At 36.3% G+C, this 44920-nt stretch carries 43 protein-coding genes, 3 pseudogenes and 1 other annotated feature; of the genes and pseudogenes, 29 read left to right on the top strand and 17 right to left on the bottom strand.

What is annotated here, in order from left to right; all coding sequences use genetic code 11:
- Positions 1-702: 702 nt before the first annotated feature.
- On the bottom strand, positions 703-897 hold the full coding sequence (locus tag Q9306_RS19410) for a hypothetical protein (RefSeq protein ID WP_306201430.1): 195 nt from the start codon (positions 895-897) through the stop codon (positions 703-705).
- A gap of 352 nt (positions 898-1249) precedes the next feature.
- Here Q9306_RS19410 and Q9306_RS19405 point away from each other — a divergent pair, with 352 nt between their 5' ends.
- From Q9306_RS19405 to Q9306_RS19380, 6 genes are all read left to right on the top strand, one after another.
- Positions 1250-2122, top strand: coding sequence for a YitT family protein (locus Q9306_RS19405; protein WP_306201428.1), 873 nt, complete (start codon positions 1250-1252; stop codon positions 2120-2122).
- A 602-nt stretch (positions 2123-2724) separates the two neighbouring features.
- Complete coding sequence (ltrA, locus tag Q9306_RS19400) at positions 2725-3984, top strand: group II intron reverse transcriptase/maturase (protein WP_306201442.1); 1260 nt, start codon at positions 2725-2727, stop codon at positions 3982-3984.
- Between the two features lie 238 nt (positions 3985-4222).
- Entirely contained in the window at positions 4223-4627 is a 405-nt protein-coding gene (psiE, locus tag Q9306_RS19395; protein ID WP_306201425.1) for a phosphate-starvation-inducible protein PsiE, read from the top strand.
- A 159-nt stretch (positions 4628-4786) separates the two neighbouring features.
- A complete protein-coding gene (locus tag Q9306_RS19390; RefSeq protein ID WP_306201423.1) occupies positions 4787-5755 on the top strand; it encodes a nuclease-related domain-containing protein in 969 nt (322 codons plus the stop codon).
- A 349-nt stretch (positions 5756-6104) separates the two neighbouring features.
- Positions 6105-6263 (top strand): XapX domain-containing protein, encoded by a 159-nt coding sequence (locus tag Q9306_RS19385; protein ID WP_020062852.1) that lies wholly within the window; start codon positions 6105-6107, stop codon positions 6261-6263.
- 114 nt (positions 6264-6377) lie between these two features.
- Positions 6378-6713 carry a zinc ribbon domain-containing protein YjdM gene (locus Q9306_RS19380; protein WP_306201420.1) on the top strand — a complete coding sequence of 112 codons (336 nt, stop codon included), beginning with the start codon at positions 6378-6380 and terminating at the stop codon, positions 6711-6713.
- Between the two features lie 115 nt (positions 6714-6828).
- Here the strand turns inward: Q9306_RS19380 and Q9306_RS19375 are convergent, their stop codons facing one another.
- Together Q9306_RS19375 and Q9306_RS19370 are read right to left on the bottom strand one after the other, a co-directional pair.
- Positions 6829-6948, bottom strand: coding sequence for a DUF4027 family protein (locus tag Q9306_RS19375; protein WP_306201416.1), 120 nt, complete (start codon positions 6946-6948; stop codon positions 6829-6831).
- Positions 6949-7329: 381 nt separating this feature from the next.
- Complete coding sequence (locus Q9306_RS19370) at positions 7330-8148, bottom strand: LysR family transcriptional regulator (RefSeq protein WP_306201414.1); 819 nt, start codon at positions 8146-8148, stop codon at positions 7330-7332.
- A 122-nt stretch (positions 8149-8270) separates the two neighbouring features.
- Here Q9306_RS19370 and Q9306_RS19365 point away from each other — a divergent pair, with 122 nt between their 5' ends.
- The 5 genes and pseudogenes from Q9306_RS19365 to Q9306_RS19350 all read left to right on the top strand — a co-directional run bounded on the left by Q9306_RS19365 (position 8271) and on the right by Q9306_RS19350 (position 12087).
- Positions 8271-9011 (top strand): SDR family NAD(P)-dependent oxidoreductase, encoded by a 741-nt coding sequence (locus tag Q9306_RS19365; RefSeq protein ID WP_306201412.1) that lies wholly within the window; start codon positions 8271-8273, stop codon positions 9009-9011.
- Positions 9012-9414: 403 nt separating this feature from the next.
- A pseudogene (locus tag Q9306_RS24695) lies at positions 9415-9654 on the top strand (DedA family protein); the annotation flags it as partial.
- A 69-nt stretch (positions 9655-9723) separates the two neighbouring features.
- Positions 9724-10425 carry a response regulator transcription factor gene (locus Q9306_RS19360; RefSeq protein WP_306201410.1) on the top strand — a complete coding sequence of 234 codons (702 nt, stop codon included), beginning with the start codon at positions 9724-9726 and terminating at the stop codon, positions 10423-10425.
- Positions 10421-11923, top strand: coding sequence for a sensor histidine kinase (locus Q9306_RS19355; protein WP_306201439.1), 1503 nt, complete (start codon positions 10421-10423; stop codon positions 11921-11923). The genes Q9306_RS19360 and Q9306_RS19355 overlap by 5 nt, the downstream gene beginning before the upstream one ends.
- A 5-nt stretch (positions 11924-11928) precedes the next feature.
- Positions 11929-12087: a hypothetical protein gene (locus Q9306_RS19350; protein ID WP_306201408.1), complete on the top strand. Its 159-nt coding sequence runs from the start codon at positions 11929-11931 to the stop codon at positions 12085-12087.
- A gap of 90 nt (positions 12088-12177) precedes the next feature.
- Here the strand turns inward: Q9306_RS19350 and Q9306_RS19345 are convergent, their stop codons facing one another.
- Positions 12178-12423 carry a hypothetical protein gene (locus Q9306_RS19345; protein WP_306201405.1) on the bottom strand — a complete coding sequence of 82 codons (246 nt, stop codon included), beginning with the start codon at positions 12421-12423 and terminating at the stop codon, positions 12178-12180.
- Between the two features lie 494 nt (positions 12424-12917).
- Positions 12918-13229, bottom strand: a complete 312-nt coding sequence (locus Q9306_RS19340) for a heavy metal-binding domain-containing protein (RefSeq protein ID WP_002107134.1) — start codon at positions 13227-13229, stop codon at positions 12918-12920.
- Between the two features lie 203 nt (positions 13230-13432).
- Here Q9306_RS19340 and Q9306_RS19335 point away from each other — a divergent pair, with 203 nt between their 5' ends.
- The 8 genes from Q9306_RS19335 (at position 13433) to Q9306_RS19300 (ending at position 20432) form a co-directional block, all read left to right on the top strand.
- Positions 13433-13870, top strand: coding sequence for an Rrf2 family transcriptional regulator (locus tag Q9306_RS19335; RefSeq protein ID WP_306201402.1), 438 nt, complete (start codon positions 13433-13435; stop codon positions 13868-13870).
- Positions 13871-13932: 62 nt separating this feature from the next.
- Positions 13933-14583 carry a DsbA family oxidoreductase gene (locus Q9306_RS19330; RefSeq protein ID WP_306201399.1) on the top strand — a complete coding sequence of 217 codons (651 nt, stop codon included), beginning with the start codon at positions 13933-13935 and terminating at the stop codon, positions 14581-14583.
- A 48-nt stretch (positions 14584-14631) separates the two neighbouring features.
- On the top strand, positions 14632-15234 hold the full coding sequence (locus Q9306_RS19325) for a nitroreductase family protein (RefSeq protein WP_306201397.1): 603 nt from the start codon (positions 14632-14634) through the stop codon (positions 15232-15234).
- 435 nt (positions 15235-15669) lie between these two features.
- A complete protein-coding gene (locus Q9306_RS19320; protein WP_371932408.1) occupies positions 15670-16650 on the top strand; it encodes an endonuclease/exonuclease/phosphatase family protein in 981 nt (326 codons plus the stop codon).
- 46 nt (positions 16651-16696) lie between these two features.
- The gene (locus Q9306_RS19315; protein ID WP_306201393.1) at positions 16697-18199 is read left to right on the top strand and encodes a DUF4077 domain-containing protein; all 1503 of its coding nucleotides are present in this window, start codon (positions 16697-16699) and stop codon (positions 18197-18199) included.
- A gap of 122 nt (positions 18200-18321) precedes the next feature.
- Complete coding sequence (locus Q9306_RS19310) at positions 18322-18873, top strand: sigma-70 family RNA polymerase sigma factor (protein ID WP_306201391.1); 552 nt, start codon at positions 18322-18324, stop codon at positions 18871-18873.
- The gene (locus tag Q9306_RS19305) at positions 18843-20237 is read left to right on the top strand and encodes a DUF4179 domain-containing protein (protein ID WP_306201389.1); all 1395 of its coding nucleotides are present in this window, start codon (positions 18843-18845) and stop codon (positions 20235-20237) included. The genes Q9306_RS19310 and Q9306_RS19305 overlap by 31 nt, the downstream gene beginning before the upstream one ends.
- A 72-nt stretch (positions 20238-20309) precedes the next feature.
- Entirely contained in the window at positions 20310-20432 is a 123-nt protein-coding gene (locus Q9306_RS19300; protein WP_035433200.1) for a DUF4023 domain-containing protein, read from the top strand.
- Positions 20433-20473: 41 nt separating this feature from the next.
- Here Q9306_RS19300 and Q9306_RS19295 read toward each other — a convergent pair whose 3' ends face one another.
- Positions 20474-21031 (bottom strand): DedA family protein, encoded by a 558-nt coding sequence (locus tag Q9306_RS19295; protein WP_306201385.1) that lies wholly within the window; start codon positions 21029-21031, stop codon positions 20474-20476.
- A gap of 307 nt (positions 21032-21338) precedes the next feature.
- Between Q9306_RS19295 and Q9306_RS19290 the strand changes: the two genes are divergently transcribed.
- From Q9306_RS19290 to Q9306_RS19280, 3 genes are all read left to right on the top strand, one after another.
- Positions 21339-21614 (top strand): ArsR/SmtB family transcription factor, encoded by a 276-nt coding sequence (locus tag Q9306_RS19290; protein ID WP_306201383.1) that lies wholly within the window; start codon positions 21339-21341, stop codon positions 21612-21614.
- A gap of 385 nt (positions 21615-21999) precedes the next feature.
- Positions 22000-23433 (top strand): alanine/glycine:cation symporter family protein, encoded by a 1434-nt coding sequence (locus tag Q9306_RS19285; protein ID WP_371932407.1) that lies wholly within the window; start codon positions 22000-22002, stop codon positions 23431-23433.
- 303 nt (positions 23434-23736) lie between these two features.
- On the top strand, positions 23737-24918 hold the full coding sequence (locus Q9306_RS19280; RefSeq protein ID WP_306201381.1) for a NupC/NupG family nucleoside CNT transporter: 1182 nt from the start codon (positions 23737-23739) through the stop codon (positions 24916-24918).
- A gap of 754 nt (positions 24919-25672) precedes the next feature.
- On the opposite strand, the gene Q9306_RS19275 is transcribed toward Q9306_RS19280, so the two are convergent.
- Together Q9306_RS19275 and Q9306_RS19270 are read right to left on the bottom strand one after the other, a co-directional pair.
- Positions 25673-26851 carry an NAD(P)/FAD-dependent oxidoreductase gene (locus Q9306_RS19275; protein ID WP_306201379.1) on the bottom strand — a complete coding sequence of 393 codons (1179 nt, stop codon included), beginning with the start codon at positions 26849-26851 and terminating at the stop codon, positions 25673-25675.
- A gap of 44 nt (positions 26852-26895) precedes the next feature.
- Positions 26896-27336 (bottom strand): DUF1641 domain-containing protein, encoded by a 441-nt coding sequence (locus tag Q9306_RS19270; RefSeq protein ID WP_306201377.1) that lies wholly within the window; start codon positions 27334-27336, stop codon positions 26896-26898.
- Positions 27337-27770: 434 nt separating this feature from the next.
- On the opposite strand from Q9306_RS19270, the gene Q9306_RS19265 reads away from it, so the two are divergent.
- Positions 27771-27917: a hypothetical protein gene (locus Q9306_RS19265; protein WP_306201375.1), complete on the top strand. Its 147-nt coding sequence runs from the start codon at positions 27771-27773 to the stop codon at positions 27915-27917.
- 51 nt (positions 27918-27968) lie between these two features.
- Here Q9306_RS19265 and Q9306_RS19260 read toward each other — a convergent pair whose 3' ends face one another.
- Complete coding sequence (locus tag Q9306_RS19260; protein WP_020062878.1) at positions 27969-28475, bottom strand: ferritin; 507 nt, start codon at positions 28473-28475, stop codon at positions 27969-27971.
- Between the two features lie 63 nt (positions 28476-28538).
- Positions 28539-28853 (bottom strand): MazG nucleotide pyrophosphohydrolase domain-containing protein, encoded by a 315-nt coding sequence (locus tag Q9306_RS19255; protein WP_306201372.1) that lies wholly within the window; start codon positions 28851-28853, stop codon positions 28539-28541.
- A 72-nt stretch (positions 28854-28925) separates the two neighbouring features.
- Here Q9306_RS19255 and Q9306_RS19250 point away from each other — a divergent pair, with 72 nt between their 5' ends.
- Positions 28926-29504 carry an LOG family protein gene (locus Q9306_RS19250; RefSeq protein ID WP_489670933.1) on the top strand — a complete coding sequence of 193 codons (579 nt, stop codon included), beginning with the start codon at positions 28926-28928 and terminating at the stop codon, positions 29502-29504.
- 301 nt (positions 29505-29805) lie between these two features.
- Here Q9306_RS19250 and Q9306_RS19245 read toward each other — a convergent pair whose 3' ends face one another.
- On the bottom strand, positions 29806-30246 hold the full coding sequence (locus Q9306_RS19245) for a Dps family protein (protein WP_306201370.1): 441 nt from the start codon (positions 30244-30246) through the stop codon (positions 29806-29808).
- Between the two features lie 190 nt (positions 30247-30436).
- Between Q9306_RS19245 and Q9306_RS19240 the strand changes: the two genes are divergently transcribed.
- The 3 genes from Q9306_RS19240 (at position 30437) to Q9306_RS19230 (ending at position 33603) form a co-directional block, all read left to right on the top strand.
- Positions 30437-30871 (top strand): DUF3920 family protein, encoded by a 435-nt coding sequence (locus tag Q9306_RS19240; protein ID WP_306201432.1) that lies wholly within the window; start codon positions 30437-30439, stop codon positions 30869-30871.
- Positions 30872-31109: 238 nt separating this feature from the next.
- Positions 31110-31808: a pirin family protein gene (locus Q9306_RS19235; protein ID WP_306201368.1), complete on the top strand. Its 699-nt coding sequence runs from the start codon at positions 31110-31112 to the stop codon at positions 31806-31808.
- Positions 31809-31953: 145 nt separating this feature from the next.
- Positions 31954-33603: a M4 family metallopeptidase gene (locus Q9306_RS19230; protein WP_306201366.1), complete on the top strand. Its 1650-nt coding sequence runs from the start codon at positions 31954-31956 to the stop codon at positions 33601-33603.
- 41 nt (positions 33604-33644) lie between these two features.
- Here Q9306_RS19230 and Q9306_RS19225 read toward each other — a convergent pair whose 3' ends face one another.
- The 3 genes from Q9306_RS19225 to Q9306_RS19215 all read right to left on the bottom strand — a co-directional run bounded on the left by Q9306_RS19225 (position 33645) and on the right by Q9306_RS19215 (position 37765).
- Positions 33645-33959 (bottom strand): metal-sulfur cluster assembly factor, encoded by a 315-nt coding sequence (locus Q9306_RS19225; protein ID WP_098918816.1) that lies wholly within the window; start codon positions 33957-33959, stop codon positions 33645-33647.
- 130 nt (positions 33960-34089) lie between these two features.
- Complete coding sequence (locus tag Q9306_RS19220) at positions 34090-35781, bottom strand: methyl-accepting chemotaxis protein (protein WP_306201363.1); 1692 nt, start codon at positions 35779-35781, stop codon at positions 34090-34092.
- Positions 35782-36070: 289 nt separating this feature from the next.
- Positions 36071-37765: a methyl-accepting chemotaxis protein gene (locus Q9306_RS19215; RefSeq protein WP_306201361.1), complete on the bottom strand. Its 1695-nt coding sequence runs from the start codon at positions 37763-37765 to the stop codon at positions 36071-36073.
- A gap of 709 nt (positions 37766-38474) precedes the next feature.
- Between Q9306_RS19215 and Q9306_RS19210 the strand changes: the two are divergent.
- Positions 38475-38561: pseudogene (locus Q9306_RS19210) on the top strand (transposase); the annotation flags it as partial.
- Between the two features lie 317 nt (positions 38562-38878).
- Here Q9306_RS19210 and Q9306_RS19205 read toward each other — a convergent pair.
- The 3 genes and pseudogenes from Q9306_RS19205 to Q9306_RS19195 all read right to left on the bottom strand — a co-directional run bounded on the left by Q9306_RS19205 (position 38879) and on the right by Q9306_RS19195 (position 42572).
- Positions 38879-40573: a methyl-accepting chemotaxis protein gene (locus tag Q9306_RS19205; protein ID WP_306201359.1), complete on the bottom strand. Its 1695-nt coding sequence runs from the start codon at positions 40571-40573 to the stop codon at positions 38879-38881.
- A gap of 215 nt (positions 40574-40788) precedes the next feature.
- Positions 40789-41343: pseudogene (locus Q9306_RS19200) on the bottom strand (methyl-accepting chemotaxis protein); the annotation flags it as partial.
- 428 nt (positions 41344-41771) lie between these two features.
- Positions 41772-42572 carry a class I SAM-dependent methyltransferase gene (locus Q9306_RS19195; protein ID WP_306201357.1) on the bottom strand — a complete coding sequence of 267 codons (801 nt, stop codon included), beginning with the start codon at positions 42570-42572 and terminating at the stop codon, positions 41772-41774.
- 118 nt (positions 42573-42690) lie between these two features.
- Positions 42691-42963 (top strand) — a binding site (T-box leader).
- Positions 42964-43014: 51 nt separating this feature from the next.
- Here Q9306_RS19195 and metG point away from each other — a divergent pair.
- Positions 43015-44655, top strand: a complete 1641-nt coding sequence (gene metG / locus Q9306_RS19190; RefSeq protein WP_306201355.1) for a methionine--tRNA ligase — start codon at positions 43015-43017, stop codon at positions 44653-44655.
- Positions 44656-44920: the final 265 nt, after the last annotated feature.

The following is a 44920-nucleotide window of genomic DNA, read 5'->3' as shown; positions in this document are numbered from 1 at the left end:
CTCTCATTTATAGGTTCTGGACAAACCTGAGAGTACTTTGTCTTATTTTTTTTGTCCAGAAAAATGCTTACACATACTTTTATACATCATCGATATATCGGCGCAAATGTAGCATTTATCGGCGATTTTTACAATATATCGGCGCTTCGACACGGAATAAAGATTCTTCGACGATATTCAACACGCGAAAAGTCACCTCATCATCAAAATGTAGTACGTTTATAGCGAATCCATAATTTTTTCATGCCGATGTAAATGCTGTAGCCGATTATCTTTTTGGAGAAACGGAACTGTATCCCGAATCGTGGACACTTAAAAAATTATGTGGTTCAGGGTTATTGTGTATTTTTATAAGCAGCCCTAATTATAATGGAGATTGACTCAAATAAATATAACGTTAACTAGAATTAAATTTTCTCAACATCACTTCTGTTACCTGTATGATAAAATAGTGTAAACAGTTCCCCTTAAGCTGTTTTTTCAATAGCAATGTACGTGAGAACAAACTCTCTGATAGGAGGGTTTGTTTTTTTTAGCTTTTAGCAATGCTAGTGCATCAATATGCGTGTGAAGTATATAAGTTAATTAGATACTTACGGCAATGTTATAACTTAAGCGATAGCGATTTTTGGATGTATGTAAAAAGAAGCATAAGATTGCTGCTTTGGCAAACTTATGCTTCCTATATGAAAAATTGATTTATTAGTAGACTCTGTTTTTTTTCAGTAAGTAAAGCCCTGTAAGAGAAGCCCCAAATGTAAGTACAATCCCAACAGCAAGGATTCCCCAGGATACAATATTGTTAGGAATCGACGTAGCAATACCCGATAAGAGTGCTCCAAAAGTTCCTAAAGAGACTAAAAGCATCAGGTTATTCCAGCTTATTTTTTTTCTCATAGCTCATTCACCTTCCTTCCCTTAATTATACCATTTAGAAGGAATGATGAGTCGGACAATTTTGAATATGGTAATTTGTAAAAGTCCGTATTTTAATCAAAATTTTTTATACTGAGTATGTAGTAAGTTCATATTTCCACTTTTCATGAGAAATATGTTTGGAACTGTTTATAGGAATAACAGTAAAATATGATACCATTTTCAAATTTTAGGAGTGATTGTTAAGATTCTACTTAAAGAAGGAAGGCGTATCAAGAAGTATTTTGATGATAATATGTTAGAATAGTTATTAAGAACGATTCTCACAGGTGTAGTAATAAAAAGAGAAAATAATTTGAAACGGAGGAATTATATGAGCATAATCAAAAAACAGAAGCCGAATAAACTAAAAATCGTTTTACGAGTAGTAATGATTATTATTGGGGCATTTATAACAGCATATGGACTGGAATCGATATTAATCCCAAACAATGTATCAGATGGTGGTGTGACGGGATTAAGTATCGTTAGCTCAAAACTATTTGGATTACCATTAGGACTTTTAATTGCAGTCATTAACATCCCGTTTGTTTGGTTAGGGTATAAGCAAATTGGTAGAAATTTTGCTATTTATTCAATTATCGGTATTGCTTCATTAGCAATCGGTACGGTCCTTATGCACGGAGTACCAACTATTATTCACGGTGATACATTGTTAGTTACCGTTGTTGGGGGAATTATCATCGGTTTTGGTATGGGGCTAGCATTGCGTAATGGCGGCGCATTAGATGGAATTGATATGCTAGCCGTATTACTTTCTCGAAAGTTACCTTTTGGGACAAGTGACCTCATCTTATTTTTAAACATGTTTGTCTTTATTTTTGTCTCAACAGTATTTGGCCTTGAAGGAGCTATTCTTTCAGCAATTGCCTACTTTATTGCCTCTAAAGTCATTCATATCGTTGAAGTAGGTTTAAGTGGTTCTAAAACATTTAAAATTATCACAAAGGAACCTGAATTAATGGTAGAGACAATTCGAGATCGCTTAGGTCGAAGCGCGACGTATAATGAAGTTTACGGCGGTTATTCACGCGAGCAATTTAAAGAAATCACTTGTGTCATTAACCGTTTAGAAGAAAGTAAAATGAAAGAAATCATTCATGAAATTGATGGAAATGCCTTTGTTACGGTATATGATGTAGCAGAAGTAAAGGGCGGTAATTTCAAAAAACACGATATTCACTAATAGTTTCACAAAAATCACCTTTTAGTTTTTCTAAAGGTGATTTTTTGTTGTGTGCCCAGCATGCGTTTATTCTCTAGGGTTCAAGTCCCGAATCGTGAAGGCAGTAGTAGCGATTAGCTCAAGACAAGGGTGTCCGTGGCGACGCGGAATCTGAAGGAAGTCGGCGGCAAATCTCTGATCTGAGGAACACGAACTTCATATAAGGCTAAGTATCATTGGATGAGATTGCAACACAAATCAAAGTCCTTACTGCCAAAGGTGATGCAAAGTAAATGAAGCAGATAGATGGAGAGGAAGAATATACGCTTACCTGGGGAGGTCTGACTGACACGTCAAGTGAACTTGATAACCTTACTTGTGAAAGTAAGCTGAACAGTCAGAAGTCAGCAGAGGTCATAGTACCTATTTTCTCGCGAAAAGATGGGGAAGGACTGAACAATTAGGAAGAACGATACACTGGGCGTTCATTCTTTATGTAGAAGCAGACAATCCAATCGGACTTACTTGAAGGAGGAAATGGTGAATACATGTGGGACTTCAAGAGGGCTAAGTAAAGAATGGCACAAACAGAATGTAACGTTCACGAAGAGAGGAATATCAACATGTTGATGGAACAATTACTGTCACGGGAAAACTTAATAACGGCTCTGAAAAGAGTCGAAGCGAACAAAGGGGGGCATGGAATCGACAATATGCCCGTAACATTCCTACGAAGGCATGTGTATGAGAACTGGCAAACCATTCGCACACAAATTGAGGAGGGAACGTATATACCTTCTCCTGTCCGTCGTATCGAAATCCCGAAACCAAATGGAGGAGTAAGATTATTAGGTATCCCAACCGTGACAGACCGTTTTATCCAACAAGCAATTTCTCAAGTATTAACTCCTATATTTGACCCGTCTTTCTCAGTAAATAGCTTCGGATTTCGACCTAACAAAAGAGGACATGATGCCGTTAGGAAGGCTAGAGAATATATAAGGGAAGGATATAGATGGGTAATAGATTTGGATTTAGAGAAATTCTTCGATAAAGTAAACCACGATAAATTGATGGCGATTATCGTAAAAAGAGTACAAGATAAAAGAATTCTTCGGCTCATTCGAAGTTATCTACAATCGGGCGTTATGATAAACGGAGTAATAAGAGATACGAACGAAGGAACACCACAAGGTGGTCCATTAAGTCCGCTTCTATCAAACATCCTACTAGACGAACTAGATAAAGAACTAGAAAAGAGGAGACTTCGATTCGTAAGATATGCGGATGACTGTAATATTTATGTGAAGTCGAGAAAAGCGGGAATTCGTGTGAAAGAATCGATTACGAAGTTTATCGAAACGAAACTGAAACTAAAAGTAAATCAAGAGAAGTCAGCAATTGACCGACCGTGGAGACGGAAGTTTCTTGGATTTAGCTTCAGTTGGGGAAGAGAGGTAAAGATTCGAATCTCCAAAGAGAGTAAGAAACGAGTGAAAATGAAAATTCGAGAACTCACAGCGAGATCCAAATCCATGTCAACGGAACAAAGAATTGAGAAACTCAACCAATATCTAATCGGTTGGTGTGGATATTATGCGTTATGTGACACACCCACTGTTTTCAGAGAATTAGACATGTGGATTCGAAGAAGACTTCGTATGATTATATGGAAGCAATGGAAAACACCTAAGACAAGAGTGAAGAAATTACAATCATTAGGAGTTCCCAAAGCAAAAGCACACGAATGGGGAAACTCGCGGAAGAAATATTGGAGAGTCTCTAATAGTCCAATCCTAAAGAGAACCCTAGACAATTCCTTCTTGAATTGTCTAGGGCTTAAAAGCTTGAGTAACAGATATTCGCTCATTCGTCAGACTTAATTGAACCGCCGTATACGGAACCGTACGTACGGTGGTGTGAGAGGTCGGAGGTTAATCACCTCCTCCTACTCGATTGATATTTATATGTTCATTATTGGCTTGCTTTATGATCTGTAAAAACGCATCGTTAAAAAACAGTTTTACAATTGTGATTACGAAATAGTCATCGTTTGTATAGTAAGGTGGGTTTGTTATAATGTGTTAATATGATTTATTAATGAAGGAGGTGCTAGAAGAAATGCGATCATTTAATGTTGATGAGTTTATTTCCGGCGTCTTACAATGGATATTAAATATAGCCCTTATCATATTATCTCTAGTGCTATCTATCTTTTTAATTAATGAAACAATCACATTTATACAATACATATTTTCAGCAAAAAAATACACATCCTATGATTTAGTTGAAAGTATTATTGTTTACTTTTTATACTTTGAGTTTATTGCATTGATTATTAAATATTTTAAATCAAATTATCATTTTCCATTACGATATTTTATTTATATAGGAATTACAGCTTTAATTCGATTAATTATTGTTCCTCATGACGAGCCACTTGAAACATTATTATATGCAGGAGCTATTCTCATTTTAGTCATAGCTTTATATATATCTAATATGAGGGATTTGAAGAAAAATTAATTTTGGCCGCTTTTTCTCATGCGGAGTGGATGGCGCTTTTTGTCGAATGGTCTTTATTCTTTGTCGAAGCGCCGATATATTTCAAATTCCGCCGGTATATGAGGAAAAGCGGTCGATATATTTAAAAAAGCGCCGATATTTTATAAAGGGGTGGCTGGAATGATTGTGAAAGAGCGGAAAATGCCGATTTATCTTCGGCAGTTAGAAGCTTTATTTAGAAGAGTGCCAACTGATCATCCGAAAAGGGATGCGATTTCTGAAACATTGGCCAAACACAAGGCCGGTTATAAAGGTGAACAAGCTATTGATTATCCGCTAAGCTTTTTGCCAGATAAAAAGTACAGCATTTTACACGATATAAGATTGTTTGATCACGATCATTATTTTCAAATTGATACTCTCATCCTTTCCACGCGATTCATCCTCTTGTTAGAAATTAAAAATATAACAGGTACACTACTGTTTGACTCCGAATTTAATCAACTGATTCGCATATCAGAACAAAAGTCTGAAGGATTTCCAGACCCCATCTTGCAAATAACGAGACAAGAAAGACAACTTCAAAAATGGTTACACTTATATGGCTTTTCAACTCTCCCAATCGAATCCCTCGTTGTTATTAGTACGCCCCGCACAATTATTAAAACTTCTTCCCATGAGCAAGATTTTTCTCGAAAAGTAATTCATAGCGCAAATCTTCCACATAAAATTGATGATTTGGAACGTATGCATGTCGAGATTCTATCAGTGCAAGAGATACAAGATCTTACCTTTCAAATGATAACGAATCATTCTCCTTTACACCGAAATATTCTTGAGCAATATCAAATTGCGAAACATGAATTATTAAAAGGAGTGCAATGCCCGGAGTGTTCCTATCTTCCAATGGTTAAGACGATGAAAGGATGGTATTGTTCAAATTGTAATGATATTTCTAAGTCTGCGCACAAGGATGCTTTGCAAGAGTATGCGCTCCTTCTCGGAACAACTGTTACGAATAAAGAATTGAAAGAGTTTCTTCACATTACATCAAGTTCAGTAATAAAAAGGTTAATTGGGGCAATGAACTTGCCCTATAAAGGTGAATACAAGGGGAGAAAGTACGATTTAACAAGTCTAATTCAGTAATTGTTGTTTGAAATTTGATGTTTTTTGTCGAATGGTTTTTATCCCGCATTAACGGGCAGTAAAAGCTAGGGAAACACGTGGAAGAAAACTGCCCGTAAAAGCCCGATTGGTTCAACTAACCATCAGTGAGAAGAGCATCACTGATGGAAGTTTCACTTTATCCCTTGTCGAAGCGTCGATATATTTTAAATTCCGCCGATATATGAAGAAAAGTGGTCGATATATTCAAAAAGTCGCCGATATTTTAAAAATGAGTGGCGGGATGTATTGTGAGGAATTCAAAAAATACAGGTGGGGAATAGTAATAAAAAGATATATTCGTAAATCAAGCATCTAGGAGGAAGACAACATGCATGAAATCTTTATGTCAACTTTAGCGGGATTAATCGTAGGAGTAATCTTTACGCTATTAAAACTCCCAATTCCTGCACCTCCCGTTTTCTCAGCAATTATGGGAATCATAGGGGTATGGGCTGGAATGAAAATAGTGCAATTCTTTTGGAGTTAACAAAAGGAAGCGGGTTTAGGCTTCCTTTTTTTGTTATGCTCGGGTAGGGTTGTCAATAAAAGAAGACTATGGCAGTATATAGAGGTATAAATAGCGAGTGGAGGAAATAAATTTATGTCAAATTTACCAAATTGCCCAAAGTGTAATTCAGAATACACTTACGAAGATGGAGTTCTGTTTGTTTGCCCAGAATGTGCGCATGAGTGGACGTTAGAAGCTGCAAATAGTGAAGATGAGAAAGTAATTAAAGATGCGAACGGAAATGTGTTACAAGACGGCGATTCTGTAACAGTAATTAAAGACTTAAAAGTAAAAGGAACTTCATTAGTTGTAAAAATCGGTACGAAAGTAAAAAGTATTCGTTTAGTTGATGGCGATCATGATATTGATTGTAAAATCGATGGCTTTGGACCGATGAAATTAAAATCTGAATTTGTGAAAAAGGCATAAAGTATTGATAGAAACGAAAAAGGATTACCTTTTATCTTTATAAGAGGTAATCCTTTTTAATCTGTTTTCTTTTTTCTAACCATCGAGGTCTAACTCCTTTAAGCGATTTCTATCATTACATGAAAAATTGATGAGCGACTTTGATTAAACCAGCAAGACAAGATAATAATACAAAGCCGCCTAAGCAAGAAACAGTAACAATTTGGGTAAATAATAAATCTTGATTTTCCTTCATTAGAATCCGCTCCTTTGTCATATTTTCTAACTTTAGCTTACATGGAATGAAGAAGAGGAAACATCGAATTGTCTAACAAGATTCTTACAATATTGTAAGGATTCTTTTATATACATCTAAATTAAAAAACGACATAAACCCCCCTTTTCTTTTTTTAGGGGGCTAGGGAAACTGGCTATGCATAGAAGCGGTCAGGGCCTTTTTCTGCCCCTTGCGATGTTTAAAACACAAGGAGCAAGCCAGTAGCGGGCATGTTGTATTCTGCATAGCAGTGATTTATATGGCGGAAAAGTAAAATGGATTTATGTAGGATCCCTATGGTATACAATCGCCTTTAGCCTTGTTTATTTTATTATTTCCAAATCAAGAAAAGAGTAAACGTTATAATTCCTTCAAAAACAAATTGAACTTCTCCAAACTTTGCGACCTTTGTTTTCCGCGTTTCATAATAAAATCAATCTTCATTTTGTCACCTAGTTCTTTATGATGTATGTCTTTCACTTCTTTTATAACATCCGCTGGTAGAATTGTTATCCCAAGTCCGGTATGAACCGCCTGGAGAATAGATTCAAGGGAATCAAATTCCATTATGGCTGGTTGATTCCAATTCTGCTTCTCGGCGAAATCGAATAGTTTGTTTCTATATATACAACTTGGATCACTATTTACAAGTAGTGTTGGATGCTGTTGTTCACTTGGCGGGATGAGTACGATGTCTTCAAAATAACGGTAAACACTTTCGAACTGTGACTCATTATATGTACCACTGATAAAAATCCCATCAACTTCTCCGTAAGCAAGCATTTCTTGTAATTGTAGTTTATTTGCCGTTTTTACTTTTACATCAATGCCCTGATTAGATTGTAAAAAGGAAGCAAGTAGACGTGGAACTTTTACAGCGGAAATCGTTTGCGGTGCTCCGATAATTAAAGATTTTCTCCACTTTTTAGGGTTTAGTTTTGATTTTGCTTCGTCCATTAACATCATAATTTGGTTTGTATAATTCAATAAAATTTTTCCGTCTTCCGTTAATGTTACGCCTCTGTTATTCCGTACTAGTAATTTGACGCCAAGTTCTTCTTCTAAACTTTTTATACGCTGGCTTATATTTGGCTGCACATATCCGAGTTTTTCAGCCGCTCTAGAGATAGATTGTAATTCGGCAACGTGTTTAAAAATCCATAAGTCATGACTTTCCAAAATAGATCCCTCCACTGATATCATTTGAAATGATACCAACCTTATTATTCAGTATTATACCTTTCGCAAGAGCAAGGATACAATGAGTGATAACAAATACGATAAGAAGAGGAGAATAGGCAGTGGAGATAAAAGATAAAGTAGTCATGATAACAGGCGGCGGTACTGGGATTGGAAAGGCGACGGCCTTGAAACTAGCAGATGCAGGTGCGAAAGTTGTAATCAATTATAGCCGTTCGGAAAAAGAGGCAGTAGAAACAAGGGACGAAATTGAAAAGCGCGGAGGTACGGCGCTCGTTGTAAAAGCTGATGTTGCAGTAGAAGCAGAAGTGGAAGAGATGGTCCTGCAAACGGTGAAATCTTTTGGAACAGTAGATGCTTTAGTAAATAATGCGAGTATAACAGCACAAATACCGATGGATGATTTGCAGTCTGTAACAGATGAAGTGTGGGATTCTCTTTTCAACGTAAACGTGAAAGGGATGTTTCATTGTATAAAGGCCGTTGTTCCTTATATGAAGAAACAAGGATCGGGTGCGATTGTGAATATAGGCAGCGTTGCTGGAATAACGGGGCTAGGTTCATCTGTTCCGTATGCAGTAACAAAAGGGGCTATTCATACGATGACAAAATCGTTAGCCATTTCACTCGCACCTCAGATTAGAGTAAATAGTATCGCTCCTGGTGCGGTTCATACAAGGTGGTGGGCGAATCATGAGGAAAAGATGCAAGAGCTTGCTGGGAACATCCCGCTGAAAAGAATTTCAACCGCTGATGAAATGGCTGAGGCAATCCTATTTCAATTGACGCAAGAATCGATTACGGGACAAATATTTACGATTGATAATGGACAAACGCTTTGAAATTAAGAGAGAGTGGGCGCTAAGAGATAGTTTTTCTATACATATTTGTCGTATAATGATGGTTAATAATCTATGTAATTGAGTTATTGTCTCTATATATCCAATTTAATTTTCCGACACATAAGCCACTGTCATGCAGAATACAACATGACAGCTACTTGCTTTCTCCTTTTGTTTTAAACCTTGCATGTGGCAGAATAGGGACCTGACCGCTTCTATGTACGGCCAGATGCTCTCGTCCTCTCTAAAAAAGTCTCCAAAAGATATTATCTTTTGGGGATTTTTTTCATTTGGGAAGAATGGATCGGTAGCGTAAAGCGGTAGATAAAGAGAATTCTTATAGGGGAGGTTTCTTAAGAAAAACTTAAGAAACCTCCTCATTATTTGTTAAGAAATGCTATTTATACTGAGACATATCGTTCCTTACTTAGTTGGAATCAACAATATGTCATTTAAAACGTATGCTTTGTACTCGTATATGACAGGATTTATTTGGACGTTATGCTATTTTATGCTCGGGTATATGTTTGGAGGCAATATCAATCACATTGTAGAATTCACAACGAAGTATGGTTTCATTCTAGGGAGTGTTTTTGTCGTGATATTCGGCGTGCACTATATAGGTAGAGAAAGTAAGGAATAATTTAACAAAAAATTAAATTTATTTGTTAGAATATTCCTATAATAGATTTGTAATGTTGGGGGAGAGATTGTGAGTCGAGAAACAATACTTGTCGTAGATGATGAAAAAGAGATTCGTGATTTGATTGCAATTTATTTGAAGAATGAAGGATATGAAGTGCTTCAGGCCGGTGATGGTATAGAAGGGTTAGAAATATTACAAAAGCAGCAAGTGCATTTAGTAGTATTAGATATTATGATGCCGAAGCTAGACGGTATTCATATGTGTATGAAAGTAAGAGAAATAGCGGAGATGCCAATTATTATGTTGTCGGCAAAAACGCAAGATATGGACAAGATTTTAGGCTTAACAACCGGCGCAGATGATTATATTACGAAACCTTTTAATCCATTAGAATTGATTGCACGTATTAAATCACAGCTTCGCAGGTATATGAAAATGAGCGGTGGTTTTGTGCAAAATGAAGATGAAATTGAAATTGGCGATATGAAAATAAATGTTGCGACGCATGAAGTGATTGCCGGAAACGACGAAGTGAAATTGACACCGAGGGAATTTTCCATTTTAGAGTTACTGGCGAGAAATCGCGGGATGGTATTTAGTGCGGATCAAATTTATGAACGAGTATGGAAGGAACACTCTTTTCAATCTGATAATACAGTCATGGTACATATTCGAAAAATCCGTGAGAAGACGGAAGAAAATCCGAGGAAACCTCGTTATATAAAAACAGTGTGGGGAGTGGGATATAAGATTGAGAAAGATAATTAAAAACATATTTAGACCGATTGGTTGGATGATTCAAACTGTAAACAAAATATTATATAAAATCGTAAGAGGGGTACAACAGAGTATACGTGTACAACTTATAACGACCTTTGCTTTTTGTATTTTGCTTGGCGTGATAGGAGGTTGGGCATCGTCTCCACTTTTTCAAGGCGTCAATAAGCACGCTGTTATTGATTATTCGTCAGGTATGCGAGGAATCGATGCAACCGCAGAAAGACTTGTTGGGGTTATTACAAGAGAGGGTGCTTTAATTAACGTACAAGAAATTCTTGAATGGCCAGAGTATCAGAGAACATTGAAAGTTTTAATTGTAGATGAGGATGGAAAAGTTGTCTATAAGACAAAAGGGGCTCAGGAAGAACAGATTAATCTTCATAGTACCATTCGTAATATCATGAGCTTTAAAATAAATCGCTCTAGTTATGAAGATCAAGATGTCATACATGAAAGTAAGCGTAAGGAATTTACAACTTTTTATCCTGTTACAATTCAAGAAAAAAACATGTATTTAATTGCAAGTGGTATACCGCAAGGGGATATTATAGAAGTTCAGAATGATAGCCCATTCCCATTTTTGATTGGTTTTGTTGTCTTTTTAGCTTCTTTCTTCTATATAACAAAGCGAAAAATGAAGCAAATCGAAGCAATGGCAGAGGGTGTAAAAGAGATTGCAAAAGGGAATTTAGCATATCGGATTGAAAAAAAGGGTAAAGATGAAATGGCCTTATTAACAGAGAATATTAATCATATGGCAGAAGAACTTATGGTGAATATTGAAAAAGAGCGGAAAATTGAAAAGCAAAAAAATGAACTGATTACAAACGTCTCACATGACTTAAGAACACCGCTTACTTCGATTATGGGATATTTACGCTTATTACGTGATGCTAAATACGAAAATAAAGAACAATACGATGAATATGTAAGAATTGCCTTTTCAAAGTCAGAGCAGTTAAAGAATTTAATAGAAGATTTATTTGAATACACGAAGCTAACAAATGAAAAGATTACATTGGAAAAACAAGAAGTATGCGTAAACGAACTTCTTGATCAATTAATTGAAGAACTTGTACCGCAAGCAGAGGAACATGGTCTTTCCTTTGTGAAAGAATTTCCTGAAGATCGTTTATATGCTTCCCTGGACTCAGAAAAAATGGTCCGTGTGTTTGATAATTTATTAATGAATGCCATTAAGTATAGTAAAGATGAGGGCGAAATTATCGTTACACTTCAAAGAGAGCGACGTAGCATTCGCATATGTATTGCGAACCAAAGCGAAGAGTTTACGAAAGCAGAGTTAGAGAATCTATTTGAACGTTTTTATAAAAAAGACCAATCAAGAAGCAGGGTGTCAGAAGGCTCAGGGCTTGGACTTGCGATTGCCAAAAGTATTGTGGAACTAGAAGGCGGAGAAATTCGAGCGGAATATGAGAACGGGGTAGTTCGGTTTATAATTGTATTGCCGGTTGTGGCGGAGTGATGCTGATGAAAAAGGATAGCAAAGATGATGTGTCTTGGCGGATATTGAAGTTATGGATATCAATTCCGAGAAGGATTCGTTTAGCGTTTTTATGGTTTGTTATTTTAGGATTTTCCTACTTAGGCTGGATAAAAATCATACGTAGATTATTTGAATTGGAGTAAAAGGTGACAATGGGGTGATTCAATTTTCTTAAGGGTCACCCAAAAGAATTTAGCCAACACGTTTTAGAAAAAGCTTAGAAGATCTGATCTTTAATCTTTAATAAGTTTATATATTAGTAATAGTGCGAGGATTGTTGCTGGAAGACTGATAGGATCAGGAAGAAATTTCAATACCCAAACAGAAGTTGTAATTGTAGATACTAGAAGAAAGGGCATCCATTCTTCATGGTCAAATTTCTTTTTGTTAGATAGAACAATTATATATCCTACTAAGGGGATAATGATGCAGATTGTATATAAAAACTTATCTCGTAAATACCACGGCCTTTGTTTCATAGGTTTTCTCCTGTACAAATTAGGTTGTATTGTAATAATTATACAAAAGTTGATTTTATCTAGCAATATATGGATTTTGTGAAGTGTTTGAAAAACTATGTAATGGTATTATATATATGAATCCATTTTAATTTTTCGACATATAGATTGCGGCTATACAGAAGAGCCTGCACTTGCTTTCTCTTTTTGTTTTACTTTGTATGTGGCAGGAAAGGGCACTGACCGTTTCTATGCGCGGCCAGATGCTCTCGCCCACCGAAAAAGAATGGTTTTATGTTGGTTTTTTAATTTGGATTTATATAGTTAATACTATTTAAAGTAAGGGGAAATGATAATGGGAATTTTCACAGCGATTGTAGTAACTAGTTCGATTTTATTTTTAGCTTGGGCTGTAGGGAACCGAGAAAAGGGGCATCAGCAATAAGATTAGGTCATTTAGTATTTCACTAAAAAAAAGCACCTCAATCCAATTGAGGTGCTTCGTTTTTATCTATTTACACACGTACAGCTGTACCGCTTACCGCAACCATTAACATTCCGTCGCGAACCACTTCGTAGTCTACATCGATACCAACGATTGCATTGGCACCTTTTTGCGTAGCAAGTTGTTTCATTTCTTCCATTGCAATGTCACGTGCTTCTTTTAATTTACTCTCATATGCACCGGCACGGCCACCTACAACGTCACGAACAGAAGCGAAGATGTCGCGTACGATATTTGCACCCATAATTGCTTCACCGTTTACGATGTCTACATACTCAATAATTTCTTTTCCTTGAATAGTATTAGTTGTTGTTACGATCATTATTAACACGCTCCTATAATCTTTAAAAGTTTATTGTTATTTCTTATGCACTTATTATTACATGGAAACAGTGCGGAAACTATTTAATAACCTTACATAAAGATGACAGTTTCGTAAGCTTCTTAAATAAAAATCTTTTTTACAGCACGCTTGACTTTCAATTTAGCTGTAACTATAATGATTACAACAAGGAGGTAATAAATATGAAAATTAGTAGTCGTTTTACAATTGCTGTGCATATTTTATCTCTCCTAAAAACTAATCCACCTTCTATTTTTACTTCAGAGTATATGGGGGAAAGTGTAAACACAAACCCAGTGATTATTCGTAAGGTACTATCTTATTTAAAAAAGGCAGGTTTTGTTGAGGTACGCCGCGGCGCAGGAGGAGCTTACCTCGCGAAAGAGTTGTGTGAGATTACCTTGTTAGAGGTGTACCGAGCCGTAGATGTTGTAGAAGAGGAAAAGTTATTTCATTTTCATGAAAAGCCGAACCCCGATTGTCCGATAGGAGCAAATATACAAGCCGTTTTAGAGGTAATTTTAGTTCAGGCACAAGAAGCGCTTGAGCTCGTATTGGAAAGCATAACAATGGAGAAATTAGTTACATCATTAGTAAATCAAATACATTCTGCAAAGTAATTTTTTTAACTTTGTTGTAACCGTAATAATTACAACGAAAAGAAAAGTGAGGGAACATAAACATGACTGTAAAAATTAAAGCTTATTCTGATTTTATATGTCCATTTTGTTTTTTAGGAAAAGCTCCTTTGGATGAGATTGTAAAGGGAAAAGATGTAGAAGTAGAATGGATGCCATTTGAATTACGTCCAAGTCCGTATCCAAAAATTGATCCATGGAACGAGCCTGACAAGCTTGGTTCATGGGATTCATTTATTGTTCCTACTGCAAAAAAATTAGGAGTGGAAATGCGATTACCTCGTGTTTCTCCGCATCCATATACAAACCTTGCCTTTGAGGGATACCACTTTGCGAAGGAACATGGAAAAGGAAATGCGTTTCACGATAGAGTGTTTGCTGCCTTTTTCCAAGAAGAACAAAACATTGAAGATATTGAAGTATTAACAAAATTGGCAGGGGAAGTTGGGCTCCCTAAAGAAGCATTTAAAGAAGCGTTAGTATCAAGAAAGTATAAAGATGTACAAGAAGAAGCATTGCGACATGCTTATGAAGAAGCACAAATTATGGCTGTTCCAACATTTGTTATTGGCGATGAAGTGATTCAAGGACTAGCGAGCAAAGAAAGATTAGCAAAAGCAATCGATCAAGAGCTAACAAAAAGTAAAGAAAATGAGTTAGATGGAATGCAATGTAATGTAGATGGATATTGTTAATAAGAGATTGGATGATAATCAGCATATAAAGTATTGGAGGAATGAAACATGTCAGTTACTACAACAAATTTAAAAGATGCTATTATGAACCGCCGTTCTATTCGTAAAGTGAAAAAGAACGAAAACATTACGAAAGAAAGAATTAGTGAGGTTTTAAAAACCGCTTTATACGCACCATCAGCTTTTAATATGCAAAGTGGCCGCCTCGTTGTATTAATGGATGCAGAGCATGAAAAGTTTTGGGATATCGTAAAAGAAACGCTTCGCGCCCTTGTTCCAGCAGAAAATTTTGAGGCAACTGCCGCAAGATTGCAAGGATTCCGTGATGGAGTAGGGACAGTGTTATTCTTTGAAAATCAAGAAACGGTGAAGACAATGCAAGAAAATGCACCATTATATAAAGAGCAATTCCCATTCTGGTCTCATCAAGGAAGTGCAATGCTACAATATGCAACGTGGATGGCTTTATCAGCAGAAGGAATTGGAGTGTCCTTGCAACACTACAATCCAATTGTTGATGAAGAAGTAAAACAAACTTGGAGCATTCCAGCAGAGTGGAGCCTAGTAGCACAAATGCCATTCGGTGAGCCGGATGAGCAGCCAGGTGAAAGAACGTTTTTACCTTATGAAGATGTAGTGAAATTTTATTAAAAAAGCGAATGATTTCCTGAATAGAGAACACACAGTCATTATGGCGAATGGCTTCAACTTAAAAACCGAAGCATGGCCATATTTAAAGAAAAAACGTCTCAAAAATTAGAGGCGTTTTTTATATTTATATAATGAATAAAAAACATTGATTGTATTTATAATTTGTAAATCATAATATAGTAATATAAAATGATTAATGTGGTAAAATAATTTTGTTTCCTTATGGAATAAGTAATGTTTATTAATTAAAAACCAAAACTAAATATTCTGAATTATTTTTATTTATTGAAGGGAGAGGGAGTTTTACGGTATATTTTTTGAGAAACATTTATTTTGATATAAAAAGGGGTTGTTTATTTGAAGAAAATATTTAAAGTGTTTTTATTACTAGTAGCATTAGTGGGCGTTAGTGTAGCTATATTTTTAGCTTATATTATGATTACGGATGAGAAACCTGTTAGCGTTCTTAAATTAAATGTAGAAAATAAAAGTGAAAAGGTCTTAAAACAGGGAGACACATTTACAGCGACGACTTTTAATATAGGCTATGCTGGTTTGGATAAAGATCAAGATTTTTTTATGGATGGGGGAGAAGGCTCTCGTTCTAGTAGTAAAGAACAAACAGAGAAGAATCTTAACAACATGGTATCTTTTTTACAAAAAGAAAGTTCGGATTTCATCTTATTGCAAGAGGTGGATACAAAATCTTCAAGATCATTTGATGTGAATGAATATGACGTATTTAAGAATGGTTTGAAAAACTATGAATCTTCTTTCGGATATAATTATCATGCACAGTGGGTACCCGTTCCGATTACAAATCCGATGGGATATGCGAATTCAGGAATGAGTTCGTTTTCTAAGTATAAGATTGATACAGCAACAAGATTTCAATTGCCAGGGAAAGAGCCTTGGCCAAAACAATTATTTGATTTAGACCGAGCGATCGTTGAGCATAAAATCCCTGTGAGTAATGGGAAATATTTAAGGCTCGTCAATCTTCATTTATCTGCTTATGATAAAGGCGGAAAAATAAGAAGGCAGCAAGTTGATTATTTGAAAAAGTATATGAACGAACACTATAAAAACGGTGACTATGTGATACTCGGCGGTGATTGGAATCAACTAGTTTCTGATGTACAGCTAAAAGATCCGAAGTTTCAAAAAGTATGGCCTGAATGGTTAGTAGAGTTGCCAAAAGATTTCACGGACGGCGGGTTCCAATGGGCAGTAGACCCTACTGTTTGGACCGTTCGCGATGATGTGAAGAAATATGTAGAAGGTGAGAATTTCGTTACGATTATTGATGGATTTTTAGTTTCGCCAAATGTAGAAATTGTAAATGTACATGGAAATGATCTGAAGTTTGAAAATAGCGATCATAATCCAGTAAGTGCAGTATTCAAATTAAAATAAGCTTTATTTTGCGGATAACTTTTATTTAGAAAGGAAAGTTTCGTGTATGGAGTGGTTAAAGAGAAAATGCTTTTCTAATCTTGAACAAGAATCACAAAAAAATCATTTATTACTGTTCATTAGTATGTTCAGTTTTTTCTTGGGAATTGCTGCAATTAGTTATTACGGATATATCTTCACGGCTAGAGCGATCCCGTTTTGGACATGCGGTGCCTCTCTGTTTATAGTAGGGATTCTCCTTAATCTCGTTCCGGAAATGGTATCCGTGTATAAATATATTATGACCTTTATGTTATTAGTGATGTCGTATATTATGGTTCAAACGTTTAATGAAAGTCCAGCTATTTTTCAAATGGTCTATTTTACATTAGCGGTTTCCTTAATTTATTTAAGTGAGCGTCTTATTTTAATGCTTGGAGGAGTCGCTGTTATTACGACATTTATTCTTTGTAACTACTGGCCAAAGCAGTTTTTTGCTTATACTGCCGCTTCGGAAGCAGCTAATTTCGCAAGTTTACTGGCGATTGTGACGCTGGCGATGTGGGGTGTCACGAAAATCGGAAAAAGTCTTCTTGTACGTCTAAATAAAGAAAAGCAAGAAGTAATAAGAAAAGCTGAGGAATTAGAGAATACGCAAAGGCTGATCGAAGAAACCGTTCTAAATTTAGATCAAAATTTCAATAGCTTGAAAAATAATGTGAATACTTCAATGAAATCGATGGGAGAAATTAATGTTGCCTTCCAAGAAGTAGCCACGGGGGCGCACTCTCAATCAGAGATGATGTCACACTCTGTAGAAGTACTGAATGATATGGAGACAAATATTGAACACATTATTTCACAGGTAAGAGAAGTATCGACAAACGTTGATGAAAGTTTAGAAGTTTCAAAGATAAGTGTAGGTACCTTGCAAAACTTTGAAAGGCATATGCGGAGCTTAAGTGAAATTCTTACACAGTCAGGGCTTATATTTAGAGAATTAACAGAGCAATCGAAAAAGATTACGGAGATTGTGGACGTAATCACAGGAATCTCAGATCAAACGAGTTTGTTAGCGCTAAATGCCAATATTGAAGCAGCAAGAGCAGGTGAGCATGGAAAAGGTTTTGCGATTGTAGCGAATGAGGTATTAAAACTTGCGGAAGGGTCAAATCGTTCGGCTGGAAGTATTCAAGGCATTTTAAGAGATTTTAGCAATCAAGCAAATAGGATAGAAGAGCAAGTCGGAAAAGGGACAAAAGTGCAAGAAGAGTGTAATAAAATGTTGTCGGACGTTCTAGCAAATGTAAGCAACCTTGGTGCATTTATCAATTCTATTAATCAGTTAATGACAGAAATCGTTCATCATCAAGAAAGCTTCCAGGTGAAAACGACGAATATCGTTCAAGATGTTACGTATGCGTCTACTGTCATTCAACAAACATCCGCTGCGACAGAGGATGTACTCGCAAGTGTGGAAGAAGAAAGAAGACGTAATGAAACGTCCGTTGAAGCGTTACATACCGTAGCAGAGCAAATGAAACAGTTAGAAGCAATTTTAGAGAAATAGACGAACTGATTTGTCTTTAAAAACGTCTCAATTTTTATTGGGACGTTTTTTTATGCAAGAAATATAAATTTTTGAAACCAAAACATTCCATATCCTATCTAATAAGTGGAAGGAGGGATAAGATGGATGAAATAAAATTAGTGAAAAAAGCAAAAAAGGGTGATGATGCAGCGTTTGAACAGCTCATTAGCCTTCATCAGGACCAGTTATATCGCACAGCTTACATGTATGTGCAAAATAAAGAAGATGCCTTAGATATCGTACAAGAAACAGTTTATAAAGCGTACGTATCTTTAGAGCAATTACAAAAACCAAACTTTTTCCTGACGTGGTTGACGCGTATTCTAATACATAATGCTTACCAAGTATTAAATGAGAAGAAGAAGGTGCAACAATTAGAGGATCGCAGGGAATACAAGGATGTACGAAACATAGCAAACGGAATTGAGCAAAATATTGACTTGCAAGTAGCAATCGGAAAACTCGATGAAAATTATCAAACGGTTATTATTTTACATTATTATTACGATCTTCCGATAAACCAAATTGCGTGGCATATGAATGTACCTGAAGGAACTGTCAAAACGTATTTGCATCGAGCGAGAAAATCGTTAAAGAAATTATTAGGAGGGAGTGATGAAAATTGGATAAACAGTGGGTTAATGATGAAATAAACAAAATCGAAGTTCCGCGGGAAGAATTACATATTGCCATAACAAAAGGTATGAATAGAGCAAAGCAAGAAAAACCGGTAAAAAGAAAATATAATCGAAGAAAGATTGCATGGTTAGCTGCTGCATCAGTATGTATAGGAGTGCTAGGTTCAGGATTTGTTTTCCCGCAAATGAATCGTGTACTAGCGGAAGTTCCGTTTATAGGGAAAGTGTATGATTATTTTCATGATACGATGGGACGAAATTTGTTTGCGAGTAAACTTGTAACAGAATTGAACCAACAAGCGGTAAGCAATGGAGTTAGTGTAACGATGAAAAGTGTGTATTACGATGGGGGCCGAATTGGGATAACATTTACGGTTGATAATCCGGATAAAGTAGGGGAAAGCGCTGTATCTCATAATCGTTTTGATTATACATATAAGCTTGTTGATGGAAGTCCAAAGTGGATGAAAGCTGCTTCGGGTGATGGGAGAGTGACGAAGAATGGTTGGTTTGGTAATATCGGCATCGACTATCCAGAAAAAGAATTACCACCAAACACAACATTACCAATTACCATTACATCCATCGGTGAAACGAGAGGATTCTGGAAGTTTGATATTCCAGTGAAGCAACTAGAGAATAAAAAGATTAACCCACAGCAGTCCGTTAGTAGTGAGGATCAGCAACATACATTCAACTTTGAAAATATTACAATCGGTAAAGGAGTAACAACGATTGACTACAAAGCAATTTATCCGCTTGTAGGGGAGAATGACTTAGCACGAATCCACAAAATAACAGATGATAAAGGGAACGAAATTGATATGTCTACTTCAGGGATTGAATTTGGCAGAGAAAAAGTAGGCGATCATGTAGAGTCTGAAGAACGTTCTATTTTCGAGAAAATTCCTGATAGTGCGGAATTTATTACGATATATCCTGTTGTCCGATTATCTGAAAAACCAGCAATTGTGAAGCTAGATGAAAAAACACCATTTGAAATTAAGAGCACGCGCAGTGATTTCAAAATAATTGTGAATAAAATTCAGCATAAGAATCAGCGACTAGTTGTGAATTACACACTTCAAAATGTCGATACGAAACATATATCTATGGATGAATTAATCAATTTTGGTGAGGCAATGAATATAACCGATTCTTCATACATGGATCAAGATATTGTGCCGCGTGGACATAAAGTAAAAGGTAGTACCGTGAAAGCACTAGATAAGGAAAAGCTTCAATTTGAAGAAACGTTCCAATTAGATGGGAAGTATGGCGCGGAGAATTTCAGTGTAAAGGATTACGTATTAGAGATGCTGATGTCACCGTATCATGCAGAGAAACCATTACCGCCTGTTCAAATTAAAGTAAAATAAAGCAACACTTCATGTTTTTACTTGCAATTGGTTATAGTAACAAAAGAACGATAACCAAGGAGGGCTATAATCATGGATAACAGTAGTAATTTTGTAGAGAAACTGCACGATACACAGGAGAAAGCAGAACGTAATAAAAAGCGTCAAGGTAATGGAAATCCGGGCAAAAAGAAGCCAAATAAAACGCATAAATAAAGAAGAAACCCACCTTTTTGGGAAGGTGGGTTTTGTTGATTTCATTGCGTTGCATTTGTTCTTTTTCTACGAATGTATAGAAAAGCCAAAGCGGCAAGAACGGCAAAAACGATGAATACAATTAATAAAATAAGCCCATAACGGTGAACATAATGGGCGATTAGATGCCAATCTTTCCCGAATAGTAATCCTAATTGAATAAAAGTAAAGCTCCATATGAATGCTCCTAGATAAGCATAAAGGCAAAATGTCCGAATACGCAGATTGGAAATGCCGGTTAAATAAGCAGTAACATGCCGCACCCCTGGAATAAAGTAGCCAAAAATCAGTAAAGGAGGACCAATTTTTTGAAAGAGAGTTTGTGTCCGAGCAATTTTGCTTTCTGTAATGTGCATTTTAGGGCCAAATTTCTTTAAGAAGGGAAGCCCAAGTCTTTTTCCTAATACGTAACTCAGTGAAATACCAACTGCCGAGCCAAACCATGCGCTTAATAAGGCGATAAAGAAGTGCATTTTCCCTTGAAATATATAATACCCTACAAAAGTTAATAACGTTTCATCTGGTATTGGTAATCCGATAATTCCCCCAACTAATGCCATGATTAGTCCGAAATATCCATAATGCGAAATGACATAATTTAAGTGCTGTTCTATTTGTGATCACCGTCCATTTCATCTGCAATAAGAATTGTTGTATATGCCTTTTAGTTTCACCTAATTACGCATAATCATTACTATATTTCTTATTATAGCGAATCTCGTTTCAGAGCTAAAAATAAACGTTGCTAATTTTATTTCTAAAATTTTTTTAAAAATTTTTCAAACGACGGACATAAAACGATGAGGCTCTTCGAATAATATAATGAATCATTTTAATCACTATATATATATAAAGGGGAAATAAAATATGACTAAAACAATAGAAAACTATGAAGATATTGCAGAGGTATTAAAAGTATTGGCACATCCAGTGCGTTTAAATTTAGTTGAAACATTAATTACAAAAGGACCTACGAATGTAACAACGATGTATGAAAAATTAGAAATGCCTCAAAGTACAGTTAGTCAGCACTTGGCGAAATTAAAAGCTGCGAAAGTTGTTTCGGGCACTCGAAAAGGGTTAGAAATTTATTATGAAGTAGTGGACAATCGCGCGCGAGAGATTGTAGCTAATATTATTTAAATGAAAATGATGGGGTTTTTATATTTTTTAACAGTCTAATATTTTATTGTAGACTCTAAAATATAATATTAGACTGTTAAACGATTTATAGAGAGAAGAATCACAAGTCGTATTTTGTTCTGTATAGCAGCAACTTATATAAATCCATAAAAAAAGCACAATTCGGTTAGGGAGAATTGTGCTTTTTTTATGGATTATATTTCCGTGTCAGAAAATATAACATGAGTACGATTTGTGTAAGCGTTTGCATTTGTGAGTATTTCAAAGAAAAACAGAGTATTTTAGAGGTAATGTGATATGAAGTTGCTGTTTTGTCGAAAAATGTTGATTTTTGATTGGATTTAAATTACAATTGAATTTGTGTAAGAAAAAAGGGAGGGACAACATGATTAGCATTTTTGAAAAGTTCGTTGGCGCAACGAATAATATTCTATGGACGTATGTAATTATTGCAATGTTAATTGGCTTAGGCCTTTATTTTTCTTTTAAACTTAAGTTTGTTCAAATTCGTCATCTAGGGGAAATGGTACGTTTAATGACGGATGGATTGACAGGGAAAACGCGTAAGAAAGGAAGCGTTTCTTCTTTCCAAGCCTTTTGTATGAGTTCGGCAGCCCGCATCGGGATCGGGAACTTAGCAGGGGTAGCACTAGCGATTTCTATGGGAGGTCCAGGTGCGGTATTTTGGATGTGGTTAATTGCGATTATTGGAGCATCTTCAAGTTTTGTAGAGAGCACGTTAGCGCAAATTTATAAAATAAAAGATGGCAGCGGGTTCCGCGGTGGTCCAGCTTATTATATGGAAAAAGGTTTAAATAAACGTTGGATGGGAATTTTATTCTCAATCTTAATTACAATTAGTTATGGGCTAATTTTCAACTCTGTACAAGCAAATACAGTGACACTTGCATTTGAAAATGCATTTGGTCTTGAGCGTTATGTAGTTGGAATTGCACTTTCTCTTTTAGTTGGGGTTATTATTTTCGGCGGTGTTAAGAGCATTGCACGTATGTCAGAACTGATTGTACCACCAATGGCAATTGTATATATTGGAATTGCAGTGTTTGTTGTGATTAAAAACATCACATTGCTTCCAGATGTATTCACAGAAATCTTCATGAATGCATTTGGTTTAAAAGAAGCAGTGGGCGGCGGCGTTGGTGCCGCGATTATGATGGGGATTAAGCGCGGTTTATTTGCGAACGAAGCAGGTATGGGTAGTGCACCGAACGCAGCGGCAACAGCGAATGTAACCCATCCTGCAAAGCAAGGATACATTCAAACGATTGGTGTATTAGTTGATACGTTCTTAGTATGTACATCTACAGCATTTATTGTACTATGCTCTGGTGCTTACAAAACGCCAGGTTTAACAGGTATTGAGTTAACACAAGTTGCATTAAGTTCACAAGTTGGATCTTGGGCAAGTGGTTTCTTAGCGATTATTATTTTCTTGTTTGCGTTTAGTTCCTTATTAGGAAACTATTACTATGGTGAAACGAACATTGAATTCATTAAGACGAGCAAGCTTGGACTAACATTATATCGTTTCGCAGTAGTGGGAATGGTTATGTTCGGTTCTGTTGCGGCTGTCCAAATTGTTTGGGATATGGCTGATTTATTCATGGGCTTCATGGTAATCACAAACTTAATCGCAATTGCGCTTCTTGGTAAATTTGCATTTGCTGCACTTAAAGACTATGTGAAGCAGAAGAAAGAAGGGAAAGATCCTGTATTCCATGCAAGTTCTATTCCGGGATTAAAAAATGCAGAATGCTGGGAAGATCCAGTGATTGAAAAGGAACAACAAGTAGGTTAGTAACGCGAAGGAGCATAGAGGCGGAACTCTATGTTCCTTTTTTGTCTATTTTTCCCTTGAAAAAATGTATTGCTTTTTGTAAAGACAACGCTTACAATCAGATTATGGATGAAACAAAATGATATCATTCTCATATTCCACAATAACTATTCTGTATAGAATTTTGGTTAATGCAAACGCTTACTAATGTAAGTGGTAAATTGTTTTTAAGGGAATTATTTTTTTAATCTAAATTGTCAGACGTCTATCGTTAGACAACTGGCACATCATGGTAGATCAGACTACAAAATGGAGGATTCAAGTATGAAATTTGTCATGTTTCTTGTCGGATTAATTGCTGTATTTATAATGGCGTTTCTTGTAAGTAGCGATCGGAAAAAGATTAAATATAAGCCAATTGCTATTATGCTTGTTATTCAATTAGGATTATCATATTTCTTACTAAATACACAGATTGGATACTATTTAGTTAAAGGAATTTCTGATGGATTTAGTACAATTTTAAAATTTGCGGACGCTGGAATTAACTTTGTATTTGGCGGAATGGTAAATAAAGGAGAATTTACGTTTTTCCTTTCTGTATTACTTCCAATTATTTTCTTAGCGGTGTTAATTGGAATTCTGCAACATCTTCGAATTTTACCAATCATTGTTAAAGCAATTGGATTCTTATTAAGTAAAGTAAATGGTTTAGGAAGATTAGAATCTTATAATGCAGTAGCAGCGGCAATTGTTGGCCAAGGTGAAGTTTTCATTACAGTAAAAGATCAACTAAGCAAATTACCAAAAAATCGTTTATATACATTATGTGCATCTTCTATGTCGACGGTATCTATGTCAATCGTTGGTTCTTACATGAAAATGCTTGATCCTAAGTATGTTGTAACAGCACTTGTTTTAAACTTATTTAGTGGATTTATTATCATTCACATTTTAAATCCTTACGATGTGAGTGACGAGGAAGATATTTTAGAGTTACAAGAGGACAAGCACCAAACGTTCTTCGAAATGCTAGGCGAGTACATTATGTTAGGATTCTCAATTGCAGTTACAGTAGCAGCAATGTTAATCGGATTCATTGCATTGATGGCAGCAATTAACGGTCTATTTGATTCAATTTTCGGTATTACATTCCAAACAATCTTAGGATATGTGTTCTCACCATTAGCGTTCATCATGGGTATTCCAGCATCTGAGATGGTAACAGCTGGACAAATTATGGCAACAAAATTAGTAACAAACGAATTCGTTGCGATGCTTGATTTAGGAAAAGCAGCGAGCGGTTTAGCACCTCGTACAGTTGGTATCTTATCTGTATTCCTTGTATCATTTGCGAACTTCTCATCTATCGGAATTATCGCAGGTGCAACGAAGAGTATCGATGAAAAACAAGCAAATGTTGTATCTTCTTTCGGATTAAAACTTGTATACGGTGCAACATTAGTAAGTGTGTTATCAGCAATTATCGTTGGGGTTATGTTATAAAGTAAGAAAAGCAATGAGCAAAAGGCTCATTGCTTTTTTTTTTGTTGCGTACCCAGCTAAGTTAGGTACTGCACACTGATGAAAGGCCAGTCTAGGTAAGAACCAAGTCGCCTAGTAGCTGACAGGCAATCGGGGGAGAAATTCTAGGGTTGAATCACTGTGACAAAGTAACTACTTAAGAAAAGCGGAAGTGGCTCGTTCAGAATGTGAGGGGGATGGAGCTTCTGACGTAGAGGTGCTTTTTACCTCATAGGAAGAAGCGAAGCCACCGAACATTCTAGCCACTGGAGCTGGACAATGCTTTCGCTGAATTTTGAGGTGGGAGTATTACTGCCCGCAAATAGCGGGATAAAGTGAACCTTGCCGCTTCGTCAAGAACACCCTAGCAATAGGGCTGGAGTTGTTAATAGGTGAAGACCATGGAAATGCAACCTCGAAGAATCCCTCGAGGTAAGGAGGGCGGTATGCCTCATATACAGTTTGATGAGGGGAAGCTGGAACAGAAAAGAGATGGCAAAGCCCAATCTGTTTCAGTTTTCTACTCTACTACCTCTGTGCCCGCCTAGGCATGGCGAACTGCAAAAAGAAAGAGGAGTAGATTATTTACAATGCACAAAACTGTAACAAAGTAGACAGTATATTTAGAAATTTCGAAAGGTGTATATCAATTTCTTGTCGAATAAGTTATGTAGAGAATTTTGATTAAATAAAAAACCCGAATCATAGATAAACATGATTCGGGCTAGCATTCAGATTAATAAGCTAAGCTGAATAGACCTTTAATGTGTGATAAGTAACGAACGTTACTTGCTTCTTTCATTAGAGATGCTGGTAAGCCTTTAAGTGGAGTTGAACTTGCTCCGATGATAGCAACCGCATCTTTACGGCCTAAACTTGCAAGTGTTCCAGAGTTTACTGGTGCAAACTCTTCGAATGCTTTTTCTTCTAGATGTGCATATAGATTGTAGCCAATTAGTTCGCCCATTTGCCAAGCGATTTGTGCTGTTGGCGGATATGGACGGCCTTCTGAACCGAAGACAACTGCGCTGTCACCTGCAACGAATACGTCTTTATGAGAAGTAGATTGAAGGTATTCGTTAACAGTCGCACGGCCGCGGTTTACTTCAAGGCCTGATTCACCTACTAGAGGGTTACCTTGAACGCCGCCTGTCCAAACAAACGTATTTGCAACGATTTTTTGACCATCTTTTAAATCAATTGTATTGCCTTCAACGTTTGTTACAGGAAGGCCTGTTAAGAATTGAACGCCGCGTGCTTCTAAGCTAGTAGTTGCACGTTCAATTAAATCATCCGGTAATACTGGAAGGATTTTTGGACCTGCTTCAACAAGCAATAGTTTGATTTCTTTCGGATTTACGCCGTGGCTTTTTGTAAGCTTTGGCATAATATCAGCAAGTTCACCAACTAGCTCAACGCCAGTTAATCCGCCGCCGCCGATTACGATTGTTGCGTCAGCTTCATTTTTTGTTTTCGCGTATTCTTGAATGCGTTCTTCAACATGTTTGAAGATTTTGTTTGCATCGTTTGCAGATTTTAATACCATGCTGTTTTCTTCTAATCCTGGGATGCCAAAGTAAGCTGTTTTACTTCCTAAAGCAACTACAAGAGCATCGTAAGATAAAGTATTGCCGTCAGCTAATTTTACTTCTTTTTTGTCTACTGAGAATGACTCAACTGTTGCGATTTTAAGATCGATATCTTTGCCTTTGAAAAGTTTTTCTAATGGCATAGCAATTGCCTGTTCAGAAACATTTCCTGCTGCAAGGCGGTGTAGTTCTGTAATAATTTGATGTGTTGGATATTGGTTGATAACTGTAACTTGTGCTTCTGATTTGCTGTAATGTTTACGTACATTTAAAGCTGCAAGAAGTCCGCCATAACCAGCACCTAAGATGACAATTTGTTTTGACATAGTATGATATCCCCCGTCTTTACTAATTGTTGTGTAAGAAAGAATTATTTATGATTGCGTTCTGCAGTAATTTGAAGATAAGCGTTTACAAAACGAAACATTTTTTGTGCTTGAGGATCTTTCAGCATTTTTAAAAGGCCAAAAAGACCGATAACTTCGTTGCTTTCTTCAGCGCGATCTTTCGCTTCGATAGCAGTTGCAGCAATGGTTTTCACTGTATCTTTTACAGGTTCTGCAAGTTCTTGGATTGCTCCAACAGTATCACTTTTTAATACTTCATCAGTAGCGACTGCTTGAGCGAAATCATAAGACTTTGTTAAAATGTTAACGAGCTCAGTTAATTTTGGAAGTTGATCTACTAATGTAGTTAAAGACTCTTGAACTTCAGGCTTTAATAGTTGATCAAGTACATCAAGCTGTTCTTGTCTAGCAGAAATTTGTAATGATTCTTGTTCAGGCTTTGTTTGAGTGATTGTTTCTGGCATCTCCAATTCTCCTTTACGATAGCAATACTTCTTAAATTTTTGGGAATGAAAGAAGATTTCCCATTACAGGTAAGATTTCTTCGTCCGTAACAACTTGAGGAAATTTGTAAAACTTTACACAAAGATTCAGAGCAAGATGCTCTTAAAGTTACTATTGCCGTGAATATGTCTTTTCAAACCGTTGCAACATTCGAATGAACTATAAGTAATCACCGAATCTGAAATAGTAAATTTTCAAAGGCTAGTTGCTTCCTCTAGCTTATGGACTTGTCCAGTAAAAGACTTTGTCTACCAACGTATATTATATACTATAATACACCTATGTTAACATAAAAATGATTATTAAGCATTCGATTTTAATGACTATAATCTACGAACTTACAGGGCGATATACCTGTTGTTTTATTCCAAGTTTACAATGTAAGAAGCATAAATTGACGAAAGTGGTTGATTTATGCTTTTTTTTGTACATTTTTTCCTTTAAAAATGTATCTTCTTTCGGATTAAAACTTGTATACGGTGCAACATTAGTAAGTGTGTTATCAGCAATTATCGTTGGGGATCTTACTGCCCACGAATAGCGGGATAAAATTAAGAAAAGCAATGGGCAGCAGGCTCATTGCTTTTTCTGTTTACTCAGCAGGCGGAGTAAACGTACGTTTTTCTAATTCGGCATCTAACATAAACAATGCGTTTGAATCACTTGTAATACGTTTTAATTTTTGAATGATGCTATCGAAGGAAGCCTCTTCTTCTACTTGCTCATCAACGAACCATTTTAAGAAGGTGATGGTAGCATGTTCGCGCTCATCCCATGCAATATCAGATAAGTTATAAATGCGTTTTGTAACCTCGCGTTCGTGCTCAAGAGCGATTTCAAAAGCAGATAAAATCGATTCGTATTCGTTATTTGGATGATCGAATCCAGTAATGATTGCACGCTCACCGCGATCGTTAATATAATTGTACAACTTCATAGCATGGAAACGCTCTTCTTCTGCTTGTACAAGAAAGAAGTTCGCAAATCCATCATAGCTCTCTGATGTACAGTATGCTGCCATTGCCATATACACATGGGCTGAGTAAAATTCAAAGTTCATTTGATCATTTAGTGCTTCACGTAATTTTGGAGATAGCATAAAAAGACCCCTTTCATATTATTACAATATAATCATATCATAGTTGAAAATAATTCTCATTTATTATTCGAATCGTTTAGAAAGTTTTTTCACATGTGTTTCCATAATATCATGCAAATCTAGGTTATATTTTTGCGCTAAAATAATAAGGTTTCCTAGTACATCACCAAGCTCTTCTTTTAATTCTATTGTTAATTCTTCTTCGCTCTTCGTCGTTTCATCTGGGCGATTACGGCCGATTTCGATGGCACGTACAACGCGAGAAACTTCGCCAACTTCTTCTGCTAAAAAATTAACGCGAATAAAAGAATTATATTGGGACCAGCCGCGTTCATGATAAAATTGTTCCACCCAACTTTGAAATTCATTCGTGTTCATTCTTCCCTCATCCTTTCAATATGTAGTATGATTACATTGTAGCATAACAATATATAGCTTTGGGGTGGCAGGATGAAACGAATTTGTGTGTTCGCAGGATCAAATGTTGGGGAGCGTCCAGAGTTTCAAGCAGAAGCTCGTCAGCTTGGAAAAATACTAGTTCAAAATAATATAGAGCTTGTATACGGCGGTTCTTGCGTCGGATTAATGGGAGAAGTGGCAAATCAAGTATTAGAGCTAGGTGGCCGTGTAACAGGCGTCATGCCGCGTGGATTATTTAGAGGAGAAATTGTCCATCACGGTTTAACAGAACTAATTGAAGTAGAAACAATGCATGAAAGAAAAGCGAAAATGAGTGAGCTTGCTGATGCATTTATTGCATTGCCAGGTGGATATGGAACATTTGAAGAGCTGTTCGAAGTTGTATGTTGGTCACAAATCGGGATTCATGAAAAACCTGTTGGATTGCTGAACATTGCAGAATTCTACACGCCATTATTACAAATGGTGGAACGTGCAGCAGAAGAAGGGTTTATGAATCCATCAAATAAAGAATTGCTTGTTGCTGCACAAACAGCTGATGAATTATTTGTGCAGATGAAGAATTATAAACGACCAGTTATGGGGAATAAGTGGAAACAGTTAACATGATCAAAACCGAGTGGGGGTGTCCCACTCGGTTTTTTTTATGTGTTAGCTTGTCGGATGTTGTCTAATGGTCTTTATATTGTGTCGAAGCGCCGATATATCATAAAAGTCGCCGATAAATGTTGAACTTTCGCCGATATATTAGAAAAAGCGCCGATATATCGGCGCTGCTTCCGCTTTTCTTATTGTCCAGCTCCAGCGGCTAGAATGTTCGGTGGCTTCGCTTCTTCCTGCGAGGTAAAAAGCACCTCTACGTCAGAAGCTCCATCCCCCCCACATTCTGAGCGAGCCACTTCCGCTTTTCTTATTGATTTAAGAATGCACGTAACATCCATGAGTGTTTTTCAAGTTCTGTGTAGATGCCAAGTAGTAGGTCAGATGTCATTTCGTCGTCTGTATCTTGTGCGATTTCCATGCCTTTTTTCAGTTCGCCTAGCATCATTTCGTAGTCTTTCATAATTGCTTCGACCATTCCTTCTGCAGTTTCTCCGTAAGCTGCTTCTTGAATAGAAGATAATGTTAAATATTCTTTCATTGTTGCTACTGGTTTGCCGCCAACTGCTAAAATGCGCTCTGCAATTTCATCGATGTTCGTAGCTGCTTCTGTATAAAATTGTTCGAATTTCTCATGAAGTGTAAAGAATTGAGGTCCTGTAACGTACCAATGGAAATTGTGTAATTTTGTGAATAAAACGTTCCAGTTTGCTACTTGTTTGTTTAATGCTTCAATTACTTGTGTGTTCATATGATCAATCCCCTTTGAATTATTATTTTATACTGTTTGTTAATTTATAATTATTATAATCTAATAACGGGTATGAAATCAACCCTTTTTGCATATATAATTTTAAATATTTTGTGACACACATGTATGTTTAAAATAAGCGCCAATGTGACATATAAATAACAGAGAGTAAAGGGAAAGGAGAATGAAAATGCAGCTCCCATTTGAAAGGATATATCAACAAGCTGGGAACTGGTACGTACTCGATGATGATTTTCCATGGGATGTAAATCAAGTAAAGAGGGATGTTTTCTCATTAATTGAACGACGCGAGGTACCTGTTATTTTTTGTGATACGTGTGAAACGAATGATGTGTTAATACGATTAGGAGAAGAGGAAGAAGAATTTTTATTTCCTTTGAGCGGATTTTACCATAAAGAAAAGAGGCTTATTTTTATTTGTATGTGGGAGAAGTATGAGAGTGTTCTAGAAACATTATTGCATGAGTTTCGGCACGACATGCAGCATGAACGTAAGTTATTGTATGTTGGAGATGAAATGTATGAAAAGCGGTGGATTGAAAAAGATGCAAGGGTGTTTGCGAAGAGAAAGCTGAGAGAATATAGAAGAAGGTATGTGAACTAAAACATAGTTCGTACTATGTTTTAGTTTTTAACTTACTAAAATAAAGTAATTGACAATTATTAAGTTAAGTTCTAAACTTAAGTTGTAAAGCTAAGCAACACAATTTAATGAATTAGTATGAATCAGTCAGAGGAGCATACAGTAGTAGTTCCGCTTATAAGCAGCACAATTTTTTAAGTACAGTTCGAAAAAATTTTAAATAAATATCTCGAATTCGAGATAATATGGGGTGGGAAGTATGTTTAAAAAAGTCAATCATAAACAAATGGGAAGAGCAAATCATGGTTGGTTAAATACGCATTTTCATTTTTCATTCGCAGATTATTATAATCCAAATAATATGAGATTCGGTGCACTTCGTGTTATTAATGATGATTTGGTAGCAGCACAAACAGGATTTGAGATGCATCCGCACCGTGATATGGAGATTATTTCTTACGTAGTGGACGGAGCATTAACACACCAAGATAGTATGGGGAACCGCGGAACAATTGAGCGTGGACATGTGCAATATATGAGTGCGGGAACAGGCGTCTTCCATAGTGAGCATAACTTAGGCGATGAAACATTGCGTCTTCTGCAAATTTGGATTTTACCAGACCGTGCTGGTCATACACCAAATTACGGTGAATTTAAATTTGATTGGAGTAAACGTGAGAATACATGGTTCCACATGGTTTCGCCAATTGATGGAGGTGCACCCATTGAAATTCATCAAGATGCAAACTTGTACTCGCTTGCTTTAGAAAAAGGAAAAGAGATTACATTTTCAGTTGGTGAAGGGCGTCAAGCTTATTTAGTTCAAATTGAGGGAAGCGGCGTTGTGAATGGTGAAACGTTAGTAATGAGAGATGCTGCAGAAGTAATTGAAGAAGATATTCGCATTCAAGCAGCGGAAACAGCTCATTATTTAGTAATTGAGATGAAGAAACAATAAGTGTATGCCAATGGTAGCGTCTAAAGAGGACGCTACTTTTTTGAATATTTTGTCGAAATTTTCTAAAAAATTAAATGAAGGTTATTACTAATCCCCCTAGAATTGTATAAAAGTGTCAAAAATATAGGGATGGGGAGTGTTGGTTTTGAAAAAGAAGGTTTTATCTTCAACGGTAGCTTTGTCTATGGCTTTAGGAGCATTTGCGACATTAGGTACGTCACGTACATATGCAGATGAACAAAAGATTCAATACAACCAAGAGTTTCAGACACCATCTTTTATTGGGGAAGAGTGGAAAGCACCGGAAGGATTAGATAAAAAAGAAACGGTGTTTGAGTATTTAAAGAGTAAAAAAGACATGTTTAAATTAGCAGGAAATATTGAGAAACATTTTGAAGTCGTTGGTGAAGAAAAAGATGCACAGGCAGAAACGACACATGTGAAGCTTATTGAAAAACATAATGGTGTTCCTGTTTATGGATCTGATCAAACAGTAGCACTGGATAAAGATAATAATGTAAAAGCGTTTTTCGGGCAAGTTATCCCGAATTTAGAAGATAAAAATATTCCAACGAATGCGAGCATTTCAGAAGATGAGGCTGTAAATGCTGCGAAGGCTGATATTGAGAAAGAAATTGGCAAAGTAGATAACTATGATGGCATTAAAAAAGACTTATATGTATATGAAAAAGATGGAAATTATTATCTTTCATATCTTGTAAAAGCATCAGTTTCAAAACCAGCACCAGGATACTGGCATTACTTTATTGATGCAACAAACGGAAATGTAATTGAGAAATATAATGCGATTGATCATATCACAGGGTTTGGATATGGTGTGTTAGGGAATCGAACAAGTTTTGAAATTGCACAGGACTCAAAAACTGGGGCTTTTCATTTATTCGATGGAAAACGTGGAAAAGGTGTTCATACATTTGATGCAAAAAATATGGATGAAAATTGGTTCAACTTATTCTCACAATGGCTTGGATATACTGGTGAAGAAATAGAAAGTAAAAATAAATTCTTCGAGGATAAAGCAGCTGTTGATGCGCACGCTAATGCTGAGAAAGTATACGATTATTACAAGAAAACATTCAACCGTAATTCATTTGATAACGAGGGAGCGAAGCTGATTTCTACTGTTCATGTAGGAGAAGGGTGGAATAACGCAGCGTGGAACGGTGTTCAAATGATGTACGGAGACGGTGATGGGGAAGTATTCATTCCATTATCAGCAGGACTTGATGTTATTGCACATGAGCTCACTCACGCAGTAACAGAGTACACTGCAAATCTAGAGTATAAAAATGAATCTGGTGCATTAAATGAATCGTTATCTGATATTATGGGTGCAATGGTAGACCGTGATGATTGGGAGATGGGAGAAGATATTTATACGCCAGGTAAACAAGGTGATGCATTGCGTTCTTTAAGTAATCCAGCTTCTCTTCCAAATCCATTAAAGCCAAGTGAAGGCTACCCGGATCATTATAGCAAGCGCTACAAAGGATCAATTGATAATGGCGGAGTTCATATTAACAGCAGCATTAACAACAAAGCGGCATATTTAATTTCTGAAGGTGGCAAGCATTACGACGTTACTGTAAATGGTGTTGGCCGCGAAGCAACAGAAAAGATTTATTACCGCGCTCTTTCAAAATATTTAACTGCAAACTCAAACTTTAAGATGATGCGCCAAGCTGCAATTCAAGCAGCTACAGATTTATATGGTCAAAATTCTAAAGAAGTACAAGCTGTAAAGAAAGCATATGATGCAATAGGAGTAAAATAAGAAACGAAAAGACCTGACTCATATCAGGTCTTTTTTCTCGTTTAATCACGAATACCTAATGCGATTTTAGCAAGCCGGGACATGCGATCTTTTGTCCATGGTGGGTTCCAAACAACATTTACTTCAATTTCATTTAATTCGGGAACATTTGTTGCTAATACTTTTTTGACATCAGATACGATTTGTCCAGCCATTGGACAACCAATTGAAGTCATTGTCATTGTAATAACAGCATTCTGTTGTTCGTCAGTTGTAACGTCATATACTAACCCAAGATTTATAATATCGACACCAAGTTCAGGATCAATAACAGCTTCCAAGTTGGCATATACTTTATCTTCTAAAGTTTGAGACATAGTAGCACCTCTATTAATGAATGATATTTATTCTCATTATAGCGGATTTGTAGTAAAGATGCAGTGATTTGGCTCACAGTATTTTCATATAGGAAAAAAGCATTCCCCATAACAAGGAATGCTTTTGTTACTACTCTGTTTTAAAACGAGAAACAAGTGTGTCAAGTTCTTCTACAACGTGTTTCATCTGCTCAGATGTCACAGACATGTCTTTTATGATGCTTACTTGCTCTCCTGCAGAGTTTGCAGTTTGTGTTGTTTCTGCTGCTGCTTCACCCGAGATCGAAGCAATATTATTAAGAGAAGCGTTCATTTCTTCTGCACTTGCAGCCATCTCTTCTGCAGTCGCTGAAACTTCTTGCATTTGTGAAGATACAGCATTAATTTGTTCGACAATGGTTGCGAAAGAAGAACCAGCTTCGCGAATGACTGTAATGCCTTGAGTAGCTTCTACTTGACCTTGTTCCATCATCGAATTTGCAGTTTTCGTATCATCTTGAATATGATGAAGCAACTGGTTAATACCTGTTGCAGCAGCTTTTGATTGTTCTGCAAGCTTTCGCACTTCATCTGCAACAACGGCAAATCCTTTTCCTTGCTCTCCAGCTCGCGCTGCTTCAATGGAAGCATTTAATGCAAGAAGATTCGTTTGTTCTGCAATATTAGAGATAGATTGGACAGCTGTATCGATATGCTCTGTATGAGTGATTAGACGTTCGACAACTTGAGATATAGCATTTACTGCATCATGAATGGTTGTCATCTGTGTAATTGATTTTTCGATTACTTGACTCCCCTCACTTGCACGGTCAGAAGTCGTTACAGTCAGTTCAGCAACGTCGGAAGCAGACTGGGCAATACGCTGTACACTAACTGACATATCATCCATTGCAGTAGAACTTTCTTCAATGCTAGAAACTTGCGATTGAATGCTATGTTCTAATTCGGACATTGTTGTTTGGATACTCGTTGTTGCATCCATAGAAATATTCGTTTCTTTTAATATGTTTTCAGAAGCAGTGCGTACATTTAAAGATGTTTTTTGTACTTGTCCAATAATATATTGTAGATTTTCTAGCATTTGATTAAAGGAAGCGGCAATAGCACCAATTTCGTCATTACTTTTTACATCTAGTCGTGCTGTTAAATCACCATCTTGAGAAGCGAGTTCTTTGAGCTTTGTATCAATTTCATGAATTGGTTTCACGAGTTTACTAGAGAACCACCAAGCTACGATAATGGAAATAATTGTACAAAGGATAAGAGAAATAAAGATAATAGATTTAACGAGTGAGGATGAATCTTTTATTTGTTGGACGAGTTGATCGCACCTCGCATTTTCATCATTGCTATATTTGGTGAAATCATGGACTACTGTATGGACAGTTTTATTTTGTTCAGCGGCAACTTTTAGTGCCTCGTCCCACCTTCCTTCTTTAGTAAGAGGAATCACTTTTTCATTAATAAACTGACGCCACTGTGCTCCTAACTCCATTGTTTTTTTTATATTTTGGGGAGTCTTCGGATCGTTTAGTAGTTCTCCTTTTGTATCTTCTAATTGTTTGTCCATTGCATAAAATTCATCTAGTTCGGCAGGGTCATGCTGTAATAGATAATCTTGAAAGGCTAAAAGTTGTATTTGATATGCATCACCGCGTTCTAGTAAAAGTGTTGCTCTTGGTGCAACATCTTTTTGTAATGTTACGGATATATTATTTTCGAGTTTGGCAAAGAAAAAAATAAAGGCTAATGCGATGCCAAATAAAGCGCAAATTGTACCTACCATAAACATCATTTTTTTACGAATGCTTACGTATTTCATAAGTATAAAACCCTCCTTTTATTAATTAATTTATACAGATTAATTAATGTTATGATTTGATATTATGACCTGATATTAGGAATTATAGCAGACTGTAGTATGGAAAGTAAGGAAAAATTTTTTCGTTGATTTATTACGAAGGAATTGTATAATCTTCAGCCTAGAGGTACCAAGGGTTTTGAGAATATAAAAAACTGCCCCCAATAATTTTAGGGGCAGTTCGTTTTTGGAGTTTTAATAAATACGACCTATTTTTATTTTCATATTGTATTTATATATAAACCTTTGTTTAAGACTCTGTTTTAAAACGAGAAACGAGTGTATCAAGTTCTTCCACAACATGTTTCATTTCCTCGGATTTAACAGACATGTCTTTCATGATGTGTACTTGCTCTCCAGCAGAGTTTGCAGTTTGTGTTGTTTCTGCCGCTACTTCACCCGAGATCGAAGCAATGTTATTAAGAGAAGCATTCATTTCTTCTGCACTTGCAGCCATCTCTTCCGCAGTCGCTGAGACTTCTTGCATTTGTGAAGATACTGCATTAATTTGTTCGACAATGGTTGCAAAAGAAGAACCAGCTTCACGAATGACTGTAATTCCTTGGGCAGCTTCTACTTGTCCTTGTTCCATCATTGAATTTGCAGTTTTCGTATCATCTTGAATGTGATGAAGCAACTGGTTAATACCCGTTGCAGTAGTTTTCGATTGTTCTGCAAGCTTTCTCACTTCATCTGCAACAACGGCGAATCCTTTTCCTTGTTCTCCAGCTCGCGCTGCTTCAATAGAAGCGTTTAATGCAAGAAGATTTGTTTGCTCCGCAATATTTGAGATGGACTGGACAGCTGTATCAATATGCTTCGTATGAGTGATTAGACGTTCGACAACTTGAGATGTAGCATTTACTGCGTCATGAATGGTGGTCATCTGTGTAATTGACTTTTCGATTACTTGACTACCTTCAGTTGCACGATCAGAAGTCGTTACAGTTAGTTCAGCAACGGCGGAAGCAGATTGGGCAATACGCTGCACACTAACTGCCATATCGTCCATTGCAGTAGAACTTTCTTCGATACTGGAAACTTGTGATTGAATATTATGTTTTAATCCGGACATTGTTGTTTGAATACTCGTTGTTGCAGCCATAGAGATATTTGTTTCTTTTAGTATGTTGTCAGAAGCATTGCGTACATTTAACGATGTTCTCTGTACTTGTCCAATGATATATTGGAGGTTTTCTAACATTTGATTAAAGGAAGCGGCAATAGCACCGATTTCGTCATTACTTTTTACATCTAATCTTGCTGTTAAATCACCGTCTTGAGAAGCAAGTTCTTTTAGCCTTGTATCAATTTTCTGAATTGGTTTCACGAGTTTGCCAGAGAACCACCAGGCTAAGATAATACCAATAATTGTACAAAGGATAAGAGAAATAAGGACAATAGATTTAACGAGTGAGGATGAGTCTTTTACTTGTTTGATAAGCTGATCACACTTCGTATTTTCGTCATTGCTATATTTGGTGAAATCACGGCTTACTTTATAAACAGTTTTGTTTTGTTCAGCGGTAAGTTGTATTGCCTCGTCCCATTTTCCTTCTTTAGTAAGAGGAATTATCTTTTCATTAATAAACTGACGCCACTGTCCTCCTAACTCGATTGTATTTTTGATATCTTGTGAAATATTGGGGTCGTTTAATAGTTGTCCTTTTGTATCTTCTAATTGTTTATCTAGCTCGTAAAACTTATCTAATTCGGCAGGATCACGTTGTAATAGATAACCTCGCAAAGCTGAAAGTTGTATTTGATATGCCTCGTTGCGTTCTATTAAAAGGTTTGTTTTTGGTGCAACATCTTTTTGTAATGTTACAGCTATGTTATTTTCGAGTTTGGCAAAGAAAAAAATAAAAGCTAATGCGATGCCAAATAAAGCACAAATTGTACCGATCATGAACATCATTTTTTTACGAATGCTTACGTATTTCATAAGTATAAAATCCTCCTTTTAATATTAATTTATTATGGTTAATTAATATTAATGATTTGGTATTATTACCTAATATTGAAAATTATAGCAAAGTGTAGTATGGAAAGTAAGGAGAAAATATTATTTATAAAAAATATAATCCTTATTTTCATATATTAATATCGAAAGTTAGTTTATAGTAAATTGTTTGAAGGTATTCTTATTTTACTGTAAATTTTCTTTGTTTCGTATGCAATTTTGCATACGAAAATATAGATGAATGGCATGTAGGGTACTATTTTATTATATTGTAATCATTTTTTTTGCTATTTCTTGTGGGAATATTAGGTTAAAATGATTAGAGTTTATGAAAAGAAAAGGTTTATTATTTTTTTAATATAATTATTTTTTGTTTGTAAAATATTAATACGGAAATTTTTATATACTTATAATAAGAATTTGGGATTTACATACCAAAAAGATAATGTTTTAATAACGATATGAGTTTTTTACATTCTTATATATATATCCAAGTTAAAAAACGACATAAAAACCCCTTTTTTTTAGAGGAGGGGAGAGCATCTAGTTGTGCATGGAAGGGGTTGGGGCCTTTCCTGCCATATGCATTGAACAATTTATTATTGTTTAAAGGTATATATAGTGTGAAGAAACGTGATATTCAAAATTACATCTGCGATATTTGTATAAAGTATAGCTTTATTCTTAGTACCAGATACATCAAGTATACACTTTGCGTTGGCAAATAGAGATCATCTTTAAAACGTGGAAATCACTCTTCAATATAAGATGTTTTCAATTTAGCATATTGTTTTACAAGAATAAAATTACTAAGTGTGGCAATAGACATTTACGACAAATGTTGTATTTTATGATGCGAGATATGATTCACCAAAACCGCGTTAGGAATAATCATTTCGTGGAGTACTACGATAAATAAAAATGCAACCTTATAACAAGTGTCATAAAGTTGCATCCGTTGCATGTGTGAATAAGTTATTGAAAGTGGCATTTCATCTTATCACACATAACCTATCTTACGATTATGAGATTGTTTCAATACCTTCGTAATCGTGTGAAGTTCAAACATTTGATTTTCGATTCTGATAAACCTGTTTAAGACTCAGTTTTAAAACGAGAAACGAGTGTGTCGAGTTCCTCTACAACATGTTTCATTTCCTCAGATTTAACAGACATGTCTTTCATGATGTGTACTTGCTCTCCAGCAGAGTTTGCAGTTTGTGTTGTTTCTGCTGCTACTTCACCCGAGATAGAAGCAATATTATTAAGAGAAGCATTCATTTCTTCCGCACTTGCAGCCATCTCTTCGGCAGTCGCTGAAACTTCTTGCATTTGTGAAGATACTTCATTGATTTGTTCGACAATGGTTGCGAAGGAAGAACCAGCTTCGCGAATGACTGTAATTCCTTGAGAAGCTTCTACTTGACCTTGTTCCATCATTGTATTTGCAGTTTTCGTATCAGCCTGAATATGGTGAAGCAACTGGTTAATACCTGTTGCAGCAGCCTTCGATTGCTCTGCAAGTTTCCGTACTTCATCTGCAACAACGGCAAATCCTTTTCCTTGTTCCCCGGCACGTGCCGCTTCAATGGAAGCATTTAATGCAAGGAGATTTGTTTGTTCTGCAATATTAGAGATAGATTGAACAGCTGTATCGATATGCTCTGTATGAGTAATTAGACGTTCGACAACTTGAGATGTAGCATTTACTGCGTCATGAATGGTTGTCATCTGTGTAATTGATTGTTCGATTACTCGACTACCTTCGTTTGCGTGATCAGAGGTAGTTACAGTTAGCTCAGCAATAGAAGAAGCAGACTGGGCAATACGTTGTACACCAATTGCCATGTCATCCATTGCGGTAGAACTTTCTTCGATACTAGAAACTTGCGATTGAATATTATTTTCTAATTCAGACATTGTCATTTGGATATCAGTTGTTGCGTCCATGGAAATCTTTGTTTCTTTTAGTATGTTGTCAGAAGCACTTCGTACATTTAACGATGTTTTTTGTACTTGTCCAATGATATATTGGAGGTTTTCTAACATTTGATTAAAGGAAGCGGCAATGGCACCAATTTCGTCATTGCTTTTTACAGATAAACGTGCTGTTAAATCCCCATCTTGAGAAGCGAGTTCTTTGAGCTTTGTATCAATTTCATGAATTGGTTTCACAAGTTTACTAGAGAACCACCAGGCTACCATAATGCCAATAATTGTACAAAGGATAAGAGAGATAAGAACAATAGATTTAACGAGTGAGGATGAATTTTTTACTTGCTCGATAAGTTGATCACACTTCTTATTTTCGTCATTGCTATATTTGTCGAAATCCCCTATTACTTTAAAAATAGTTCCATTTTGTTCAGCGGTAATTTTTATTGCCTCGTCCCATTTGTCTTCTTTAGTAAGAGGAATTACCTTTTCAATAATAAAATGGCGCCATTGTGCTCCTGACTCCATTGTGTTTTTGAGATCCTGCGAAATATTTGGGTCGTTTAATAGTTGTCCTTTTGTATCTTCTAATTGTTTATCCATCTCATAAAACTTATCTAATTCGGCAGAATCATGTTTTAATAGATAACCTCGAAAAGCCGAAAGTTGCACTTGATATGCTTTATTACGTTCCATTAAAAGCGTTGTTTTTGGTGCAACATCTTTTTGTAATGTTATTGCTACATTGTTTTCACTTTTGGCAAAGAAAAAAATAAAAGCTAATGCGATGCCAAATAAAGCACAAATTGTTCCCATCATAAACATCATTTTTTTACGAATGCTCACGTATTTCATAATGATAAATCCTCCTTTTGATAATTAATTTATGAAGATTAATTGATATTATGATTAAAAAGTGCTTTATTCCGAGTGACATCGAAATAAAGCACTTTTTGTTCCTATAGAAATTATAGCAGACTATAGTGTAGAAAGTGAGAAAATATTTTATTATTTATTTATAAGAATTTATATGTATCCTCTGTATATAAGTCGCTTTTATACAATCTTGTTTAAGCCTCGGTTCTAAAACGAAAAACGAGTGACTCAAGTTCTTCTACAACGTGTTTCATTTGTTCAGACATAATAGACATGTCGTTTATTACGTTTACTTGCTTACCAGCAGAGCTTGCGGTTTGGGTAGTTTCTGTTGCTACTTCATGAGAGATAGAAGCGATATTACCGAGAGAGGTATTCATTTCTTCTACACTCGTAGCCATTTCTTCAGCAGCTTCTATTTGAACTTGCAGCATCATTGTGTTTGCAGCGCTCGTATCATTTTGAATATGATGAAGCAACTGATTAATATCTGTTGCAGCTGTTTTTGATTGTTCTGCAATATTAGAGATTGCTTGGACAGCGTAATCAATTGATTTTGTATGAGAAATCAGGCGCTCAACAACTTCCGATGTTGCATGAACAGCTTTGTGGATCGCACCCATTTGTGTAATAGATTGTTCGATTACGTGACTACCAACATCAGCTTGTTCCGAAGTGGTCACAGCAAGTTCTGCAACAGTAGAAGCAGATTCAGCAATGCGTTGTTTGCGTATGCTAACGTACTTCATTTATAATCCCACTATTCATCTTTTTATTAGAATTTATGTATATTTATAAAAAGAAAAACACTTTATCTCAAATTGCTGGGATGGTATTGTCATGAGACAAAGCATGTATGTAAAAATTATAACAAACAGTATAAAAGAGAGACATAGAGAGGGGCTTTTGTTCAGAAAATGTATACATTTATATATAGGAGTTTTGGAGGTTTATAAATATGGAAAAATGTATTGTATTTCTAAAATAGATGCTGTATAATCCTAATTGACTGATAATGATTATCATTATTATTGGTGTGTGTGTTGTTATACCTTTTTGGGTTGTGTAGTCCCAAAAAACAAATTGTCCTATCTAACAATATTTTGGTAATCTCTTATCTCAACTTATACTTACTATACACAGAAGAAAAGCTCTCTTCATTTTGAAGAGAGCTTTTCTATATATTTTTGGCGATGAGTGTATAGAGTCCAGGGATACAGTCTTCCATTCCTTTCGGGGCATGAGGAGGAAAGACCCATTTTTGCTTTGCGCCACATTCTTCTGTGAGCTCCTCAATATGAAGGCCTGCCTGGGAAATGCTTGTTACGATTTCTCCTAATGTCCATCTGCGGATCATGTTTTTGGGTAAAGCGATACGCTCTGCTTCTGATAAGAGTATACTGTAGGCTACATCTACCTCGATTATATCTTTTTGAAAGTAATTCCCGCTTGCAATTATTTTGTCATCTTCTATTTGCAGCAGTTTTGTATACATAGGGTGATAGTCTCGTAAAATAAATGTGCCCCCGTGTTTTAGTAATTGAGAAATGATAGTAAATAACGGCTTTAAATCTACAAAATAGTGAAGCACGCCAAGCTCAAGTAATACTACGTCAAATGAGCCGATTGTTTCTTGTATATGGAGCACATCGGACACGATGTATTCAATATGTGTTTCAGCGGATGCGGCAAGTTCCCTTGCATATTTTGCGTTGCTTTCTGAAATATCAACAACGGTTACATCTGCTCCGAGCAGTGAAAGAGCAACTGCTTTACTTCCTTTTGATCCCATTAGATTTATAATTCGTTTTCCGCGCACTTCGCCGATATAAGGTAAATAATGAGTGACCTCGGCAGCTGGATTTTCTTGTATTCGCTTGCCGTAAGACTGCGGCGTTCCGTGGCGATTTGTCCAAGCTTCATAAGCTGATTTACTCCAGCCGGTTTTATTCGTTGTGCTTAATTGCTCTTGATTCAAAACAATCTCTCCTTTCCGTGAAGGTATATAGTTTCTTTGCGAAAATATAAAATCCTTCTAGTTATCTACAAAAAAGTTTGATTTTTCTGTATAGTATCTATACAATTTAAGTTACATATGAAAAGCATTGAAGAGGAAAAGTAGAATGACTCCATTCTTTCCAGAGAGCTTCGGGAGCTGAAAAGAAGCAAGAATGATCATTTGAACAATGGCCTCTGAGCTTCGTCCTGAACTTATCATTTGATAATAGTAGGCGGCGACGAGCCTTGACTCTCGTTATCAAAGTCACAGTATACGAGCAATGATTGCTCCGTACTTGCAGAGGTCAATTGTGTGAGCAATTGATGAAATAAGGTGGTACCACGACTGTATATACAGCCTCGTCCTTATCTTTTTAGAAGATAAGGGCGGGGCTTTTCTATTTTTAAAGGAGGAATGTAGGATGAATATTTTTATTGGAGGCGCTTGGCCATATGCAAATGGATCGTTGCATCTTGGGCATATCGCTAGTTTACTGCCAGGGGATATTTTAGCACGTTATTATCGGTTAAAAGGGGACAATGTGTTATATGTATCAGGAAGTGATTGTAACGGTACACCGATTACGATTCGCGCTAAGCAGGAAGAGGGAAGTGTTAAAACGATTGCGGATCGCTATCACGAAGAATTTGAACGATGTTTTCAGGCGCTTGGGTTTTCATATGATTATTATGCTCGCACTGACTCTGCAACTCACCATCAAGTCGTTCAGAACATTTTCTTAGAGCTTTTAGAAAAGGTGCTTATTTATAAAAAGACAGTAGAGCAAACATACTGCGAGACTTGTGTGCAGTTTTTACCGGATCGGTATGTGGAAGGCATTTGTCCGCATTGCGGTGCAGGTGCGCGTGGTGATCAGTGCGATGCATGTTCTGCTATTTTAGATCCGCTAGATTTACTGGAGAAAACATGTAAACTGTGCGGCACTGCACCGACAATTAAGGAAACAGAGCATTTTTATTTTGCATTAACTTCATTACAGAAACAGTTAGAAGAGTATGTAGAAACGGTGAAACAAAATGGAACATGGCGTGAGAATGCAGTGCAGTTAACACTGCGTTATTTACAAGAAGGTTTACAAGACCGTGCTGTTTCAAGAGATTTACCAATTGGCGTGAGTGTTCCGGTTTTTGGATACGAAGATAAGAAGGTGTACGTGTGGATAGAGGCTGTGTCTGGGTATTATTCAGCAAGTAAGCAATGGGCGCAAGAAACAAACAGTGATGATTCACCATTTTGGCGAGAGGATACCCGAACGTATTATGTGCACGGCAAAGATAATATTCCCTTTCATACAATCATTTGGCCGGCTATTTTGCAGGGGATACAAGTGGAAGCATTGCCTAAATATATTGTTTCGAATGAATATTTAACGGTTGAAAAAAGAAAGTTATCGACGAGTAAAAACTGGGCTGTCTGGGTTCCAGACATATTGAAAGAATATCATCCTGATTCGGTTCGTTACTTTTTAACTGTAAATGCACCAGAAAATCGAGATACAGATTTTTCATGGCGGGAGTTCATTTATAGCCATAATAGTGAATTGTTAGGAGCGTACGGAAATTTTGTGAACAGGACGCTGAAGTTTCTTGAAAAATATTATGAAAACACTGTACCAACTGGTCAAATAAATGAAGAAATTGAAGAAAAGCTAAAAGGATTATATGTTGAAGTAGGAGAATTCATTGAAAAAGCGCATTTTAAACAAGCGCTGGAGACAATCTTTGAGCAAATTCGCTATGCTAATAAATATTTTGATGAAAGGCAGCCGTGGAAACAAATAAAAGAAAACAAGACGGCGTGCGATGACACGATAAGAAACTGTATTCACCTCATCATGAATTTTGCGCAAGTATTAGCGCCATTCCTTCCGTTTTCGTCCGAACAAGTACAGCAAATGTTAGGAGTTTCAAAGAATGGATGGAACTATACAAGTGAAAATCCAATTCGTATTTTGAATGTATCACCGTTATTTGAACGGATTGATGTGAAGAAAATAGTGGAAGAAGTTGAAAAACTGAATGAGTCTTTCAATGGTATATAAGAAGTGGGAGTTGCTTTGGTTCAATCATTTTTAATTTTTCGACATAGAAATCGATGTTACACAAAATACGACATGAACGCTACTGGCTTTCTTCTTTTGTTTAAAACCACGCATGTGTCAGAAAAAGGCCCTGACCGCCACTATGCATGGCCAGATGCTCTTGTCCTCTCCTAAAAACATCCATGATTTTGCACTCACATCCCTTACATGAAAATGGGTTTATCACACCTAAAACCTTTCTATACTGAATAGTAATGATGGATAG

Source organism: Bacillus multifaciens, from assembly GCF_030756675.1.
In the GTDB taxonomy this organism is placed as follows: domain Bacteria; phylum Bacillota; class Bacilli; order Bacillales; family Bacillaceae_G; genus Bacillus_A; species Bacillus_A multifaciens.
This window is presented reverse-complemented; position numbering and strand designations above follow the sequence as displayed.

What these genes read in the sequence shown, in the direction of transcription:
- Q9306_RS19220 (WP_306201363.1), bottom strand. Translation starts at nt 35,781, where the DNA reads ATGAAATACGTAAGCATTCGTAAAAAAATGATGTTTATGGTAGGTACA.
- Q9306_RS19385 (WP_020062852.1), top strand. Translation starts at nt 6,105, where the DNA reads ATGCATGAAATCTTTATGTCAACTTTAGCGGGATTAATCGTAGGAGTA.
- Q9306_RS19315 (WP_306201393.1), top strand. Translation starts at nt 16,697, where the DNA reads ATGGAGTGGTTAAAGAGAAAATGCTTTTCTAATCTTGAACAAGAATCA.
- ltrA (WP_306201442.1), top strand. Translation starts at nt 2,725, where the DNA reads ATGTTGATGGAACAATTACTGTCACGGGAAAACTTAATAACGGCTCTG.
- Q9306_RS19325 (WP_306201397.1), top strand. Translation starts at nt 14,632, where the DNA reads ATGTCAGTTACTACAACAAATTTAAAAGATGCTATTATGAACCGCCGT.
- Q9306_RS19260 (WP_020062878.1), bottom strand. Translation starts at nt 28,475, where the DNA reads ATGCTATCTCCAAAATTACGTGAAGCACTAAATGATCAAATGAACTTT.
- Q9306_RS19375 (WP_306201416.1), bottom strand. Translation starts at nt 6,948, where the DNA reads ATGAAGGAAAATCAAGATTTATTATTTACCCAAATTGTTACTGTTTCT.
- Q9306_RS19310 (WP_306201391.1), top strand. Translation starts at nt 18,322, where the DNA reads ATGGATGAAATAAAATTAGTGAAAAAAGCAAAAAAGGGTGATGATGCA.
- Q9306_RS19250 (WP_489670933.1), top strand. Translation starts at nt 28,926, where the DNA reads ATGAAACGAATTTGTGTGTTCGCAGGATCAAATGTTGGGGAGCGTCCA.
- Q9306_RS19225 (WP_098918816.1), bottom strand. Translation starts at nt 33,959, where the DNA reads ATGTCTCAAACTTTAGAAGATAAAGTATATGCCAACTTGGAAGCTGTT.
- Q9306_RS19270 (WP_306201377.1), bottom strand. Translation starts at nt 27,336, where the DNA reads ATGCCAGAAACAATCACTCAAACAAAGCCTGAACAAGAATCATTACAA.
- Q9306_RS19295 (WP_306201385.1), bottom strand. Translation starts at nt 21,031, where the DNA reads ATGGCATTAGTTGGGGGAATTATCGGATTACCAATACCAGATGAAACG.
- Q9306_RS19380 (WP_306201420.1), top strand. Translation starts at nt 6,378, where the DNA reads ATGTCAAATTTACCAAATTGCCCAAAGTGTAATTCAGAATACACTTAC.
- Q9306_RS19330 (WP_306201399.1), top strand. Translation starts at nt 13,933, where the DNA reads ATGACTGTAAAAATTAAAGCTTATTCTGATTTTATATGTCCATTTTGT.
- Q9306_RS19320 (WP_371932408.1), top strand. Translation starts at nt 15,670, where the DNA reads ATGATTACGGATGAGAAACCTGTTAGCGTTCTTAAATTAAATGTAGAA.
- Q9306_RS19275 (WP_306201379.1), bottom strand. Translation starts at nt 26,851, where the DNA reads ATGTCAAAACAAATTGTCATCTTAGGTGCTGGTTATGGCGGACTTCTT.
- Q9306_RS19215 (WP_306201361.1), bottom strand. Translation starts at nt 37,765, where the DNA reads ATGAAATACGTAAGCATTCGTAAAAAAATGATGTTCATGATCGGTACA.
- Q9306_RS19350 (WP_306201408.1), top strand. Translation starts at nt 11,929, where the DNA reads ATGAAAAAGGATAGCAAAGATGATGTGTCTTGGCGGATATTGAAGTTA.
- Q9306_RS19300 (WP_035433200.1), top strand. Translation starts at nt 20,310, where the DNA reads ATGGATAACAGTAGTAATTTTGTAGAGAAACTGCACGATACACAGGAG.
- Q9306_RS19340 (WP_002107134.1), bottom strand. Translation starts at nt 13,229, where the DNA reads ATGATCGTAACAACAACTAATACTATTCAAGGAAAAGAAATTATTGAG.
- Q9306_RS19255 (WP_306201372.1), bottom strand. Translation starts at nt 28,853, where the DNA reads ATGAACACGAATGAATTTCAAAGTTGGGTGGAACAATTTTATCATGAA.
- Q9306_RS19335 (WP_306201402.1), top strand. Translation starts at nt 13,433, where the DNA reads ATGAAAATTAGTAGTCGTTTTACAATTGCTGTGCATATTTTATCTCTC.
- Q9306_RS19405 (WP_306201428.1), top strand. Translation starts at nt 1,250, where the DNA reads ATGAGCATAATCAAAAAACAGAAGCCGAATAAACTAAAAATCGTTTTA.
- Q9306_RS19410 (WP_306201430.1), bottom strand. Translation starts at nt 897, where the DNA reads ATGAGAAAAAAAATAAGCTGGAATAACCTGATGCTTTTAGTCTCTTTA.
- Q9306_RS19285 (WP_371932407.1), top strand. Translation starts at nt 22,000, where the DNA reads ATGATTAGCATTTTTGAAAAGTTCGTTGGCGCAACGAATAATATTCTA.
- Q9306_RS19235 (WP_306201368.1), top strand. Translation starts at nt 31,110, where the DNA reads ATGTTTAAAAAAGTCAATCATAAACAAATGGGAAGAGCAAATCATGGT.
- Q9306_RS19245 (WP_306201370.1), bottom strand. Translation starts at nt 30,246, where the DNA reads ATGAACACACAAGTAATTGAAGCATTAAACAAACAAGTAGCAAACTGG.
- Q9306_RS19290 (WP_306201383.1), top strand. Translation starts at nt 21,339, where the DNA reads ATGACTAAAACAATAGAAAACTATGAAGATATTGCAGAGGTATTAAAA.
- Q9306_RS19205 (WP_306201359.1), bottom strand. Translation starts at nt 40,573, where the DNA reads ATGAAATACGTGAGCATTCGTAAAAAAATGATGTTTATGATGGGAACA.
- Q9306_RS19240 (WP_306201432.1), top strand. Translation starts at nt 30,437, where the DNA reads ATGCAGCTCCCATTTGAAAGGATATATCAACAAGCTGGGAACTGGTAC.
- Q9306_RS19390 (WP_306201423.1), top strand. Translation starts at nt 4,787, where the DNA reads ATGATTGTGAAAGAGCGGAAAATGCCGATTTATCTTCGGCAGTTAGAA.
- Q9306_RS19345 (WP_306201405.1), bottom strand. Translation starts at nt 12,423, where the DNA reads ATGAAACAAAGGCCGTGGTATTTACGAGATAAGTTTTTATATACAATC.
- metG (WP_306201355.1), top strand. Translation starts at nt 43,015, where the DNA reads ATGAATATTTTTATTGGAGGCGCTTGGCCATATGCAAATGGATCGTTG.
- psiE (WP_306201425.1), top strand. Translation starts at nt 4,223, where the DNA reads ATGCGATCATTTAATGTTGATGAGTTTATTTCCGGCGTCTTACAATGG.
- Q9306_RS19280 (WP_306201381.1), top strand. Translation starts at nt 23,737, where the DNA reads ATGAAATTTGTCATGTTTCTTGTCGGATTAATTGCTGTATTTATAATG.